Origin of the sequence: Methylophilus flavus (assembly GCF_042678905.1) — a bacterium.
GTDB classification, from domain to species: domain Bacteria; phylum Pseudomonadota; class Gammaproteobacteria; order Burkholderiales; family Methylophilaceae; genus Methylophilus; species Methylophilus flavus.
The window spans coordinates 286660-328903 of record NZ_JBHTLN010000007.1; the positions used below are offsets into that span (position 1 = coordinate 286660).

The 42244-nt window shown below is 49.9% G+C and carries 32 protein-coding genes (1 of these 32 cut by a window edge); 16 read left to right on the forward strand and 16 right to left on the reverse strand.

The window, feature by feature from the left end; all coding sequences use genetic code 11:
- The 3 genes from ACFQ2T_RS14475 to ACFQ2T_RS14485 form a co-directional block, all read right to left on the reverse strand.
- Positions 1–806 carry the start of an HAD-IIB family hydrolase gene (locus tag ACFQ2T_RS14475; protein ID WP_379035684.1) on the reverse strand. Its footprint begins 1438 nt before the window's first position, so 806 of the gene's 2244 nt are visible here — the first part of the coding sequence; its start codon is at positions 804–806; its stop codon lies beyond the left edge, outside the window.
- Between the two features lie 326 nt (positions 807–1132).
- Positions 1133–1687 (reverse strand): flavin reductase family protein, encoded by a 555-nt coding sequence (locus ACFQ2T_RS14480; RefSeq protein ID WP_379035687.1) that lies wholly within the window; start codon positions 1685–1687, stop codon positions 1133–1135.
- Between the two features lie 9 nt (positions 1688–1696).
- Positions 1697–3475: a glutamine--tRNA ligase/YqeY domain fusion protein gene (locus tag ACFQ2T_RS14485; RefSeq protein WP_379035689.1), complete on the reverse strand. Its 1779-nt coding sequence runs from the start codon at positions 3473–3475 to the stop codon at positions 1697–1699.
- A gap of 167 nt (positions 3476–3642) precedes the next feature.
- Between ACFQ2T_RS14485 and birA the strand changes: the two genes are divergently transcribed.
- Genes birA through ACFQ2T_RS14500 form a run of 3 tightly spaced genes read left to right on the forward strand, consistent with a single transcriptional unit; the run spans position 3643 to position 6196 of the window.
- On the forward strand, positions 3643–4632 hold the full coding sequence (gene birA / locus ACFQ2T_RS14490) for a bifunctional biotin--[acetyl-CoA-carboxylase] ligase/biotin operon repressor BirA (protein ID WP_379035691.1): 990 nt from the start codon (positions 3643–3645) through the stop codon (positions 4630–4632).
- The gene (locus tag ACFQ2T_RS14495; RefSeq protein WP_379035693.1) at positions 4629–5423 is read left to right on the forward strand and encodes a type III pantothenate kinase; all 795 of its coding nucleotides are present in this window, start codon (positions 4629–4631) and stop codon (positions 5421–5423) included. Before birA ends, ACFQ2T_RS14495 begins: the two co-directional genes overlap by 4 nt.
- Positions 5424–5425: 2 nt before the next feature.
- Positions 5426–6196, forward strand: a complete 771-nt coding sequence (locus ACFQ2T_RS14500; protein ID WP_379035695.1) for an SPOR domain-containing protein — start codon at positions 5426–5428, stop codon at positions 6194–6196.
- Positions 6197–6263: 67 nt separating this feature from the next.
- Here ACFQ2T_RS14500 and lpdA read toward each other — a convergent pair whose 3' ends face one another.
- Complete coding sequence (lpdA, locus tag ACFQ2T_RS14505) at positions 6264–8030, reverse strand: dihydrolipoyl dehydrogenase (protein ID WP_379035697.1); 1767 nt, start codon at positions 8028–8030, stop codon at positions 6264–6266.
- A gap of 76 nt (positions 8031–8106) precedes the next feature.
- The gene (locus ACFQ2T_RS14510) at positions 8107–8553 is read right to left on the reverse strand and encodes a hypothetical protein (RefSeq protein ID WP_379035699.1); all 447 of its coding nucleotides are present in this window, start codon (positions 8551–8553) and stop codon (positions 8107–8109) included.
- Positions 8554–8788: 235 nt separating this feature from the next.
- Here ACFQ2T_RS14510 and ACFQ2T_RS14515 point away from each other — a divergent pair, with 235 nt between their 5' ends.
- From ACFQ2T_RS14515 to ACFQ2T_RS14530, 4 genes are all read left to right on the forward strand, one after another.
- Complete coding sequence (locus ACFQ2T_RS14515) at positions 8789–10387, forward strand: glycoside hydrolase family 17 protein (RefSeq protein ID WP_379035701.1); 1599 nt, start codon at positions 8789–8791, stop codon at positions 10385–10387.
- 63 nt (positions 10388–10450) lie between these two features.
- Positions 10451–13012, forward strand: coding sequence for a glycosyltransferase (locus ACFQ2T_RS14520; RefSeq protein ID WP_379035702.1), 2562 nt, complete (start codon positions 10451–10453; stop codon positions 13010–13012).
- Positions 13013–13115: 103 nt separating this feature from the next.
- Complete coding sequence (locus tag ACFQ2T_RS14525; RefSeq protein ID WP_379035704.1) at positions 13116–14204, forward strand: PA0069 family radical SAM protein; 1089 nt, start codon at positions 13116–13118, stop codon at positions 14202–14204.
- Between the two features lie 10 nt (positions 14205–14214).
- Positions 14215–14625, forward strand: a complete 411-nt coding sequence (locus ACFQ2T_RS14530) for a gamma-glutamylcyclotransferase family protein (RefSeq protein WP_379035706.1) — start codon at positions 14215–14217, stop codon at positions 14623–14625.
- 45 nt (positions 14626–14670) lie between these two features.
- Here the strand turns inward: ACFQ2T_RS14530 and aceF are convergent, their stop codons facing one another.
- Both aceF and aceE read right to left on the reverse strand, forming a co-directional pair.
- Positions 14671–16014 (reverse strand): dihydrolipoyllysine-residue acetyltransferase, encoded by a 1344-nt coding sequence (aceF, locus tag ACFQ2T_RS14535; RefSeq protein ID WP_379035708.1) that lies wholly within the window; start codon positions 16012–16014, stop codon positions 14671–14673.
- A 58-nt stretch (positions 16015–16072) separates the two neighbouring features.
- Positions 16073–18742, reverse strand: a complete 2670-nt coding sequence (gene aceE, locus ACFQ2T_RS14540) for a pyruvate dehydrogenase (acetyl-transferring), homodimeric type (RefSeq protein ID WP_379035710.1) — start codon at positions 18740–18742, stop codon at positions 16073–16075.
- Between the two features lie 302 nt (positions 18743–19044).
- On the opposite strand from aceE, the gene ACFQ2T_RS14545 reads away from it, so the two are divergent.
- Entirely contained in the window at positions 19045–20496 is a 1452-nt protein-coding gene (locus tag ACFQ2T_RS14545) for a M17 family metallopeptidase (protein ID WP_379035712.1), read from the forward strand.
- A 4-nt stretch (positions 20497–20500) separates the two neighbouring features.
- Here the strand turns inward: ACFQ2T_RS14545 and ACFQ2T_RS14550 are convergent, their stop codons facing one another.
- Genes ACFQ2T_RS14550 through ACFQ2T_RS14560 form a run of 3 tightly spaced genes read right to left on the reverse strand, consistent with a single transcriptional unit; the run spans position 20501 to position 22556 of the window.
- Complete coding sequence (locus ACFQ2T_RS14550; RefSeq protein ID WP_379035714.1) at positions 20501–21727, reverse strand: NAD(P)/FAD-dependent oxidoreductase; 1227 nt, start codon at positions 21725–21727, stop codon at positions 20501–20503.
- A gap of 55 nt (positions 21728–21782) precedes the next feature.
- Positions 21783–22211, reverse strand: coding sequence for a TIGR01244 family sulfur transferase (locus ACFQ2T_RS14555; protein ID WP_379035716.1), 429 nt, complete (start codon positions 22209–22211; stop codon positions 21783–21785).
- A 9-nt stretch (positions 22212–22220) separates the two neighbouring features.
- A complete protein-coding gene (locus ACFQ2T_RS14560; protein WP_379035718.1) occupies positions 22221–22556 on the reverse strand; it encodes a metalloregulator ArsR/SmtB family transcription factor in 336 nt (111 codons plus the stop codon).
- 220 nt (positions 22557–22776) lie between these two features.
- Here ACFQ2T_RS14560 and ACFQ2T_RS14565 point away from each other — a divergent pair, with 220 nt between their 5' ends.
- Complete coding sequence (locus tag ACFQ2T_RS14565) at positions 22777–23439, forward strand: Crp/Fnr family transcriptional regulator (RefSeq protein ID WP_379035720.1); 663 nt, start codon at positions 22777–22779, stop codon at positions 23437–23439.
- A gap of 125 nt (positions 23440–23564) precedes the next feature.
- Positions 23565–24191, forward strand: a complete 627-nt coding sequence (locus tag ACFQ2T_RS14570; protein ID WP_379035722.1) for a glycine zipper 2TM domain-containing protein — start codon at positions 23565–23567, stop codon at positions 24189–24191.
- Between the two features lie 76 nt (positions 24192–24267).
- Here the strand turns inward: ACFQ2T_RS14570 and ACFQ2T_RS14575 are convergent, their stop codons facing one another.
- The 3 genes from ACFQ2T_RS14575 to ACFQ2T_RS14585 form a co-directional block, all read right to left on the reverse strand.
- Positions 24268–24816 carry a Smr/MutS family protein gene (locus tag ACFQ2T_RS14575; protein ID WP_379035724.1) on the reverse strand — a complete coding sequence of 183 codons (549 nt, stop codon included), beginning with the start codon at positions 24814–24816 and terminating at the stop codon, positions 24268–24270.
- 124 nt (positions 24817–24940) lie between these two features.
- A complete protein-coding gene (gene trxB / locus ACFQ2T_RS14580) occupies positions 24941–25891 on the reverse strand; it encodes a thioredoxin-disulfide reductase (RefSeq protein WP_379035726.1) in 951 nt (316 codons plus the stop codon).
- Positions 25892–26013: 122 nt separating this feature from the next.
- Positions 26014–26478: a Dps family protein gene (locus tag ACFQ2T_RS14585; RefSeq protein ID WP_379035728.1), complete on the reverse strand. Its 465-nt coding sequence runs from the start codon at positions 26476–26478 to the stop codon at positions 26014–26016.
- Between the two features lie 109 nt (positions 26479–26587).
- On the opposite strand from ACFQ2T_RS14585, the gene ACFQ2T_RS14590 reads away from it, so the two are divergent.
- From ACFQ2T_RS14590 to serS, 5 genes are read left to right on the forward strand one after another with little or no spacing between them, the layout of a single operon-like run.
- Positions 26588–28900 carry a DNA translocase FtsK gene (locus ACFQ2T_RS14590; RefSeq protein ID WP_379035730.1) on the forward strand — a complete coding sequence of 771 codons (2313 nt, stop codon included), beginning with the start codon at positions 26588–26590 and terminating at the stop codon, positions 28898–28900.
- Positions 28893–29540 (forward strand): outer membrane lipoprotein chaperone LolA, encoded by a 648-nt coding sequence (gene lolA, locus ACFQ2T_RS14595; protein WP_379035732.1) that lies wholly within the window; start codon positions 28893–28895, stop codon positions 29538–29540. Before ACFQ2T_RS14590 ends, lolA begins: the two co-directional genes overlap by 8 nt.
- 23 nt (positions 29541–29563) lie before the next feature.
- Positions 29564–30874, forward strand: coding sequence for a replication-associated recombination protein A (locus tag ACFQ2T_RS14600; RefSeq protein ID WP_379035734.1), 1311 nt, complete (start codon positions 29564–29566; stop codon positions 30872–30874).
- A 58-nt stretch (positions 30875–30932) separates the two neighbouring features.
- Entirely contained in the window at positions 30933–31295 is a 363-nt protein-coding gene (locus tag ACFQ2T_RS14605; protein WP_379035736.1) for a GxxExxY protein, read from the forward strand.
- Between the two features lie 40 nt (positions 31296–31335).
- The gene (gene serS, locus ACFQ2T_RS14610) at positions 31336–32610 is read left to right on the forward strand and encodes a serine--tRNA ligase (RefSeq protein WP_379035738.1); all 1275 of its coding nucleotides are present in this window, start codon (positions 31336–31338) and stop codon (positions 32608–32610) included.
- Between the two features lie 17 nt (positions 32611–32627).
- Here serS and mltF read toward each other — a convergent pair whose 3' ends face one another.
- Both mltF and rpiA read right to left on the reverse strand, forming a co-directional pair.
- Positions 32628–34097 (reverse strand): membrane-bound lytic murein transglycosylase MltF, encoded by a 1470-nt coding sequence (gene mltF, locus ACFQ2T_RS14615; RefSeq protein WP_379035740.1) that lies wholly within the window; start codon positions 34095–34097, stop codon positions 32628–32630.
- Positions 34098–34116: 19 nt separating this feature from the next.
- Complete coding sequence (gene rpiA / locus ACFQ2T_RS14620) at positions 34117–34791, reverse strand: ribose-5-phosphate isomerase RpiA (RefSeq protein WP_379035742.1); 675 nt, start codon at positions 34789–34791, stop codon at positions 34117–34119.
- Positions 34792–34963: 172 nt separating this feature from the next.
- On the opposite strand from rpiA, the gene mfd reads away from it, so the two are divergent.
- Complete coding sequence (gene mfd, locus ACFQ2T_RS14625) at positions 34964–38356, forward strand: transcription-repair coupling factor (RefSeq protein ID WP_379035744.1); 3393 nt, start codon at positions 34964–34966, stop codon at positions 38354–38356.
- A 7-nt stretch (positions 38357–38363) separates the two neighbouring features.
- On the opposite strand, the gene ACFQ2T_RS14630 is transcribed toward mfd, so the two are convergent.
- Positions 38364–42244: M10 family metallopeptidase C-terminal domain-containing protein (locus tag ACFQ2T_RS14630; RefSeq protein ID WP_379035746.1), on the reverse strand; the 3881-nt coding region annotated here is incomplete at its 5' end.

The window sequence follows — 42244 nt, forward strand, 5'->3', positions numbered from 1 at the left end:
TCCGGCCTGCATATGCATAGAATCATTGGTTTTTTCGGGTTATCCAGAAAGCGATTAATGCTTTGCTCAACCGTGCTGGAAATAGGCCGTCTGCCCGGCGGTAAAAATCTTGATGTATCGGTGCCTGGCGGAATCACGCGGAAATGTTTGGGATCAGTGCGGTTATACATGCCGTATTGCAGCTCAACCTCCTGGCGCGTGCTGGTCACAATCAGCGAGGCATGTTGCACCAGGGCTTCTTCCTCAGCGATCCGACGTTCGAAATTAAACTGTTTCTCGATTTTTTCTGCCTTGCGGCCACTTGAGAGCAGGCGTTCCAGCTTGGGTTTGCCCAGAGAGTGCCCTGTATGCACTTGTGGAATGCCTAATAGCATGGACAGCTGCCGTCCCACATAGCCTGCATCGGCATAATGTGAATGGATCACATCCGGCAGGCGCCCCTGCTGACGTAAATAATGCAGGCAACGGTCTACCATTTGATCCAGGTGCGGCCACAGAACCTCTTTACGCAGGTAACGTTTTGGTCCGCACGGCACGCGGATAATACGTGCTTTATCACTGATTTTTTCTTCAGGTTGCGCATAATCAGCGCTTACATCAGGGTCTTCAATCAAGCGGGTGAGCAAATCCACTTTGCCAACCTGGGGATGATCGGCCAGTGCTTTGGCCAGGTCCAGAACATAAGTACACTGGCCGCCGGTATCTGCATCCACACCTAGCTCCAGCTCTTCACCGCGGATTAAGCCATGAACGCTGATGAGCAATACATAGAGGGGATCGTTTTTTTGTTGATGTGTTGCACGCATACATTCCTAACAGCAATTTATAAAACCTGAACGACATATCAGCCAGCCAGTGGGCCAATCGTCTATGCTTACAGCTAGCTAGTGATGTATTGGAAAGCGTGCGATGCACATAATATTTGCTTGTTTGAATGCATCGGCATCCGTTTCGTCGCTTTCATGAGAAAGCACCGTGTCACTAACCAGCAAAATTGATATATAAAGTGACACTAGCGTACAACAGAAGTTTAGGTTTGGTCTGTAGGAATCGTCTGAAAATAAAGCCCTGCTGGGATGCGCAGGGCTTGTGTAAAGCAATTTAGCTGCAATAAGTATCAGTTGCTGGAGTATTAACATTCCTTACCAGTGGCGAAAAATACGCCACCTGCAACGTGGTGGATAGTGCGTAAATCGTCATGTCCGTCAAAGTGCCAATGGCCGTCACTGAATACACGTTCATCGGCATGCGCTGCCACCACTTCAGCAATAAATAAATCGTAAATGTCCTGGTTATTCGGTTCAGAGATGATCTTGCATTCCAGCCAGGCTACGCAGTTTTTGACCAAAGGCGCGCTGATCTCCTGGGCGGTAAATGTTTCAATTTCGTATTCAGCAAATTTGTCAGAGTCTGGGAAGTCGGCACCACTGATATTGCCTACCTTTTTTACCATCTCGATTTGCTTCACGCAGGGCAGGTTAATTGCAAACGTACCTTCAGCCTCAATCAGCTTACGGGTGTAAGTGTTGCTATCAATTACAACCGTCACTTTGGGTGGTTTAAAGTCCAAAGCGCATACCCAGGCGGCCGCCATGATATTCACCTTGCCGTTATGGGCAGATGTGATAATGGTTGTCGGGCCGTGGTTGACTAGTCTGAAAGCTTTAGTGAGTTCTACTGGATGCATGGGATATGTTTATTTCTGCCAGTTATCACGCAATGTAACCGTTCTGTTAAACACAGGTTTGCCTGGCACGCTGTCTTTGCGGTCAGCCACAAAGTAGCCATGGCGTTCAAATTGATAAATATCCCCGGCATTGGCTTCTTGAGCACTTTGCTCTAATTGAGCGGTGATTGATCTGACTGAGTCCGGATTAATGTCATCCAAAAAATCTTTGTCGCCGCTACCTGGATGCGCGTCTTTAAAGAGGCGGTCGTAAAGACGGATTTCAGCCTCATAAGCATGTGCTGCGCTGACCCAGTGAATATTGCCTTTGACTTTGACGCTGTCTGAACCTGGCGTACCGGATTTGGTATCGGTCAGGTATTCGCAATGCACAATAGTGACATTTCCCGCTGCATCTTTCTCACAGCCCAGGCATTTGACCACGTAGCCATAGCGCAGGCGCACCATATTACCCGGGAACAGGCGGAAGTAGCCTTTGGCAGGTTCTTCCATAAAGTCTTCACGTTCGATCCAGAGTTCTTTAGAGAGTTTGACTACGCGTTTTCCCAGGTCCGGTTTTTGTGGATGGTTGGGTGCGTAACAGTCTTCTTCCTGGTTTTCAGGGTAGTTATCAATCACCAGTTTGATCGGGTCGAGCACTGCGATTTTACGTGGTGCGGATTCGTTGAGTACTTCGCGCATGCAGTCTTCAAGAATACTGTAATCAATCCAAGAATCGGCTTTGGAAACGCCGATACGGTCAGTAAACAGCTTGAAGCCTTCCGGCGTGTAACCACGGCGACGTGCACCAGCCAAAGTTGGCAGGCGCGGGTCATCCCAGCCGCTGACGTGTTTTTCTTCTACCAGTTGAATCAGTTTGCGTTTTGAAAGCACAACATAGGTCAGGTTGAGTCGTGCAAACTCATATTGGTAAGGCACCGGGTTTGCCAGCAAGCCGGCTTCCACCAGGCGCGCCATCAGCCAGTCGTAGAACGGGCGCTGATCTTCAAATTCAAGTGTACAGATGGAATGGGTGATTTGCTCCAGCGCATCTTCAATCGGGTGGGCAAAGGTATACATCGGATAGATGCACCACTCGTCACCAGTATTGTGGTGATGCGCGCGGCGGATACGGTAAATGGCCGGGTCGCGCATGTTAATGTTAGGCGACGCCATATCGATTTTCGCGCGTAACAACATACTGCCATCGGCGTGTTTGCCATCACGCATCTCGCGGAAGATGCGCAGGTTGTCTTCTACGCTGCGATTGCGGAAAGGCGAGTCTTTACCCGGCTCAGTCAAGGTGCCGCGGTTGATACGCACTTCTTCGGCAGTTTGTTCGTCAACGTAGGCATGGCCATGCGTGATCAGCGCTTCTGCGGCCTGGTACATGACATCAAAATAATCCGAGGCAAAGTACAGGTTGGTCTCAGCACCGTCAGGCGTATTGTTGTTCCAGCCAAAACCCAGCCATTGCACCATGTCAGAGATGCTGTCTACGTATTCCTGACTTTCTTTTTCCGGGTTGGTGTCGTCAAAACGCAAGTGGCAAACGCCGTTGTAATCACGCGCCAGGCCGAAATTCAGAAAAATGGATTTGGCGTGACCGATATGCAGGTAGCCATTCGGCTCTGGCGGAAAGCGGGTGCGGATTTTAGCGAAGTCTACCTGACCAGTGGATTGATGGGCGGCATCGCCTGGTGAACCAGCCCAGTGCTTTTGTGCATATTTGTTTTCGGCCAGGTCTTTTTCGATGATGGCACGAATAAAGTTGGAGGCGGCTGGAATCGGTTCTTTTTCTGTAGACATGGCGAATCTTGAAGTTTCTGAAGTGTGCTTATTTTACACGCTTCATGACTCGACCCAAAACGGTTAATACGCTTTGTTCCTGGCTTTAATCAAACGGCTGCGCAGGGCGTCTATGCTAAACTGCGAACTAAGATTAACGTGCTGAACATTCCTAAAAAAATAATTCGATGAACAAACTGGCATTTCCTATATTGGCGGTGTTGGCCGATGGCAAATTTCACTCTGGTGAAGCCCTGGCGCAGCAATTCGGCGTCACGCGTGCCACGGTATATAACGCCATCCAGGTTGCCCAGACATTAGGCATTACGGTTTTTTCAGTGCGTGGCCGCGGTTACCGTTTGCCCAAGCCGGTCACATTGCTGGATGCGGATGCCGTTTTGCAGGCCTGTGGCGAGTATGCACCATGGTTCCATTTGCAAGTACTGGCGCAAGTCGATTCGACCAATCGCTATTTGATGCAGGAAAGCGTACGTGGTGTGGCGCATGGCACCTGTGCCGTGGCACAGATTCAAACTGCAGGACGTGGCCGTCGTGGCCGCACCTGGCTTTCCCAATTAGGTGGCAGCCTGACTTTTTCTCTTCTCTGGCGTTTTCAGTGTGGTGCGGCCGGTTTGTCAGGTTTGAGCCTGGTCATTGGTCTGGCGCTACTGCGCGCATTGCATGAAATTGGTCTGAATGATGTGCAACTAAAATGGCCGAATGACCTGGTTGTCATGTACCAGGGGCAATGGCACAAGCTGGGCGGCATTTTGATCGAGCTGCAAGGTGATATGGAAGGGCCGAGCGCGGCGGTGATAGGCATAGGGCTTAACCTGGAAATTGAGCAGGCCATGCGTCAGCAGATTGAGCAGCCAGTGCTGGGTTTGAACCAGCTATTTGGACAAACCCTTAATGCCAATGAATTATTAGGCCGTTGCCTGGCAGCACTGGCGCTGCATTTAAACCAGTTTACCGAGCATGGTTTTAGTTATTTCCAGGAAGCCTGGATGGCGCATCATGCTTTTCATCAGCAGCCGGTGAATCTATTAATGGCGAACGGACAGGTGGTGCCGGGGCAAGTGGTAGGCGTGGCGGAAGAGGGCAGTTTGCTGGTCGAAACAGCCAATGGCCGCCAGCGTTTTAATGCAGGTGAAATCAGCGTGCGGAGCGCGGCATGAAGCTGCTGATCGATGCCGGGAACACCCGCACCAAGTGGGCATGGTGTCCTGAACAGTCGCTGACACTGGATACGCATTTGCAGGTGGCCGCGCTGGAAAACAACTTATGGTTACATGATAGCCACTGCGCAGATAGCCAGGCATTACATGCCGCAATGGCACAGGCAGAAGAAATATGGGTGAGTAATGTGGCCGGCGCTCTTTGGCTGGAGTCACTTGATGCGGTGAAAGAAAAAGTGAAATTAATCAAAGCCTCCCCTAGCGCATCAGGCCTGAATAACAGTTACAGCATGCCAGCGCAGTTGGGCAGCGATCGCTGGTGTAGTTTGCTGGCGGTGTGGCGATTACACAAACAGGATGCCTTGGTGGTCACCGCCGGTACGGCAATGACGATGGATGCGCTTGTGACTCAACCTGAGGCTGAGGAAAAGACTGCCATTTTTGCCGGAGGCAGCATACAGCCTGGTCTCAACCTGATGTGGAAAAGCATGCAACAGGGTGCCGCGCAGCTCGATTATGAGTATCCTCACAATACAGCCATATCCAATGGTTTTGCCCGTAACAGCCAGCAGGCAATGTGGACTGGCTGCATACAGGGATTGATCGCGCCCATGGCAAGCCAATTTTCCCAGTTACAGGCATTGACAAACGGACGTCAGCCCGCTCTGGTATTAAGTGGTGGCGATGCGATGATCTTGCAGAGATATTTGCCGGATGCATTGTCATTGAACGCCATTATTGTGGATAATCTGGTATTAAAGGGGCTGGCCTGTTTGGCTGAAAGTACATAACAATGAAAAGATTATTCTGGATACTGCTATTGCTAAATGTGGTCGTGTTTGCCTATTTTAAGCGCGATGCCTTGTCGCCCTCTGTGAGTAGCCTCAAACCCGAAGTCCATCCCGAACAAATCAAGTTACTCAGCGCGAGCGCGCTGGAAACTTATCCTAAACGCACGGTGGCCCCGGCACAGGACACTTCATTGGTTGCCAGCCCATCACCTCCGGAGACTGCTGCTTCAACGGCGCCTGCTATTGAAAGCAAGCTTGCAGATAAAAAAGAACCCCTTAAAATAGCTGAATCTCGTCCGGCGGTGCCTGGAGTTTGTTATGAGTGGAGCAGTTTCAATACCGCCAGGGTGAATGAGGCTGTTAGTTTAGCCCAACAATTAAATATCAAAACACAGGTCGGCCAGACTGTATATGGACCGGAGAATATCCGTTACTGGATTTATAAACCACCGATGGCTACTGCCGAAGCTGCGCAAACAAAAGCAGATGAGCTACGCAAACTGGGAGTAGAAGATTTCTTTATTGTGCAGGATGACCCGAAATGGCGTAACGCGATTTCATTCGGTGTCTTCCGCGATCAAAAGCTGGCAGATAAATTGATGGAAGACCTGAAAGCTAAAGGTGTCAGGTTGCTGATTAAATCCACCCGCAACGGCGGACAGGGGCAGGCGGCGATTAAACTGCAACATGTGAATGCACAGCAATTTTCCAGTTTGCAGAAATCACAATCGCAGTTCCCCGATGCGGTACTGAAAGAAATACCTTGTCAGTAAGTATTTTGCTGGATCAAACAAAAAGCCCGCGGTTGCGGGCTTTTTGTTGTTTGAAGCTTGTATTTTGTTAGCGCTTTTTAGGCGGCAACATATCCGTAATGGTACCTTCCTTCACTTCGGCGGCAAAACATACCGTTTCAGATAAGGTAGGGTGTGCATGAATCGTTAAGCCCAGATCATGTGCATCTGCGCCCATTTCAATCGCCAATACTGTCTCAGCTAATAATTCACCTGCGTTGATTCCGACGATACCTGCGCCAATCACGCGATGCGTCTCTTTATCGAAAATCAGTTTGGTTGCACCTTCAGTACGTGCGATAGACAATGCACGACCACTGGCTGCCCATGGGAAGCTGGCTTTGTCGTACTCTATGCCTTTGGCTTTGGCGTCGGTCTCAGTCAGCCCCACCCATGCGATTTCCGGGTCGGTGTAAGCGACGGATGGGATCACGCTGGCAACGAACTCGACTTTGTGACCAGCAATCACTTCGGCTGCTACTTTGGCTTCATGCGTGGCTTTGTGCGCCAGCATTGGTTGGCCGACAATATCGCCAATCGCAAAAATATGCGGCACGTTGGTGCGCATCTGTTTATCAACCGCAATAAAACCTCGGTCATCCACAGCGACGCCTGCATTTTCAGCGCCTATGTTTTTACCGTTTGGACGGCGGCCAATAGAGACAAGCACGCGGTCATATTTCTGGGTTTCCTTCGGGGCGTTCTCACCTTCAAAGTCTACATAGATACCGTCAGCTTTCGCTTCCAGCTTGGAAACCTTGGTCGAGACCATAATGCTCTCGAAACGTTTTTCCATGCGTTTTTGCAATGGACGGATCAGGTCTCGGTCAGCGCCGGGAATCAGGCCGTCCATAAACTCAACCACACTGACTTTGGTACCCAGCGCGTCGTAAACCGTGCCCATTTCCAGGCCAATAATACCGCCACCTACGACCAGCATGCGGCCAGGAATATCTGCCAGCGCTAGTGCGCCGGTGGAATCCATGATGCGGTCGTCATCCGGTGCGCCAGGGAATTTTGTTGCTTGTGAACCCGCTGCAATAATGGCATTGTCAAAACCAATCAAAGTCGCTTTGCCATCGGCAGCGGTGACTGAAATCTGGTTCGGGCTGGTAAATTTACCCAGGCCAGTTACCACGGTGACGCCACGGGCTTTAGCCATTTGAGCCAGGCCGCCGGTCAACTTGTTGACTACATCATTCGATTTCCAGTTGCGCAGCTTGTCGAGGTCGATAGCCGGTTTACCGAAACTCAGGCCATGACTTTCAGTTTCTTCAGCTTCCGTAATCACTTTCGCAGTGTGCAGCAGTGCCTTGGAAGGAATGCAGCCGACGTTGAGGCAGACACCACCCAGGGTTGGATAGCGTTCAACCAGCACGACTTTCAGGCCAAGGTCAGCAGCACGGAATGCCGCTGTGTAACCACCAGGGCCTGAGCCAAGTACCATTACCTGGCAAGTCACATCGTGATTGCCAGTGGCAATGGCAGGTTGTGGTGCAGAAGGGTTATTTTCAGGTGTTGTTGCAGCCGCAGCTGGGGCAGGGTCCGCTGGTTTTGTCTCTGGGGTAGCAGAAGCTGCGCTTTCCATCACCAGGATCAGGCTGCCTTTGGCAACTTTATCGCCGACTGCAATTTTGAGTTCTTTCACCACGCCAGCGTGGGAAGAGGGGATGTCCATAGACGCTTTATCGGATTCGACTGTGACCAGCGAATCTTCTTTGTCTATGGTGTCGCCTACCGAAACCAACACTTCGATTACATCGACGCTGTCAAAATTGCCGATATCCGGCACCACTACTTCAACCATTTGACTCATGAAAACCTTACGTTCAGAAGAATTTTGCTATTTTAACACCAAAAAAACGATATCAGTTTTAGCGTGTTCAGCTGGCTTAACGGTTAGTCACCGGAATTTTTCCGTTAGCGGGTGCAGAAAGCAGGACAGGTTTTTGTGTGCAGGTTTCATGGCCGTAATTACCGCCGGTATCATCAGGCTCATAATAGTCATTTTTGAATGACCATAGCTTACCTGCCTTGGTGAATTGGCCCATGCCGGTAGAGAATTCTGCAAATTTCGCATCAGACAGTTTAAAAGTCATTGCCAGCTGTTTACCGCGTGTAATGGCTTGCCCTGTGTAGCTTTGTTTATTTTCGGTATGGGTTGCCAGGTCATACACGGCGATCTGAGAAGTGCTGTTACGCCGGTTTTTCTTCAGGTAAATGGTGACCTCGTAATCGCCCACCGTGATGTTGTTACCTTTGCAGAGGTATTCACCACTGTAATCTGTACCCACTACAGCAGGGGCTGCCGAAGCAGATAGAGAAAAAGCGGATAGCAAACAAATTGCTGTTAAACAGGATTTAACGTTCATATGACTTCTGAGATAGTTATTTGGCGAGAGAGTGTTAAAAGGAGGCAGTTTTAGCCATACTTTTCGAATATCGTTTCATCATAATTCCATTTGCGTAAATCACCAAGTCCCTTTTGGTAGGATGAGGCTTCCAAGTTAAAAGCTTGTAGGACGCAAGGATCGGGTATTTGTGAGAGAATACTCGCTCTTTGTAGAGAATTGATTGTCAAAATCCATCATGGTGCAACGTTCGTTTTATCGTATTCCAGCGTTATTTTGGGCAAGCCTGTTTCTGATCGGGACAGTGTTTTATGTATGGCGGTTGCAACAACCCCAGCCATTGATTGAGGTGCCTTCTGACGTACTGCCATTGCAATGCGTTTCTTATGCACCTTATTACAAGCCCGGCATGAACCCCACCATCAAGGATACCTTTGTTGATCCGGTGCAGATAGAACAGGATTTGCAGGCGATCTCCAAAGTAACTAAATGTGTACGTACTTATTCTGTCTCCCAGGGGCTGGATTATGTGCCTAAAGCGGCGCAAAAGTTTGGCATGCAGGTGATACTCGGTGCATGGATAGGCTGGGTGGATGCGGATAACAGGAAAGAGCTTGAACTGGCGATACAGCAGGCAAATCAGTACCCGGATACCGTGCGTGGTCTGGTGGTAGGTAATGAGGTGTTGCTGCGCGGCGAGCAGACCGAAGCCAGGATGCATGAATACCTGCAATGGGCTAAAGAGCGTACCAAAGTCCCTTTGACCTATGCGGATGTCTGGGAATACTGGTTGAAATATCCAACACTAGAGCAAGAAGTCGATTTCGTGACTGTGCATATTCTTCCTTATTGGGAAGATAAGCCGGTGGCAATTGATCAGGCGGTGGCACACACTGCATCGGTGATGGGTCATCTGGGCACAGTGTTTAAAAAACCATTGGTGATAGGCGAAACCGGTTGGCCGTCACAAGGGCGTCAGCGTTTCCGTGCCAAACCCAGCGTGGTGAACCAGGTGCTGTATGTGCGCGGTTTTTTGCAGGCCGCCAAGCAAACCGGCTGGCAATACAATATTATCGAAGCCATGGATCAACCATGGAAGCGTGAGCTGGAAGGCACTGTCGGTGGTTACTGGGGTATTTTTAACGATCAGTTGCAACCAAAATTCAATTTGCAAGGTCCAGTATCAGAACGGTCCGATGGCTGGGTGCCTTATATCATTGCCCTGGTACTCGCGGCTGGCGCTGCCGGTTGGGGTATCCATAAACAATTGCCCACAAGCCAGAAAACCTTGTTAGGCGTTGTGGCGGCGGGCCTGGCCTTGCATGGTTATTTGCAGGTAGATTACATACAACTGGCTGCGCGTAATACGCTGGAGTTTGTTGCTTTGGGCGGTTTTGTAATACTTGGTTGGGGCCTGGTGTTATTGCAGTTGCGTCACTGGTTAGGGCTAGCGCCCAAGTCTTGCCTGGAGCAATGCATGCTGCGGTTATTTGCCATCGGGCTTTTTGTCACCAGTGCCGGATTGGCTTTTAATGGACGTTACCTGGATTTCCCGTTAATCCTGTCATGGTTGCCTTTGATAGGTCTGCTGATTTCCTTGATCACGGTCCGGCCGTCCGAGTCGGCATCAGCCACAGGTTTACATACGGGCATCTGGTTCACCGTCGTCATGGTGTTGCTGGCAGCGAATCTGTCTGTAGGCGTCGCCATGATGGAACCCGGTAACCTGACCGCCTGGTGGTGGAGCCTGGTCTGCGGCGTGGCATTGTTTGTATTGCCTGCCAAGAGCATGCAACTGGCGCATAAAGCCACTTGTGATTAATTGCCACTTGCGCTTAATTGCCGGCAACATTAAAAATACGCATCGTTTATGAAAGTGTGAGAAGTGATTCTGTCTTGGTCTAAAAAACTCATCCCTGGCCTGGTGTTTGCCATTTTGTTTTCTGCATTGCATTTCGGGGTTTGGGCGCTGGCTAACCGCGCTTTGCCGCTGATCAGTGTAAAACCTGCCGTGAACGGGTTCGCCTACAGTGGCTACAGAGGCAACCAGAGCCCGCTGGATGGGCAACATCCAAGCACATCAGAACTGGCAGAAGACCTGGACCTGATGTCCAAGCATACCAAGCATATCCGTATGTATTCTTCCCTGGATCTGAATGAGACGATCCCGCTGGCAGCCAGACGTAACATGAAAGTCATTGCCGGGGCCTGGATAGATACCGATGGCGCAAAAAATACGCGCGAAGTCTCTGCTTTGCTTGAAAAACTCGAAAACTACAGCAATATTGACCGCGTCATTGTCGGTAACGAGTCCCTGCTGCGTAATGATTTACCGACGGAAGCGCTCATCAAATACCTGGATTTTGTCAGGGAGCACAGCACGGTGCCGGTTTCAACCGCCGAGCCCTGGCATGTATGGCTCAAACACCCTGAGCTGGTTAAACATGTAGACTACATCGCGGTGCATTTGCTGCCATATCACGAAGGCGTGCCAGTCGAGGGCGCTGTGCAATACACCATAGAGCGCTACAACCAGCTGATGGCGGCTTTTCCGCGTAAAAAGATCGTGATTACCGAGGTGGGTTGGCCTAGCCGTGGTCCTTCCATCGGCGCTTCTGTCGCCAGCGAAGTGAACCAGGCACGCTTTATCCGCGAATTCCTGGCGCGTAATTCGATTGAAGACCTCGACTTTTACCTGATGGAAGCTTTTGACCAGCCGTGGAAAGTGGCGCTGGAAGGCTGGGCGGGTGCCTATTGGGGCATGTATAACGCTGACCGTCACCAGAAATATTCCTTGCAAGGTGCAGTGCCGCCAAATACACGCTGGATTGCCAAGGCAACCTGGTCAACGGTATTGGCGTTTATCCCCATGATGTTTATCGCCTGGCGCTTCAAGCATTGGGGCATAGGCGGCGTCTTGTCGATGGCGATATTGTTCCAGGCATGTATTACCACGCTGACCATCGCCTGGAACCTGCCGGGTGACTACTATTACACCTTGCGCGATTTTGTCGTGCTGATCGGCTTGATCCTAGCCATCGCGCTGACTTCCATGGTGCTGATGATCTATGCCGCGGAATTCAGTGAAGTGATGTTCAAGCCGCAATGGCGGCGTTTATTCAAACGTGCCACGCCTTTGCCTGCCAATGAAGAACTGTTTGTTTCTATCCATCTGGCCTGTTACAACGAGCCGCCGGATATGGTGATTGCCACCATTGATAGTCTGCGTAACCTGAATTACACACTTTACGAAGTGATCGTGGTGGATAACAACACCAAGGATGAAGCCAAGTGGAAACCGCTGGAGGCTTATATGGCCACCATGCCGGAAAACTTCCATTTTTATCACTTGCCTTCCTGGCCTGGTTTTAAAGCCGGTGCCCTGAATTTTGCATTGGATAAAACGCATCCCGATGCCCAGGTGGTGGGTGTCGTGGATGCCGATTATGTAGTGACCACAGACTGGCTGTCTGACATGGTGCCACATTTCCTCGAAACACAGGTGGCTGTGGTACAGGCACCGCAGGCACACCGTGAATGGGAAAACCAGTTCTTCCACCGCATGTGTAACTGGGAGTTTGAGGGCTTTTTCCGTATTGGTATGCATCATCGCCATGAGCGGAATGCGTTGATCCAGCATGGCACCATGACACTGATCCGTCGCGAGTCGCTGCAAACTTTGGGTGGCTGGTCTGAATGGTGTATCTGTGAAGATACAGAGCTTGGTTTGCGTCTGCTCGAAAACAAGATGGAACTGCGCTATATCGATGAAACGTTTGGCCGTGGCCTGACGCCAGCTAACTTCAAGGCACTCAAGTCACAGCGCAATCGCTGGGCTTTCGGCGCCATGCAGATCCTCAAGCACCATATGCCAAAGTTGCTGGGTAAATCGACCCTGGATTTCAGCCAGCGCTATCATTTCCTCACTGGCTGGTTCGGCTGGTTTGGTGAAGCATTGCAACTGATATTCACCCTTGGTTCGGTATTATGGACCATTGCCATGCTGGTATTCCCTAAACACTTCAGCTTGCCAGTCGTTGTGATGATTGTGCCTATCCTGTGTTTCCTCGCCATTAAGGCGTTTCTGGGGCCTGTGCTTTACCGTAAAACCATGCATTGCAGCTGGACCGATATTTTCGGTGCTTCGCTGGCCAGCCTGGGTTTATCGCATGCGATTGCCCGCGGCATTATCGGTGGCCTGACGCACAAGGCAGGGGTATTTGTGGTCACCAACAAAACCAAAGGCAAACTCAGCAACTGGCAATTGATAGACCCCATCAAGGAAGAATTGCTGATACTCATCCTGTTGATTCTTAGCGGCTCAGCCATGTTGTACGCGCGTGGTTTCAGCAACCTGGATGCGCAGTTATGGGTTTCCATGCTGGCTTTACAATCATTGCCATACTGGAGCGCAGTGGCTTGCCAGTGGATTTCAGAAAAACGCTAATTGTTCGCGTGATTGGCTACATTTGTTAACTTAAGGTTTTGGCAGTTTAAGAACAACAACAAATAGCATTTTGTCAGAGGCCTTTTTTCAGGAATGCTGTTCTATGAATGAAAAACCTCTTATCTACAAAGGTCGGGCGGCCAGCAGTAATCAGGTCAGCCGCTTTGACCCTTATAGCCGCGAAGCACTTGATGATGGCTGGGGCAGTCTGGATGAAGAAGCCCCGCCTTTACGCACCGAGGTGAGTCTGGATGCCAGCAAGTCAGTCATCAACTATATCCAATCGCCGGATTTACCCTTTGACCGTACCCTGAACCCATACAGGGGCTGTGAGCACGGCTGCATTTACTGCTACGCACGGCCTACTCATGCCTATCTTGGTATGTCGCCAGGGCTGGATTTTGAATCACGATTGTTAATGAAGGCTGACGCCGTCGGGTTGCTGAAAAAAGAACTGGCGCATCCCAAATATCAATGCGCACCCATCGCACTTGGCATGAATACCGACAGCTATCAACCTATAGAGCGTGAGTATCAGCTGACGCGTAAAATAATCCAGGTACTGAGTGAAGCCAATCATCCATTCAGCCTGGTCACCAAATCCTCACTGGTGGAGCGGGATATTGATTTGATCGCCCCCATGGCAGCCAAGGGGCTGGCCAGTATTTACCTGAGTATTACTACGCTGGACAGGCAAGTCGCACGCCGGTTAGAGCCACGTGCTGCCGCGCCTGAGAGGCGTTTCGAAACCCTGCGCAAGCTCAGTGATGCCGGTATTCCTACCGGAGTGATGGTCGCGCCGGTAATCCCGGCCTTAACCGATTGCGATATGGAACACATCCTCGAAAAAGCACATCAGGCTGGTGCCAGAAAAGCTGGTTATGTTTTCCTGCGCTTGCCTCTTGAGTTAACCGATTTATTCCAGGATTGGTTGCAACAGTATTTTCCGCTCAAAGCCAGCCATGTCATGAGCCTGGTGAAACAAAGCCGAGGCGGCAAGACTTACCAAAGCGAGTTTGGCAAACGTATGCGCGGTGAGGGTATTTTTGCGGACTTGCTGGCGAATCGTTTCAAGCTAAGCTGTAATAAGCTGGGAATGTCTGGTGAGCGGACAGGTTTCCGTAAGGATTTGTTCGTCGTTCCGGATTTCTGGCGTCAAAAGCCTGCAAGCTCGCAGCTGGCCTTGTTTTAGACTTATATTGATGTCTGATTTGCTGTTTGTGTATGGAACACTGCGTAAAGGTCATTCGAATAAGATGGCAGCCTATCTGGCTTCACATGCGGAATTTCTTACGCATGGCTGGTTTCAGGGGCGTATGTACCAGATCAGCTATTATCCGGGGGTGATTGCCTCTGATGATGAAGATGAACGTGCATATGGAGAGGTTTACAGGTTAAATGATCCGGAAACCTCACTGGCGATATTGGATGCGTATGAAGAGTGCAGTGCGCAGCATGCGCAACCTGCTGAATATAAACGCATCACTGCAAGCATTTCCGCCATGGATGGGAACATGTTTGAACAGGTCTGGATTTATCTTTATCAATGGCCAATCACTGACAAGCCACTGATCAAAGAAGGTGATTTTATGAAAACTGTTTCGGAAACATAAAAAAATAAAGGGCGCTCAGTGCGCCCTTTATTTTTGCTGTAAAAATTACAGTAATAAACGTCTTACATCACTCAACATCACACGCAGGTGGCTGGTGAATCTGGCGCCATCAGCACCATCAATCACACGGTGGTCGTATGACAGTGACAGTGGCATGATCAGGCGCGCATCAAAGCCGCCGGAGTCTTTGTTAAAGACAGGCTGCATCGCTGCACGAGAAACGCCCAGGATGGCGACTTCAGGGCAGTTGATGATAGGGGTGAACATGGTGCCGCCGATACCGCCCAGGCTGGAAATGGTAAAGCAGCCGCCTTGCATCTCTTCGACCTTCAGTTTACGCTCGCGCGCTTTGGCTGACAGGTCAGCCAAGTCACGGGCAATGTCCATCACGTCTTTTTGGTTGACGTCACGTACCACTGGCACGACCAGCCCATCCGGCGTGTCGCAGGCAAAGCCGATGTTGTAGTATTGCTTTAGGATCAGGCTATCGCCTTCCGGAGACAGCGACGCATTGAAGTTAGGGTAGGTGCGCAATGCATTAACCACTGCTTTCATCAGGAAAGCCAGCAATGTCAACTTGACGCCGCGCTTTTCAGCCTCGGCCAGCATGGATTTCCTGAAGTCTTCCAGATCAGTAATGTCGGCTTCGTCAAACTGTGTGACATGCGGTGCCGTTACCCAGTTGCGGTGCAGGTTGGCACCGGACAGTTTTTTGATGCGTGACAGCGGTTTGCTTTCAATCGTACCAAACTGGCTGAAATCGATCACCGGCATAGGAAGGGTACTTAAGCCAGTGCCCACGCCCATGTTTTCACTGCGAGGTTTGGAAAGTTCGCCTTTGACATAACCTTGCACGTCACTTTGCACAATACGGTTTTTAGGGCCAGTAGCTTTAACCAATGACAGGTTGACACCCAGTTCACGCGCAAACTTGCGTACGGAAGGGCTGGCATGTGCCAGCTTGCCTGTTGCACCTACGCTGGATTCTGCGACAGGATTTGGTGTGGCTTGCGGTTGCACGACCTTGGGTGCTTCAGCGATAGGGCGGCTAGGTTCTGGAATCGCGACGGTTTTTTCATCTACCTTAACCGTGGCCACTACAGGTGTTGCAGTAGGCTGTGGTGCTGGTTTCTCAGCCGGAGCCGCTTCGCCGGCGGTATCCAAAGTGATGATCAATGCGCCTTGCTTGGTTTTATCGCCCACATTGATGTGGATTTCTTTGACGACACCAGCGAGTGATGACGGGATATCCATCGAGGCTTTGTCAGACTCTACGGTGATCAGAGAGTCTTCTTTCGCCACCGTGTCACCCACGCTGACCAGGACTTCAATGACGTCTACCGTGTCAAAGTTGCCAATATCTGGCACGAGAACTTCTTTTAAGCTCATGTGTTAAACCTTTAATAAAAACGCGGCACTGCAAGTATGCAGTACCGATAATGGCAAATTAAATCGTTGTCGGGTTAGGGCGGCTGATATCAATATTATATTTCTTGATCGCTTCAACCGCTTTGCTGGCTGGCAATTTGCCATCGTCAGCCAGGGCTTTCAGCGCTGCCAGTACCACATAATAACGGTCAACTTCAAAGAAACTGCGTAACGCTTCGCGTGAGTCAGAGCGGCCGTAACCGTCGGTACCCAGGGCCACAAATCGGTTAGGCACAAAGTTACGGATCTGGTCTGCAAATGAACGCATGTAATCTGTAGAAGCAATCACCGGGCCTTCTGCTTTAGCCAGAGACTGAGCAACATAGCTCAGGGTTGGTTTGGCTTCAGGGTTGAGCAGGTTTTTACGCTCTGCATCCATCCCTTCACGACGCAACTCGGTAAAGCTGGTCACGCTCCAGATATCCGCAGATACGCCCCAGTCTTTTTCCAGCAGCTCGGAGGCTGCAATCACTTCACGCAGGATCACGCCGGAACCCATCAGTTGTACTTTTGGGCCTTTGGCTTTGGATTTGCTAAAGCTGTACATGCCTTTCAGGATGCCTTCGGCACTGCCTTCCGGCATGGCCGGATGGGTATAGTTCTCGTTCATCAGGGTGATGTAGTAATACACATCTTCCTGGTTTTGTACCATGCGGCGCATACCTTCCTGGATGATCACGGCCAGCTCGTAAGAGAAGGTCGGATCGTAGCTCACGCAGTTGGGGATTGTGGCCGACATCAGGTGGCTGTGGCCATCTTCATGCTGCAAGCCTTCACCATTCAGGGTGGTACGGCCAGCAGTGGCACCAAGCAGGAAGCCACGTGCACGGCTGTCACCAGCGGCCCAGGCAAAGTCACCGATACGCTGGAAACCGAACATGGAGTAATAGATGTAGAACGGGATCATCTGGGTGCCGGTCACGCTGTAAGACGTGGCAGCAGCCAGCCAGCTGGCAAATGAACCAGCTTCGTTAATACCTTCTTCCAGGATCTGGCCGCTTTGTGATTCCTTGTAGAACATCACCTGGTCAGAATCCTGTGGTTCGTACAGCTGGCCAACAGAAGAGTAAATACCCAATTGACGGAACATGCCTTCCATACCAAAGGTGCGCGCTTCATCCGGCACGATAGGCACTACATATTTACCAATCTGCTTGTCACGTACCAACGTAGACAGGATACGTACGAACGCCATGGTGGTGGAAATTTCACGCTCGCCAGTCGCGCCCAGCATGTTTTCAAATGCAGACAACTCAGGCACGGTCAGTTCGTTACCTTTACGGCGACGGGCTGGTACAAAGCCACCTAATGCGGCACGGCGTTCCATCATGTATTTGATTTCCGGGCTGTCTTCGCCTGGATGGTAGTAAGACAGGTTTTCTACCTGTTCATCAGTCAGCGCCAGGTCAAAACGGTCACGGAAAGCTTTCAGTGAAGAAAAATCCATGCTCTTTTGCTGGTGAGTGGTGTTTTGACCTTCACCCGCATCGCCCATGCCATAACCTTTAACGGTTTTAGCCAGGATCACGGTTGGTTGACCTTTGTGGTTCACTGCTGCGTGATAGGCAGAATAGACTTTATGCGGATCATGACCGCCACGGTTGAGGCGCCAGATATCTGCATCAGACATCGCGGCTACCATTTCGCGCAGCTCAGGGTATTTGCCGAAGAAGTGTTCACGCGTATACGCGCCACCCTTTTGCTTGAAGTTCTGGTATTCGCCATCCACGCATTCTTCCATGCGTTTGCGCAGCAGGCCGTCTTTATCCATGGCCAGCAGCGGATCCCAGTACGAACCCCAGATGACTTTGATCGCGTTCCAGCCGGCACCGCGGAAGTTGGATTCCAGTTCCTGGATAATCTTGCCGTTACCACGTACCGGGCCATCCAGGCGTTGCAGGTTGCAGTTAATGACGAAAATCAGGTTATCCAGCCCTTCACGCGCGGCAAGTGAAATCGCGCCTTGTGATTCCGGCTCATCCATCTCGCCATCACCGCAGAATACCCATACTTTACGGTCAGCAGTGTCTGCGATACCGCGGTTGTGCAGGTATTTGAGGAAACGTGCCTGATAGATACCGGCTAAAGGGCCCAGACCCATGGACACAGTCGGGAATTGCCAGAAATCTGGCATCAACCATGGGTGAGGATAGCTGGAAAGACCGTTGCCACCTGTTTCCTGGCGGAAATTATCCATTTGGTCTGCCGTAATACGGCCTTCAAGGAAGGCACGCGCGTAAACACCAGGTGATGAGTGGCCCTGGAAATACACACAGTCGCCACCGAAACTTTCATTTGCCGCGCGGAAGAAATGGTTAAAAGCAACGTCATACAAAGTCGCCGCTGACTGGAAGCTGGCAATATGACCACCAATGCCTGGCGATTTTTCGTTCGCGCGCAGCACTGTCATAATAGAGTTCCAGCGAATCAGCGCGCGGATGCGACGTTCCATCTCCGGGTCGCCAGGCAGTTTGCTTTGTTGATGCGTTGGAATCGTGTTGACGTATGAAGTTGTTGCTTTGTACGGCAAATGGCCGCCTGAACGGCGGGCCTGATCAATCATTGCTTCCAGCAGGAAGTGGGCACGTTCTGGCCCTTCATTCTCAATAACTGCGCTGAGTGCGTCTAACCATTCCTGGGTTTCTTGAGCATCAGTTTCATTGAGGTGTGCTTGCGAATGCGTTGCCATGCGTGAGGATTCTCCGAGTTTTAAGTCGCTGTGCGTATAATCCAGGTCTGTACTTACCAAGTATCAGTGCCTGGAGTTGAGCAATTGTTGATTACCAAGAAGGGGTTCCGAAATCGGATACTTGTTATTTTAATGGTATCACGTTGCGCGCCGCCATGGTGATGGCGAGGCCAACCTTTCAATCAGCCGTAAGTGTCTCTTTTTTAGTGCTTTTGGTCAAGTTTTGCTTTAATTAACAATGCCTAACTACAGGTATTTGCTACGTTTATTTGATATTTTATATAAGAGTGTTTTCTGACTGTATGCAGATTAATTGGTCCCATCATTTAGCTTTAGACGAATCATCCGTACTGGATTTTTCACAGCATGTATTGCTGGTATTTGTAGATGAGCTGCCAGTACCCATCCCATTTCACAGCGCGTTGGAAAATAAGCTCAAACGCAGCCAGGCCACGTTGAAGGATATAGGGGATAAGCCTGTTTCTTTAGAACTGGCTGATGGTGCATTGATCAGTGTGGTACAGCTTAAAAGTGCGCAGTCAGTTTTTGAGCAGCAGACTTTGCTCAGGCAAGCACTTAAACCTCTGCTGGCTGAACGGCCAACCAGACTTGCAATGGCTGTTTATGGAAAAGCCTTAGATTCGGTTGCAAGGTTGGCCGCATATGTCGCGCTGGTGAATGCACAGAATTTACCTGCGTTAAAGCGCGACTCAAAATTAGCCGGCTTAAAAGATATCTGCATGTTTGGCGTAGTTGCACTGCCTTGGGTGGCCGAAACAGAAGCGACCGCCGCCGCTAATACCTTATGCCGTACGCTCACGTTAACGCCACCTAATCAGCAGACACCAAAGTTATACAGGGAGCGCTTGCAGGCATTAGCCGGCGAGCAAAACTGGCAGTATGCCGAATGGAATGTCGAACAACTCAAAGCCATGGGTGCTGGCGCTTTTGTGGCGGTCGCACAGGGTTCCGAGCCGCAGGATGCCGCCATCGTAAAACTGTCTTATCGCAATGCGCAAGCGACGAAAACCCTGGCATTGATAGGCAAAGGTATTTGCTTCGATACTGGCGGCCATAACCTCAAGTCTTCAAAATATATGCAGGGTATGCACCAGGATATGAATGGCAGTGCGGTGGCAGTCAGCATATTGCAGGCTGTTAGCATGCAACAATTGCCGGTCAACGTGGATTGCTGGCTGGCGATCGCGCAAAACCATATCGGGCCGAATGCTTACAAGCAAAACGATGTAGTGACGGCGCTCAATGGCATGACTATTGAAATTGTGCACACCGATGCCGAAGGACGCATGGTGCTGGCGGATACCTTAACTCTAGCGAGCCGTGAAAAGCCGGATGCGATGCTGGATTTCGCAACGCTGACCGGCAGCATGCAAACGGCTTTGGGTACGCGCATGAGTGGCATTGTGGCTAATTCACAGGCGTTGGCGTCTCAAGTAGCTGAGGCGGGTATTACCAGTGGCGAACGCGTAGTGGTTTTCCCGTATGCAGAGGATTACGACAGCGAGCTGGATAGTGAGATTGCCGATATCAAACAATGCACTATGGAAAGCGATGCCGATCACATCATTGCCGCGCGCTTTCTCGGCAAATTTATAGAAGACAATATCTCGTGGTGTCACGTCGATTTATCTTCTTATACACATAAAGAGGGGCTTGGTGCAGTCGCTAGTGAGGTCAATGGTTTTGGCGTTGCATTGACTTTGCAATGGTTAAAAACCTTTCTTGCCGAATAGTCCTTTAACCGCAGGCGCCGCAACGTGCCAGCCATTCGCGTCCCTTGAGCATCAGGTTCCAGTATAGCCATGGTAAAACATATTTTTTCAGTAACCAGGCTGAACGACGTGGCTTGGTCGAATCCCAGGGGAAAGTCGGTACGAGCTTACCGCCATAGCCAAACTCGGCAAGAATGATTTTGCCTTTTTCCACCGTCAGCGGGCATGAACCGTAACCATCGTAGCGTGAAGGCAATGCTTTTCCTTCACGTTGCGCCAACAGGTTTTCAGCAGCGATGACCACTTGTTTGCGCGCGGCTGCGGCAGTTTTGGCATTCGGTGTATTGGTGCAATCACCTACGCCAAATACTTCCGGGTAACGCACATGCTGCAAGCTGTGTTGGTCGACTTCAACCCAGCCATCGGCATTCGCTAGCGGACTTTGTTTCAAGAAATCCAGCGCTGTTTGTGGTGGTACTACATGCAGTAAATCAAACGGTTTGCTGATACGGTTCACATTGCCATCCGCATCTTTCACATTGAACCAGGCCGTTTTGCCTGGCCCATCCACTTCCACCAATGTACTATTGAGATTGAGGTTGACTTTATAACGGCGGATATATTGCATCAAAGGCTCAATGTATTCTTTCACGCCAAACAATGCGGGCGTAGACGTGTAGAAGGAAGCCTTGATCTTGCCTAACCTGCCTTTTTCCAGCCAATCGGCGCAGGAAAGATAAAGTGCTTTCTGTGGCGCGCCTGCGCATTTGATTGGCATAGGTGGTTGCGTAAAAATAGCCTCACCCGATTGCAATTCCTGCACCAGCTTCCAAGTGTAGGGGGCGAGGTCATAACGGTAGTTAGAAGTAACACCATGTTTACCCAGCGTATCGGTTAAGCCTTTAATGCCTTCCCAATTCAGCTTCAAACCGGCAGCAACCACTAGTTGCGCATAGTGAATCGCGCCCAAGTTTTCTGTAATGACCTGTTTCTCATCCGGCTTGAACTCAGTCACTGCCGCCTGCAACCAGGTGACATCTTCTGGAATGCAATCTGCCATGGGTCGTGCGGTTTTATTAATATCAAATTCCCCAGCCCCGACCAAAGTCCAGGCAGGTTGGTAATAGTGTTTATCTGAAGGCTCAATAATGGCGATCTTCAGTGAAGGCTGCCGTTTTTTCAGGCTGGCGGCGATGGCGCACCCAGCGCTACCGCCACCAACGATGACTATTTCAAAAGAAGTGTTACTCATAAGTTTGAATGTTCATATATAAAGATGAATATTGCTAATTTTACCGCTTGATCTTTTACCGCTTGATCCAATCCATCACGCGGGAAGATAGCGTTTGAGATTCATTTTGCGGCTGGCAACAAGCAGGTTTGCCGGTTGAAGCCTGGCTGGTTGATTGCAATACCTGTTGGTAAACATTACTTGCACGGTTGCCTGTGCGGCAAAAGCCGAGTGCCTGACCCGGATGTTGCTCTAAAAAACTGCGTAATTGATCGACATCACCGGTCTGAACCTGGTTGGGGACGACAGGGATATAAGCATACTGCAGACCGAGTGCCTGTGCTTTTTCTGCAAGCACTGTACTACTAGGCTGCGACTCGCCACCTTCACCATCCGGGCGAAAGTTAATCACCAGTTTAAATCCCTGATCCGCTATTTCTTCCAGATCAGCTTCATTTAACTGACCTGCAACACTAAATCGCTGGTCTATCTGCTTTACTTCCATGCTTCACTCCTAGGCACTTTCAAAACGGACTGCCTGCTGACAGAATTCCCTGTGCAATACTTGGATCACCGCCAGCGCTGCCGGGCTGCTGATGCGGTAAAACACATTCTTGCCTTCACGGCGGGTAATCACCAGTTGCGCTTCGCGTAATACGGTTAATTGTTGTGACAGACTGGGTTGTCGTAAATTCAAATTGGTTTCCAGGGCACTGACCGACTTCTCTCCTTGCGAAAGCTGGCATAACAACATCAACCTGTCGCTATTCGCCATTACTTTTAAAAGGCTGCTGGCCTGGTCGGCCGATGCTCTCAACTGCTCGAAAATATTCGTTGTGATCTCTGACATTGCATACTACCCCTATGAAAATCATTATTTTTATATTGTATGAATTGATATTTTTGAATCATCCACCTGCCATGTCGTGTCACCGCTATGACGATTGATGAATCAATTATGATAAAGTTTATCGCATAAAAGTCTGCCATGGTGCTTTCTGCGTGACTTCATGTTGACCGAAACATTTATGCAGGTATAAACAAAATAACCAATAGGGGCGAAATACGCTATGCAATCACTATCATGGATGAGTCTTTTTCCCGAGCTGGAAGCGCTGGAGGAACCGTGCAAAAAGTTATTGTTGCAGTACGCACGGATTGTTGAAGCGCCGGTTGGCACCATAGGCTACCAGGAGGGAGATCACTGTGGCGGTTATGTGTTACGCCTCAAAGGCCGATCGCGTGTTTATAAAATGTCTGCCAGCGGGCGTGAAATCCTGCTCTACCGCGTGGGTGCCGGTGAAACCTGCGTCATTACCACCACTTGCCTGCTGGGCAATAGCCAGTATCCGGCCTCGACCATTGTAGAAGAGGCGATTGAGGATGTGATTGTGCCGGATGCAATTTTCCAGCGCCTGATGATAGATTCGCCTGTATTCAGGCAATACGTCATGCAGAATTATGGCGCCCTGATCAGCGACTTGATTGTGTTGCTGGACGAAGTCGCTTTCCAGACACTGGATGCACGCCTGGCCAAATGTTTGCTGGATATCGGCAACAACAACATTCAACGCACGCACCAGCAGATCGCCGATGAACTGGGCACCGCGCGCGAAGTCATCAGCCGCCAGTTAAAACGGCTGGAACAGAAAGGCTGGCTTTCAATGGGCCGCGGCGTGATTGAAATCCAGCAGCGCGGCGAATTACTCAAGCTTGCCAATAGCAGTCAGTAAAAACACTCTGTATCTTCAACGATACAAATTCGCCACAGACCGATACATCCACCAGTCATCTCCCGTGATTGAATGCACGTTATGGAAATAACTGCATCAAGCAGGCTGTTCAGAGGAGAAAGTGAATGCGTAAACTCATCGTATCAAGTGTTGTATTAATGGCAACCAGCCAGATGGCGTTTGCTGACCAAACGTTTATTGACAGGGCGCGCGTGCTGTCGGTCAGTCCGCAAGTGCAGCGTATCAACCAGCCCCGCCAGGATTGTCAAACTGCCTATGTGCGCGAAAGTGTCTATGCGCAACCTTCACGTTCTAACACCGGTGCCATTATTGGTGGTGTGGCCGGTGGTTTATTGGGCAGTACGATTGGTAAAGGCGGTGGTCGCGTCGCTGCGGCCGCAGTTGGTGCAGGTGTTGGTGCAATTGTGGGTGATAGGGTCGGTAACCAGAATGTATATAGCCAGGAGCGTGTAGTGACCCGCCCGGTTGAACAGTGTGTAGTGGTTGACCAATGGCAAATGGTGACGACTGGCTATATGGTCAATTATGAATATCAGGGCCGCCAATACAACACTTTAATGGATAGGGATCCTGGTCCGGTGATGGATGTGACCGTGGTGATGAGGCCGCATTACGCCCAGATTCAACCCGTACCTGTGGCTTATCGTCCTGCGGCTTACAGCGTTTCGGATTTTCATCCAAGAGCTGGCAAAGGGCATGGAGCACATAAGCCACGTCGTTATTGGGAATAAGCCTTAATTCAATATTTGAATTACGTTGTGAACTACAAATGTAATGAAAAACGCGATACCCGCAAAGGTATCGCGTTTATGCTTTGAGCAACACAATCACAGCACCGCTGCCGCCATCTGTCTGCCTGGCCTGGGCATAGGCAATCACTTCATCTTTTTGCATCAGCCAGTTCCTCAACTTGTGTTTAAGTACCGGCTCTTTATTTCTAGAGCCTAATCCTTTGCCATGTACGATGCGAACACACCGCAAGCCACGCTTTTTACAGTCCGCAATAAATTCCGACACATACAGCCTGGCTTCATCACTGATTAATCCGTGCAAGTCGATATGTGCCTGCACCACCCAGTGGCCGCGACGAAGTTTACTCAAGATGATAGGCGATTGCCCATCACGCAAATAAAGTAGCTCTTCGCCGCTTTCGAGTTCATGCGCAGGAATGTAGTGATCACTTAATGAATCCCTTAGCGCCTGCTGCTCATCACGAATCAATTGCCGTGGGATGGGTTTGGGTTTCTTTGGCGTATGCAGGATACGCTTGGGTGCTACCGGACGTGCGCCTTTGACTGCTTCAAGAAACAGGTGAATGTCGTCTTCATCCTCTGTGTTTGGCAGGTCGCTGGTCATGGCGATCTATTTTACTAGCTCAATGGGGCATTCTAAAAGAAAAAAAGCGCACCCAGGTTGTATTCACCAGAGTGCGCTTTTGATTTGCAGCTTATTTGTGACTACATACTTTAGTGCCGGCCGATTATTCCAGGTTGGTCAGATAGCGCTCGGCATCCAGTGCCGCCATACAACCGGTACCCGCGCTGGTCACCGCTTGACGGTAGATATGATCCTGTACATCGCCCGCAGCAAACACGCCGGGTACGCTGGTCGCAGTAAAATTACCCTGGCGTCCAGCCTGGGTAATGATGTAGCCACCCTCCATATCCAGCTGGCCTTCAAATATCTGCGTATTCGGCTGGTGACCAATGGCAATAAATACGCCTTTGAGCGGCACATCCTTGGTCGTGCTGGAATTCACATCCTTCAGACGCATGCCGGTCACACCGGTGTTGTCGCCCAAGACTTCGTCCAGGGTATGAAATGTTTCCAGCACTACTTTGCCTTCTTTGACGCGTTCCATTAATTTATCAACCAGGATCGCTTCAGCTTTGAACTTGTCGCGTCTGTGTACCAAAGTCACTTTGCTGGCAATGTTAGCCAGGTATAGAGTCTCTTCGACAGCAGTGTTACCACCACCAATCACGGCCACTTCCTGGTTGCGGTAGAAAAAGCCATCGCACGTGGCGCAGGCAGAAACGCCCTTGCCAGCGAAAGCTTCTTCGCTAGGCAGTCCCAGGTATTTGGCTGAGGCGCCGGTCGCAATAATCAGGGCATCACAAGTATATTCACCGTTATCACCCACCAGGCGGATTGGTTTTTCTTTGAGGTGGGTCGTGTGGATATGGTCAAAAATCATTTCGGTATTGAAACGCTCGGCATGTTTTTGAAAACGCTCCATCAATTCCGGACCCATCACGCCGTCAGCATCCGCAGGCCAGTTATCTACTTCCGTCGTCGTCATCAATTGACCACCTTGTGCCAGGCCAGTGATAAGGACCGGGCTTAAATTGGCACGTGCGGCATAAACGGCGGCACTGTAACCGGCAGGGCCGGAGCCTAGAATCAATAAACGCGCATGCTTGGTAGCCATACTTTTCTTTCTTTTTTGAATTGATGTGTTCAATAAAATGGGGATGAAATCACTTGTTGCAAGGTTTCATCCCCAGATTTAATAGCTAATTAAATTGCATCGCCTCTGCAATGCAAGAAAGGTTATTTTTCCAGCAGACTACGTAGCATCCATGCAGTCTTTTCATGAACCTGTAAACGCTGTGTCAGCAAGTCGGCAGTCGCTTCATCGGCCGCTTTTTCAGCAGCCGGGAACACGCTGCGCGCGGTGCGACAGACAGCCTCGTGACCAGCGACCAGTTCACTGATCATATCCTGTGCTTTAGGCACATCTACAGTTTCCTCGATAGAGGTCAGTTTGGAGAACTGCGCGTAGGTGCCTGGCGCATGCACGCCCAGTGACCGGATGCGCTCGGCAATCAAATCGACGGCCAAAGCCAGCTCAGTGTATTGTGTTTCAAACATCAGGTGCAATGTGTTGAACATTGGCCCGGTGACATTCCAATGGAAGTAGTGGGTTTTCAGGTACAAAGTGTAGGTATCTGCCAACAGTTTTGATACGCCCTCTGCAATTTCGTGGCGGTCTTTATTATTAATACCAATATCCATGATGTCTCCTTGTTGTCGTTGAATGTATTTTAAAAGCTAGAGTGCCTGTGTGCAATTTGATTTTGTTATAATCATTTAAGTTCACTTGCGTAAAGAAAGAGATAACGCATTGTTTTTTAATAAAAAAAATGTATCCAATGCCCGTTTGGAAAAAGTGTCGACAGAAAAACAGCTGCGCGACGCCAAATTGCTGCGCGAAGTCAGCTGGATCGCATTGGCTGCGCTTGGTGTTTTTCTGGCAGTGATCCTTGCATCATACTCGCATGAAGACCCGGGTTGGACACATGCGATCGGCGAGAATGACATTATTCATAATGCCGGTGGCACAGTCGGCGCCTGGATTGCCGATGTGCTGCTCTCTTTATTTGGTTTCTCTTCATGGTGGTTTGTGGTGCTGGCCTTTTATGTGGTGTGGCTGATGTATCAGCGACTGCATCTGGATGCCATCGAAAGACAGGACTGGTGGTTAAATGGCGTCGGTTTTGCGTTGTTGATATTGGCTTCTGCCGCACTTGAATCCGGCCACCTGGTCAGTTTTCCTGCTGACTTCCCTTTAAAACAGGGCGGCGTGATTGGCAGCGGGATAGATCACCTGTTGCGCAATATGTTTGGCTTTGCAGGCTCTACCATGCTGCTGCTGGTACTGTTTGCTACTGCTTTCAGTCTGTTCACCGGCTGGTCGCTGATCACGATGAGCGAGCGTCTGGGCGAATGGGTGATTCAATTTCACCAGTGGAGCACGCTGAAGTTTCAGGATTGGCAGGACCGCAAAGTCGGGCGCCAGGCATTGCAGGCGCGTGAAGAGTTTGTCGAGTCTGAACGCAAGCGCGTGGAAGACCGCAAACCGGTAGAAATTGCCGTACCTGAAGTACTGGTAGTACCCAGTGAACGTGTGATTAAAGAAAAACAAACCGTATTGTTTGACGCCATTGAGCAGGAAGGCTTGCCAGCCCTGCATTTGCTGGATGCACCTAATCAATCTGTTGAATTGCAATCGGCAGAAACGCTGGATTTCACTTCGCGCCTGATCGAACGCAAGCTGATGGATTTCGGTATCGAAGTCAAAGTGGTGCTCGCCCAGCCTGGCCCGGTGATTACGCGCTATGAGCTGGACCCTGCACCTGGTGTAAAAGGTAGCCAGATCACCAACTTGTCCAAAGACCTGGCGCGTGCATTGTCAGTGATTAGTGTGCGGGTGGTCGAAACCATTCCCGGCAAAAGTTATATGGGCCTGGAGATTCCTAACCCCAAACGCCAGATTGTTTCCCTGTCTGAAATCATGGGCAGCCAGGCCTATGCCGATATGAATTCGCCTATCGCGATTGCCATGGGTAAAGATATTGCCGGTAAGCCGATAGTGGCCGACCTGGCAAAAATGCCGCATGTGCTGGTTGCGGGTACGACTGGTTCCGGTAAATCTGTCGCGATTAATGCGCTGATCCTGAGCCTGCTGTATAAATCAGAAGCCAATCGCGTGCGCATGATCCTGATTGACCCGAAAATGCTGGAGTTATCCGTATATGAAGGTATTCCGCATTTGCTGGCGCCAGTAGTGACGGATATGCGCCAGGCAGCAAATGCGCTGAACTGGTGTGTGGCGGAGATGGAACGACGTTACAAACTGATGTCTACGTTGGGCGTACGTAACCTGGCTGGTTATAACCAGAAGATACAGGAAGCCAAAAAACAGGGGACTTCGATTCCGCATCCGTTCAGCCTGACACCGGATGAGCCGGAGCCATTGGATGAAATGCCATTGATCGTCGTCGTCATCGATGAGCTGGCCGACCTGATGATGGTCGTCGGCAAGAAAGTAGAAGAGCTAATTGCCCGTCTGGCACAAAAAGCGCGTGCATCAGGTATCCACCTGGTACTGGCAACGCAACGCCCTTCAGTAGATGTGATTACCGGCCTGATTAAAGCCAACGTACCGACCAGGGTGGCTTTTCAGGTTTCGAGCAAGATTGACTCACGCACGATTCTTGACCAGATGGGCGCTGAAACGCTCTTAGGTCAAGGCGATATGCTCTACCTGCCGCCAGGTAGTGGCTATCCGCAGCGTATCCACGGCGCCTTCGTCAGCGATGGCGAAGTGCACAATGTGGTTAACTTCCTCAAGGCGCAGGGTGAACCTAATTATATCGAGGGCATTCTGACCAATGAGACAGAAGGTGGTGACATCGATGGTGTATTGGGTGGCGATGATGCCGGTGGCGAAAAAGACCCGCTGTATGATGAAGCAGTAGCAATAGTGCTGAAAACCCGCCGTGCGTCTATTTCCTCAGTGCAACGTCAGTTGCGCATAGGTTATAACCGGGCGGCAAGATTGATAGAAGATATGGAGCGTGCAGGTTTGGTATCAGCAATGCAAAGTAATGGTAACCGTGAAGTATTAGTGAAAGCAGGAGGTGACCATGAGTAATCAATTATTGTCTGGTGTACGCAAGTGCGTCGGTATTGCTAGCGTCATGCTTGTCAGCATGCATTTTCAATCATCTGTTTATGCGGATGGTGTTGATAATTTAAAGCAGTTTTATCAATCCACCCAATCGATGCGCGCGCAATTCAAGCAGACCGTATTCGACCAGAAGGGTCGCAAGCTGCAAGAAGTCAACGGCAATATGCTGCTGCAACGCCCGAACAAATTCCGTTGGGATTACCAGAAGCCGTATGAGCAGCAAATCATCAGTGATGGTCAGCAGGTATTTTTATTTGATGTCGATTTGCAGCAGGTCAGCGTACGCACCCTGGATAAAGTGTTAGGCACCAGCCCGGCGGCATTGCTGGCCGGCGGACCAAATGTGGAGGAAAGTTTCCGCCTGACGCGTCTGGTTGATTATGAGGGCTTGCAACGCGTACAAGCCAAGCCCAAGCAGAAAGACAGCGGTTTCCAGGTAGTGATCATTTCGTTTGACCATGGCAAGCTGGCCGAAATGCGGCTGGTGGATGCCTTTAGCCAGAGCACACATATCGTGTTTTCTAATGTTGAAGTCAATCCGTCATTAAACACTTCACAGTTCCTGTTTACCGTGCCAAAAGGGGTGGATGTGGTGGGTGAGTAAATCTTCACCACCGCTTACGTGATATGTCTTCCCTGTTTGAGCCAGCAACGCCTTCTTCAGTCCCGCTAGCCGAGCAACTGCGCCCCAAAACCCTGAACGAAGTGGTTGGGCAAACGCATTTGCTGGGTGAAGGCAAACCGCTGCGGCGCGCATTTGAATCCGGCAAATTGCCGTCCATGATTTTGTGGGGTCCGCCGGGCGTGGGCAAAACTACCCTGGCGCGTTTGATTGCGCAGACGGCCGACGCCGAATTCGTGCCTTTGTCTGCGGTATTGTCCGGTATCAAGGATATCCGCGAAGCTGTTGAGCGTGCCGAGCTGACATTGCAGCAAAACGGCCGTAATACCATACTGTTTGTGGATGAGGTGCACCGCTTTAACAAAGGCCAGCAGGATGCATTTCTGCCATTTGTTGAAAGCGGACTCATTACCTTTATCGGCGCAACTACCGAAAACCCTTCATTTGAAGTAAATAGCGCCTTGCTAAGCCGTTCACAGGTGTTCGTGCTATCCGCGTTGACTGAAGATGAGCTGGCCGAATTACTTGAACGCGCACGCCTCAAAATGGCGCCAGACATTACCATTAATGATAAGGTCAAAGAGCAGATTTTAGATTACGCCGATGGCGATGCCAGGCGCTTGCTAAACTTTGCAGAAGGGCTGTTTAATGGCGCCCTGACTGCCAACATAGACACCATTGATGATGCCTTTTTGCAATCCAGCATGGCCAGCAAATTGCGCCGGTTTGATAAAGGCGGCGAAGCGTTTTACGACCAGATATCTGCCTTGCATAAATCGGTGCGCGGTTCCAACCCAGATGCAGCACTGTACTGGTTTGTACGTATGCTTGATGGCGGCGCAGATCCGTTATACCTGGCACGTCGGATAGTTCGCATGGCAGTTGAAGATATCGGCCTGGCTGACCCTAAAGCGCAAACCATCGCGCTGGAAGCGATCCAGATTTATGAGCGCCTTGGTTCGCCGGAAGGCGAACTGGCGCTCAGCAATGCAGTGATTTACCTGGCCGTGGCAGCGAAAAGCAATGCTGCCTATATGGCTTATAACCAGGCTAAAGCCTTTGTATCGCAGGATAAGTCACGCGCAGTGCCATTACATTTGCGTAACGCGCCCACTAAACTGATGAAGGCACTGGATTACGGCAAAGAGTATCGCTATGCGCACAATGAACCGAATGCGTATGCCGCTGGCGAGCAATATTTCCCGGATGATTTGCAGCCGCAAGCCTTTTACCAGCCCACTTCACGCGGGTTGGAAGGTAAAATAAGCGAAAAACTGGATCACTTGAAAGAGTTGGATAGAAAAGCTAAGAAATAGCTTAGCCACAGAGCCCACAGAGCCCACAGAGCCCACAGAGCCCACAGAGAAAAACGCAATGTCGGATGAACTCACAAATCAGATTATAGGTGCGGCAATTGAAGTTCATATTGTGTTGGGTGCCGGATTGCTTGAGTGTATTTATAAGGATATGTGCAGGGAGTTCTCTATCAGAAAAATCCCCTATCAACGTCAGGTCGCGATTGATGTTAAATACAAAGGCGAAGTGATTTTAGGGCAAAGACTTGATTTGCTGGTGTTCGGTGAAGTCATAGTTGAGCTAAAATCCCAGTCCAGACTGCCCGAGCATGCAACAGCGCAATTGCTTTCATACTTGAAACTGACCGGTTTCAAACGAGGTTTGCTGATTAACTTTGCCGAAACTCGGCTAGTGAATGGCATAAAAAGAATTTCTCTGTGAACTCTGTGTTCTCTGTGGCTAATAAAAAAATAAGGTAATTATGTTAGATATACAACAACTTAGAAATGATTTGGACAATGTGACTGCACGCCTGAAAGCGCGCAAGTTCGATTTTCCTGCTGATGCTTTTAAAGCCATGGAAGCAGAGCGTAAAACCATCCAGACCAATACCGAAAACTTGCAGGCAAAACGTAATGCCGCTTCCAAGCAGATCGGCATTGCCAAATCCAAAGGCGAAGATGCCAGCGCGATTCTGGCAGAGGTGGCTGGACTGGGTGATGAATTAAAAGCGGCTGAAGCGCAGTTGAACGAAATACAAGCCAACCTGCAGGCCTTGATGCTGAATGTACCTAACTTGCCGCATGAGAGCGTGCCGGTGGGTAATGATGAAACGCAAAACGTGGAAGCTCGCCGCTGGGGTACGCCGCGTAGTTTTGACTTTGAAATCAAAGACCATGCCGACGTCGGTGCACCGCTAGGTCTGGATTTCGATACTGGCGCTAAATTGTCAGGCGCGCGTTTTACCTTGATGAAAGGCCAGATCGCCAGATTGCATCGTGCGATTGCACAATTCATGCTGGATACGCAAACTGAAAAACATGGCTACACAGAGTGTTATACACCTTACATGGTGAATCGCGAGACATTGGTCGGCACCGGCCAGTTGCCCAAGTTTGAAGAAGACTTGTTTGTCACACCACACAATGACAGCAATTTGTACCTGATCCCGACTTCAGAAGTGACTTTGACCAACACTGTGCGCGACGAGATCGTCGCGCTGGAATCACTGCCGATCAAGCTGACCGCACATACGCCTTGCTTCCGTTCCGAAGCAGGTTCTTATGGTCGCGATACCAAAGGCATGATACGCCAGCACCAGTTTGATAAAGTTGAAATGGTGCAGATCGTGCATCCGGAAAACAGTTACCAGGCGTTGGAAGAAATGGTTACCCATGCTGAAAACGTGTTGCAGGCTTTGGAATTACCTTACCGCGTTGTTTCATTGTGCACTGGCGATATGGGCTTTGGTGCGGCTAAAACGTATGACCTGGAAGTCTGGTTGCCGGCGCAAAATACTTATCGTGAGATCTCTTCCGTATCCAACTGTGAAGCTTTCCAGTCACGTCGTTTACAAGCCAGATTCAGGAATGCTAATGGCAAACCCGAATTGCTGCATACCTTGAACGGGTCTGGTTTGGCGGTAGGACGTACGCTGGTGGCGGTGCTGGAAAATAACCAGAATGCAGACGGTAGTGTGACTATCCCAAAAGCGTTGCGACCATATATGAGTGGCAAGACCGTGATTACGGCTTAATCTAAAACAGTAAGTTTTCACTCTGCCCTGGCTAACAACCAGGGCATTTTGTTATCTGCAATCTTGTAGGGGTCCAGGCCAGGTTCATAAACAGGGTAATATTTCTGCATGATCTGGTAATAACTGCGCACCAGCTCGGTGTAAATTACCGGCGCGCCACAGCTACAGTAACCATGCTTGGCATTCACATAATGTTGGGGGTCATTCAGTAGCTGGTAGCCGCGTTTCACATCCGCCCAGCTGTCAGGGTTGAGCCCGAGCCGTTGCGCTATGATACGTGCATCTTCGAGGTGGGCAACGCCATTGTTATACGCCGCCAGCGTCATGAAAGTGCGGTCGGGTTCGGGGATACGGGATGGCAGTCTATCCTTCAGCCATAGCAGGAATTTGGCGCCGGCCATAATGCTTTGCTGTGGATCCAGCCGGTTGGTTACATTCATCATATTAGATGTTTGCTCGGTCAGCATCATCAGGCCACGTACATTGGTAGGGGAGGTGCTGTAATTATCCCAATGTGATTCCTGGTAACTCAGCGCTGCAAGTAAGCGCCAGTCTATGTCAGTCACTTCCTGCGCGCCTTTGAACAGGCGTGTATATCTTGGCAATAATGTATTGGATTTGCTCAGAAAGGTCGCTACATCCACCTGTTTCAGGCGTTTAGTGTGGCCGTAGTAGCGATCAAGCAGATTGCGTAAAGTGCCGTCCTTCTCGATTTGCTTGAAAAATGCCTGTACCTGCTTCAGCTTTTCCTCGCCGGAAAATTTATTCAGCGCCCAGGCGATTTTATCCACCGGGCCCAGCATCAACCCGGCATCCAGTTGCGGGTAGAGATATTGCATGATGGCAAGCAGATGATTATCGGCTACCGTGAAATCAATTTCATTGCGAGCCACGGCTTCTATCAATTGTTCAGAGCTGAGCTTTTCGGTTTCTCGCCAGGTCAGTTGCGGATGTTGTGACTGTAATTCACGCATGCGTTCGACGAAGCTGGTGCTTTTTGGCAGCACGATCCGTTTATTAAATAGTGCATCTGGCTTGCCTGGTTCACTGTTCTGGTCGCGGTTGTACACCACCATGGACTGCACCTGATTGAAGGCGGGACCAAACAGGAATTGCCGTTTGCGTGACGCGGTAATGCTGATATCCGCCGCCGCAATATCGGCATCACCATGCATCAGGGCAGGGAAGACTTTATCAAAGCTCTCCACCACTATAAATTCAAGCTTGTAAGGTGGTCCCAGGAAATCAACAAAGCGTTTGGCCAGGTCATATTCCAGCCCGGCATAATTGTTCTGGCTATCTATGAAATAGGTATCAGGGCTGTTGATGGTGACAAAACGGATAGTATAAGGGTCTGGTTTGGGTTTTTCCTGGGGATGCTGCCTGGACCTGCCGGAGTCGTTACAGGCGAGCAGAACACTGCATAAACAGGCAAGAAAAGCCCATTGCCATGCGTGACGCGCGGAAATACAGTTTAGAAAACGCATTGTGGGGCGAGAAAAGCGATTAAGCCCGCGTCTCGACTTTGCCCTGGTCGGCAATCAATATTTTGCTTGCCAGCTTGGCAAAAATGCCATGCTCAACCACACCGGGGATGTTGTTGAGTAAGGCATTCAATTGATGACTATCCAGGCTGGCGTCAAATCGCATATCCAGCACCAGGCTGCCATAACTGGTGATACAGAGGCCATCTTTGGCGGCATTTGGGCGTAAATCGCCAGTGCCGCCAATTGCTTCAATGCTTCGTTTGGCTGCTTGCCAGGCAAACGGCATCACTTCAATGGGTATGGGATAGTTTTCGCCGATGCGGCTGACCAGTTTACTTTTGTCGGCCACCACAATAAATTCTTTCGCTGCCTTAGCCAGCAGTTTTTCCATGACCAGGTCATAACCACGGCCCTTGAGCAGGCTGTTGTCGGCGGTGATTTCGTCGGCACCATCCACGTAGAGGTCGATCTGGCTAAGCTGTGCCAGGCTCAACACAGTTAACCCAACAGACTGGGCTTTGATCATGCTGATATTGGAGCTGGCAACGGTGGTGATGCGCAGGTTTTCCTGTTGCTGGCGAGTGGCTAAAGCCTCAATAAAATAGTTTGCGGTGGAACCTGTGCCCAACCCGACAATCATATCGTTCTTGACGTAGCTGGCTGCTTCCAGCGCGACGGCCTGTTTATCGTTCATATGGTTTCTCCGTGCCGGAAATGTGCCTGGATTGTAGTCTAGGCAACGTTATCGCTCGAGCGCCTCATTATAATGCCGGTACAGCCAGCGGACGCTTGCAGTTATAATAGCAAACTCGGCAGATTCGCCAAGAACTACTCACCTAACCTGAGCAATAAGATTTTATTCTTTTATGGCAGTTTCACTTCCCGTCGTCGGACATCCCCAGCGTTTTTCTTTCCATAGTCAGGGATTAGACAGCAAAGCGCTGGCCGAATTGGCCTGTGGTTTAAAAGCAACACAATCGCCGCTGGTGATTCTAACTGCCAATGCATTTGAAGCCCAGCGCTTGATGGATGAGATTCCCTATTTTGCGAAAGGCATCGAAGCCCATTTGCTGCCGGATTGGGAAACGCTGCCTTACGATGTGTTTTCCCCGCACCCTGATTTAATCTCGGAGCGGCTGTCTACGCTATACCAGTTAAGCCAGAACAAGAGCGATGTAGTGATTGTGCCGCTTGCAACGGCATTACTGCGCCTGCCACCGGTGGCTTACCTGGCAGCACATACGTTTATGCTGAAAAAAGGCCAAAAGCTGGATGTCGATGCCTTGCGCAACCAATGTGCGCAGGCGGGTTACCATCATGTCAGCCAGGTCATGAGCCCGGGCGAGTTCAGTGTGCGTGGCGGCCTGGTGGATTTATATCCCATGGGCAGTACGCTTCCTTACCGTATTGATTTGTTCGATGATGAAATAGAAACCATACGCACGTTTGATATTGATACGCAGCGTAGCGTGTATCCAGTCACCGAAATCCGTATGCTGCCGGCCCGTGAGTTCCCTATGGATGATGCCGGCATCACCTTGTTCCGCAGCCAGTTCCGTGAATATTTTGAGGGCGACCCGCAACGCGCAAAAATTTACAAAGATGTGAGCAAAGGCACGGCCAGCGGTGGTGTGGAGTGGTATCTGCCATTATTTTTTGAGCAAACCGCGAGCCTGTTTGACTACCTGCCCATGCAAACCGTATTGTGCCTGCATGGTGACCTGGATAAAGCCGCGCAAACGTTCTGGGCCGATGCCAACAGCCGTTATCGCCTGATGGCTTACGATGCCGAAAAACCGATTTTGCGGCCGGAAACCCTGCTGCAAAAAACCGATGAGTTTTTCAAACAGACGCATGCATTTGCGCTGGTGCATCAGCAGATACAAAACGTCACGACGCTATCGCCGGTTGAAGTCGACCGTCGTGCCGAACAGCCATTGCATAAGCTACAGGGATTTATCAGCCAGTTTGACGGCCGTGTATTAATCGCGGCTGAAAGCCTGGGTCGCCGCGAAACCATTGCACAGCTGTTCAGCGAACACGGTGTGACTTTCTCACTGGCTGAGGACTGGGCAGGATTTGAAAGAAGCCAGTTCCCGGTCATGCTGGGTGTATCGCCATTACACCAGGGCTTTATTGATGGCGAATTAGCCGTCATCACCGAAGCTGAACTCTATGCCAGCACCGTGCGCCAGCAACGCCGTCGCAACCAGGAAAAAGCGCGCAATGCCGAAGGCATGCTCAAAGACCTTTCCGAATTGCGGCTGGGTGACCCGGTGGTGCATGAACAACATGGAGTAGGGCGTTATAAAGGCCTGGTCAATATAGATTTTGGCGAAGGCGAAACCGAGCTGTTGCTGATTGAGTATTTCGGTGAAGACAAATTATATGTGCCGGTGTCGCAACTGTTCCTGATCTCACGCTATTCCGGCGGCCCGCCTGAAAGCGCACCGTTGCACAGGCTTGGTAGTGGCCAGTGGGAAAAAGCCAAGAAAAAAGCACTCAAGCAGATCCGTGATACTGCCGCTGAATTACTGAATTTATATGCGCAACGTGCCGCGCGTCGTGGACACGCGTTTACCCTGAGTCTGCAAGATTACGAAGCCTTCTGCGAAGGCTTCCCGTTTGAAGAAACGCCGGATCAGCTGGAAGCGATCGAGAACGTCATTAAAGACATGCAATCCGGCCGCCCGATGGACAGGCTGGTGTGTGGTGACGTTGGCTTTGGTAAAACCGAGGTTGCACTGCGCGCAGCCTTCGTGGCAGTGATGGGCGGCCGCCAGGTGTCTGTGCTGGTGCCAACCACATTGCTAGCTGAACAGCATTACCAGAACTTTGTGGACCGCTTTGCTGAATGGCCGATTAAGATTGCCGAGATATCCCGTTTCCGCACCGCCAAAGAACAAGCTGAGGCGCTTAAAGGCCTGGAAAATGGCAGTATCGATATCATTATTGGCACGCACAGGCTGATCCAGAAAGACGTGAAATTCAAGAATCTGGGTCTGGCGATCCTCGATGAAGAGCACCGTTTCGGCGTGCGTCAGAAAGAGCAGATGAAAGCCTTGCGCGCCGAGGTGGATGTGCTCACGCTTACCGCGACACCCATCCCGCGCACCTTAAGCATGGCGATGGAAGGCTTACGCGAGTTCTCTGTGATTTCCACGCCACCGCAAAAACGGCTGGCGATTAAAACCTTCCATACCGAATATTCAGAAGGCATTATCCGCGAAGCGGTGATGCGCGAATTCAAGCGCGGCGGCCAGGTGTATTTCCTGCATAACGAAGTGGATACCATTTATGTGATGAAGGAAAAACTGGAGAAGTTTTTACCTGAAGCGCGGATTGCGATTGGACACGGTCAATTGCGTGAACGCGAGCTGGAACACGTGATGCGTGACTTCTACCAGCAACGCACCAATTTATTGCTGTGTACCACGATTGTTGAAACCGGTATCGACGTACCGACCGCCAACACGATGATCATTAACCGGGCAGATATGTTCGGCCTGGCACAATTGCACCAGCTGCGTGGCCGCGTCGGCCGTAGCCATCACCAGGCTTATGCCTATTTGCTTACAGATCCGCACCGCACCATCACTCCCCAAGCACAAAAGCGTCTGGACGCGATCCAGTTGCTGGAAGACCTGGGTGCCGGTTTCCACCTCGCGATGCATGACCTCGAAATCCGTGGCGCAGGCGAGTTGCTTGGCGATAGCCAGAGCGGAGAGATGCAGGAGATCGGTTTTACCCTGTATTCAGATATGCTAAATCATGCGGTGAAACAGTTGAAAGCCGGCAAAGAGCCAGACCTGGATGCGCCTTTGGGTGTGACGACAGAAATCAATCTGCATACGCCAGCATTGTTACCAAACAACTATTGCCCGGATGTGCATGAACGCCTGGTGCTCTACAAACGCCTGGCTAACTGTGAAGACGACGAATCGCTGGATGTGATGCAGGAAGAGCTGATAGACCGCTTCGGCTTGCTGCCGGAAGCTGGCGAAGCATTGATCGCTTGCCACCGCCTGCGGATTGCCGCCAAACCATTGGGCATTATCAAGGTAGATGCTTCCGATGCTGCCATCCAGTTACAGTTCAATGTCAAAGCCGATATTGACCCGATGAAGCTGATAAACCTGTTGCAACGCGACAAACGCTGCCGCATGAACGGGCCGGATAAGTTACGAATGACGATACAGATCGGTAATCTGGCTCATAAAACTTCGGTAGTTAAAGAGTTATTGAGCCAGTTTTCCTAAAATAAATTTAATCAATGAGCAGTGATTGGTTATTGATCATGTGCTGAATAAGCGCAGCTTCAGTACTTGTGCTGCTGTCTCTGAAAATGTCGGTATTGAATAAAATGACACGCCCATCTTCATTCGCAGAATTATAGTTACCTGCTGTAAATCCGCCGTGTGAACTAATTCGAATTTGGGTCTCACCATATTGTGTCGTAACTACATCAAGATACTGAAGTATATTATCCTTTGTTTCTCCAATAAGCAGATCTTTCAAGTTTAGCTTGTCTCCTTCAGCTAGCTCAAAATCAAAAATTGTATCCGTAGCTTTTGAAAGGTCTTTTGTAAGCCCATTATCATGAAGATTCCATTTGAAAGTGTCGGCTCCCAATCCACCATACAGGCTATCAGAGCCAGCTCCTCCAATGATAGTGTCGTTTCCCGAGTTACCATTGATCAAATCATTAAAGCTGGAGCTGATTAAGACATTGTCGCCACGGTTACCAAAAATTTCCACCTTATTTGTTATTGCACTAGCATCAACATTTAATGAAGAAGCATCTGAGATTGCATAATCAACAAGACGTTTAATACCATCTACTTGTTCAAGGTCAAAAAGCATTTTCTGGATATAAATATGTGTCACACCAGTGTCGCCGGAAAATAAACGCAATGTATCGTTTTCGATGCTCGAATTGAAATAAAGAAGATTAGCTGCTGAAGATGTGTTAATCGGACTGTTGTCAAAAATTTCCGCTACTTGGTGTTCTACCGAGCCATTAATGTAGTACACATCCATGCCATCCTGACCATACAATTTATCATTGCCTAAACCACCATAGAGAGAGTCCTCTTGGCTGCCCCCGCCACTTAAAGACGTAACGATGCCCCCATCAATAATATCGTCACCAGCACCGCCAATAAGTAAATTACTGTTTATATCACCTTGTAAAATGTTGTTTAATTCATTTCCAACGCCTCTCAGGGTGTAGCCGGCTGTTCTGATTTGGTTATCAAATGTTAAGTTTTCAACATATTGTGGAAGCGCGTATGAATAGTTAGTAAATACCGTGTCAATACCACCCCCGGCCGCAACAGAGAGTGTTTCAATAACTTTTGAAGGCCTATATTCTCCTTCGTAACCGCTAATAATATAAATGTCGTTTCCTTCACCACCGTGAAGAATATCCAAATATGCGTAGTCAATACCTAAGCCATCGCCACTTCTGAGCGTGTCATCCCCCGCGTCACCATATAATGTATCACTGCCTTTGCCGCCAACTAAATAATCATTCCCTGCGCCTCCATCGATGATGTTATCTGCATCGTTACCTATGAGAGTATTGGCGAGTGCGTTGCCTATAAGGTTCAGTTTGGTTACCCCTGTTTCTGAGGCATCGAGATTCTCAAGATTGGTGCCCAGGGTTAGAGTAGTCGCATTGAGGTGGTCGAAGCTACCACGTAGCTTGACAGTATCGGTACCTGAGCCTGCGACAGAAGTTTCAGTAATGGTATCTTGCAGGGCGACTCTATAAGTAGAAGCGGTTGTGCCTGTTTGAATTAAGTCTACAATATACGTGTCACTACCCAGTCCTCCCGCTAATGTATCAATTCCATCATCCCCGGAAATGATATCGTCTAGACTACCTCCCAAAATAGTATCTTCACCATCTCCGCCATGAAATACTTGAGTAGGGTCATAATTCAACAATGCTGCTCTAGTATAGCTATCAGGGAGGGTAACGATGTCATTGCCTGCCAGTGCATTATAAATATAGGTAATGTTATATCTATTGATATTGATTGAGTTTAGGTTTATCTCATCATCAAATTCTGTAAATAAATGATTGACTTGGCTATTGTTATATACAAAGTCACTTGCTACAAAATTAATATTTCCTGTTAGTTGTATTTGAAAATCAGCGGTTGTATCGCCGCTAGTATCTACATATACAAATGTAATGCCAGACGATTGACTAAACCAAATGGAGTTGGCTGTGGATATTGTGCTTGCAAAGCTCAAAGCTATCTGACCACCATCAAGTTCGGATAGGTCAATTTTATCAACACCCTGTGCAAAATCAGTGATGATATCCATTCCATTAGACGTGGAATCCAAAGTACTAGAGTATTTGAAATAATCAGTCCCGCTACCACCTTTTAGCGTATCACTTCCCAATCCCCCAATGAGGATGTCATCGCCTGCGCCGCCATCAAGGATGTTATCTGCATCATTACCTGTGAGGGTATTGGCGAGTGCGTTACCGGCGAGGTTAAGCTTGGTTGTGCCTGTAGCTGAGGCATCGAGATTCTCGAGGTTAACGCCCAAGGTAAGGGTGGTTGTATTAATGTGATTAAAGTCACCACGTAGCTTGACGGTGTCATTGCCTGCATTGGCAGCTTCAGTGATAGTGTCTTGCAGCGCGACCCTGAAAGCAGCAGCCGTAGTGCCTGTCTGGATCAGGTCAACGAGATAGGTATCATTCCCGAGTCCACCTGCAAGTTTGTCTATGCCTAGCGCGCCATCGAGGGTGTTGTTACCTGCATTGCCTGTGAGAGTGTTTGCCAACTCATTACCGGTGCCGTTGATGTTAGCGCTACCTGTCAGTAACAGATTCTCAACGTTAGCAGCTAATGTATAGCTGACACTGGCATTGACCTGGTCAATTCCTTCATTAGCGTCTTCAGTGACTGTGACACCTCTATTATCAATGATGTAGGTATCGTTACCTTTCTTCCCAGCCAAAGTGTCATTACCGCCTTTGCCATCGAGGATATTATTGCCAGCGTTACCTGTGATGGTATTTACAAGGCTATTGCCATTACCATTAATGGCAGCCGTGCCTAACAGTTCCAGGTTCTCGACATTAGCACCTAACGTGTAGGTGACACTGGCTTGAACCAAGTCTGTACCTTCGCTGGCATTTTCGTTGACTTCATCGTTAATGTTATCAACGATGTAAGTATCATTACCTCCAAGACCTTTCAGTACATTAGCGGCGGCATTACCGGTCAGTGTATTGTTCAGGCTGTTGCCTGTCAGGTCCAGTTTGGTTTTGCCTGTGGCAGAGGCATCGAGATTCTCAATATGTATCCAGTCACCATTCAGGGTCAGTGTAGTAGCTGTAGCAAGCGTAGCTGCCCCACGCAGTTTGATAGTATCGACACCATTGGTGCTGCCATTGGTTTCAATGATGGAGTCATCGAAAGTGTTCACATTGGCAGAGATGCCTGTACCTGTAACTTTGAGATCAAGGATGTAAGTATCGTCTCCTTTGCCACCTTGCAAGATATCAACACCTGCACCACCATCAAGGATGTTATCTGCATCATTGCCGGTGAGGGTGTTGGCGAGTGCGTTACCGGTCAGGTTTAGTTTGGTTAAACCGGTTGCTGAAGCATCTAGCTTCTCGAGGTTAGCGCCCAGGGTGAGGGTAGTGGCGTTAGCCATGGTGCTGTAGTCAGTGCCTGCCAGCAGCCTGAGCTGTACCGTATCAATACCAGAGTTAGCCACAGCTGTTTCGGTGATAGTGTCCTGCAGGGAGACCTTAAAGTTAGCAGCGGTAGTGCCTGTAAGTGCAAGGTCAACCTTATAAATGTCGTCACCAAGGCCGCCAATCAGTTTGTCTACGCCAGCACCGCCATCCAGGATATTGTCTCCGGCATTGCCAGTGATGGTGTTCGCCAACTCATTACCTGTACCGGTGATGTCGCCATTACCTGTCAGTACCAGATTCTCAACGTTAGCAGCTAATGTATAGCTGACACTGGCATTGACCTGGTCAATCCCTTCATTAGCGTCTTCAGTGACTGTGACACCGCTATTATCAATGATGTAGGTATCGTTACCTTTCTTCCCAGCCAAAGTGTCATTGCCGCCTTTGCCATCGAGGATATTATTGCCAG

Bases quoted from the DNA above. Each gene is read 5' to 3' on its own strand.
- mltF (WP_379035740.1), bottom strand. From the start codon at position 34,097: ATGCGTTTTCTAAACTGTATTTCCGCGCGTCACGCATGGCAATGGGCT.
- lolA (WP_379035732.1), top strand. From the start codon at position 28,893: ATGAGTAATCAATTATTGTCTGGTGTACGCAAGTGCGTCGGTATTGCT.
- ACFQ2T_RS14560 (WP_379035718.1), bottom strand. From the start codon at position 22,556: ATGTCAGAGATCACAACGAATATTTTCGAGCAGTTGAGAGCATCGGCC.
- aceF (WP_379035708.1), bottom strand. From the start codon at position 16,014: ATGAGCTTAAAAGAAGTTCTCGTGCCAGATATTGGCAACTTTGACACG.
- ACFQ2T_RS14570 (WP_379035722.1), top strand. From the start codon at position 23,565: ATGCGTAAACTCATCGTATCAAGTGTTGTATTAATGGCAACCAGCCAG.
- ACFQ2T_RS14550 (WP_379035714.1), bottom strand. From the start codon at position 21,727: ATGAGTAACACTTCTTTTGAAATAGTCATCGTTGGTGGCGGTAGCGCT.
- ACFQ2T_RS14585 (WP_379035728.1), bottom strand. From the start codon at position 26,478: ATGGATATTGGTATTAATAATAAAGACCGCCACGAAATTGCAGAGGGC.
- mfd (WP_379035744.1), top strand. From the start codon at position 34,964: ATGGCAGTTTCACTTCCCGTCGTCGGACATCCCCAGCGTTTTTCTTTC.
- ACFQ2T_RS14530 (WP_379035706.1), top strand. From the start codon at position 14,215: ATGTCTGATTTGCTGTTTGTGTATGGAACACTGCGTAAAGGTCATTCG.
- ACFQ2T_RS14575 (WP_379035724.1), bottom strand. From the start codon at position 24,816: ATGACCAGCGACCTGCCAAACACAGAGGATGAAGACGACATTCACCTG.
- lpdA (WP_379035697.1), bottom strand. From the start codon at position 8,030: ATGAGTCAAATGGTTGAAGTAGTGGTGCCGGATATCGGCAATTTTGAC.
- ACFQ2T_RS14485 (WP_379035689.1), bottom strand. From the start codon at position 3,475: ATGTCTACAGAAAAAGAACCGATTCCAGCCGCCTCCAACTTTATTCGT.
- aceE (WP_379035710.1), bottom strand. From the start codon at position 18,742: ATGGCAACGCATTCGCAAGCACACCTCAATGAAACTGATGCTCAAGAA.
- ACFQ2T_RS14555 (WP_379035716.1), bottom strand. From the start codon at position 22,211: ATGGAAGTAAAGCAGATAGACCAGCGATTTAGTGTTGCAGGTCAGTTA.
- birA (WP_379035691.1), top strand. From the start codon at position 3,643: ATGAACAAACTGGCATTTCCTATATTGGCGGTGTTGGCCGATGGCAAA.
- ACFQ2T_RS14525 (WP_379035704.1), top strand. From the start codon at position 13,116: ATGAATGAAAAACCTCTTATCTACAAAGGTCGGGCGGCCAGCAGTAAT.
- ACFQ2T_RS14600 (WP_379035734.1), top strand. From the start codon at position 29,564: ATGTCTTCCCTGTTTGAGCCAGCAACGCCTTCTTCAGTCCCGCTAGCC.
- serS (WP_379035738.1), top strand. From the start codon at position 31,336: ATGTTAGATATACAACAACTTAGAAATGATTTGGACAATGTGACTGCA.
- rpiA (WP_379035742.1), bottom strand. From the start codon at position 34,791: ATGAACGATAAACAGGCCGTCGCGCTGGAAGCAGCCAGCTACGTCAAG.
- ACFQ2T_RS14565 (WP_379035720.1), top strand. From the start codon at position 22,777: ATGCAATCACTATCATGGATGAGTCTTTTTCCCGAGCTGGAAGCGCTG.
- ACFQ2T_RS14605 (WP_379035736.1), top strand. From the start codon at position 30,933: ATGTCGGATGAACTCACAAATCAGATTATAGGTGCGGCAATTGAAGTT.
- ACFQ2T_RS14545 (WP_379035712.1), top strand. From the start codon at position 19,045: ATGCAGATTAATTGGTCCCATCATTTAGCTTTAGACGAATCATCCGTA.
- trxB (WP_379035726.1), bottom strand. From the start codon at position 25,891: ATGGCTACCAAGCATGCGCGTTTATTGATTCTAGGCTCCGGCCCTGCC.
- ACFQ2T_RS14495 (WP_379035693.1), top strand. From the start codon at position 4,629: ATGAAGCTGCTGATCGATGCCGGGAACACCCGCACCAAGTGGGCATGG.
- ACFQ2T_RS14480 (WP_379035687.1), bottom strand. From the start codon at position 1,687: ATGCATCCAGTAGAACTCACTAAAGCTTTCAGACTAGTCAACCACGGC.
- ACFQ2T_RS14500 (WP_379035695.1), top strand. From the start codon at position 5,426: ATGAAAAGATTATTCTGGATACTGCTATTGCTAAATGTGGTCGTGTTT.